Origin of the sequence: Phocaeicola sp. RTP21198st1_B8_RTP21198_201120, assembly GCF_040929485.1 — a bacterium.
Classification (GTDB): Bacteria; Bacteroidota; Bacteroidia; order Bacteroidales; family Bacteroidaceae; genus Phocaeicola; species Phocaeicola dorei.
Genome location: NZ_JBCOCI010000038.1, coordinates 1 through 44748 on the forward strand (window position 1 = coordinate 1; position 44748 = coordinate 44748).

A 44748-nucleotide genomic window follows, 5' to 3' on the forward strand; every position below is an offset into this window, starting at 1 on the left:
ATTATCTGCAAATTCAGTAATGAGAGGACGTGTAAACGCAATAAGGACGTTCAAGGGCTTAGTTGCGGATTTGAGGCAAAGAACTTATAAAATGATCACGATAGCTACTTAAGTTAATTATGGCAAACTGGAATTTAGCAGAAAAACAGATATATAAATTATTAAAACATCCTTTCCAAAAGGAAAAATCTGATATAGAATCTATTACTGCTGCATATCTTGAATTTGTAGAAGAATTGTTCGATTACCTTAATAAAGAAAATGATAACAAAACACGTATTAGGCAATTAAATATGAGTTATATAGATTTTGGTACAATTAAGGCTTTAGAAGAAACTTCACCTACGGAAAATAGCAAGTTGAAAATTATATGTCTTGACAAACTGTTATCTTTAATAAATATGGAGCAAGAACTAATCTATCGGCAAATGGAATACCCCAAATTTTTCATTAATATTGAATCAGATTGGAAATCTCCCTTTTATTTAAATAGCGAGGTCATTAAAATTATAGATATAATGGAATTAGTTTGTGGTATTTTTTATATCAAAGATGGTATTATTCGCATTGATAACAAGGATATTTTTCTAAGTGATATATCACGTATTTTTGAGAAAATGTTTAATATCAGTTTTGGTGATATATACAAAAAAGAAATAGCAGTTATTAAACGAAAACCTACAAAAATCACAGATTTTTTAGATAGGTTGAAATTAGCTATTATTAAAAAGAGTAAAGACAATGGCTACGATTATTTTTAAATATTTTTATTTGATAATCAATGAGATATAAATAATTTATAGGGGAGTGGATGTACCATTCCCTTATTTTCTTTGCTCTCGTTTTCTGAACTTTGCTTCATCAATCGATTGACAAACAATAATGTATAATCAGAAAAATGAAGCAATCATGTATATAGACAATGACGATTTCAGCGTATGGATGCAGAAGCTGTACGCCAAACTGGAAGAACTCTGCAAAGATGTACGGGTACTGCGCAATGCCGACAGGGTGCTACCCGAAGATGACAACCTGTTGGATAATCAGGACTTGTGCCTGTTGTTCAAAGTGAGTATCAAGACCCTGCAACGTTACCGGGCTATCGGTGCGCTGCCATACTTCACAATCAGCGGAAAAGTGTACTACAAGGCTTCCGATGTCCGGGAGTTCATCAAGGAGCGGTTCAGTGCCACCACGCTGCGCCAGTTCGAGAAAGAACACAGCACGAAGAAAAAGAAGTGAATTTGAAAGCCGGGGCGGTTCTGCTCCGGCTTTGCTTTGGTTTATGGCTTGCCCAACTTGTCGGCTTCCTCCTTTAGCCGCTCTGCTTGTTTGTTTAACAGCCTTGCCCGTTCCAACGCTTCCGCCTGCTTCCTGATGCGGTATTCAAAGCCTTTCACCGAATCGGTCAGGCTTCGGACAAAAGCGTTATCCCGTTCCCGGCTGAACTTTGTTTCCAGCAAATCAAGGCTGCTGCCGTCTGCTTTTCCTTTCATCAGGATATAGCGGTATTTTATATCGTTGTCCTGTAACCGCTGCATTTTTTGTACAAAACGTACATTCAACACAAGCGACACAAGACAAATGATTATCCCTGCTGAAAAAAGAAAGAACTTAGTTTTCAGGTACGGAGTTACCCGGTATATCAGTTTGTCGTACCATGAAACGGGCGTTACTTCTCCGGTCAGTGCTGTATCATCAACCGGGAATAACACTTTTAACCGCTCCTTGAAATATCGGTGCGAGGTCACGATAAGCCCCTTTATATCTTCAAGGTCTTGTTTTGGGTTCTCGGACTGCCCTTTTCCGATACTGCCGATTTGGTTTAGAATCTCCTGCACCATGTTTTCAGTAATGCCGGATTTACCTTGCATTTCCGAAATGCGCTGTTCGATAACGTCCAGTCGGTTAATCGTTTCCTCCCGGCTGGCTGGCGTTACCTGCTTCTCCTGCCGTTCTTTCAGTTCCGTAACCATGGAGAGAAGCCCCTCCAAAATTAAGTTATTTTCCATGTCCCTATAATTTTAAGTGTCGTTTCTTTTTCTTCTTTTTTCTTTCACCGGGATTGTCGGGCGTTTCATCAGCCGGAGAGGACGAGGCGGAGAACAGACCGCCCAAGCCTGCCAGTAACGGACTGTCGGCTTTGCCCGGTGTCTGCGATAGCTCCTGAACAGGTGCGAAAACCGTCTGTCGGTTGCTTCCGACAGTGTTCAGCCCCGTATCCCCGAAGCATTTATCCAGCTTGGAGAAACTGAAACTGCGGTCTATCTCCGAACCCTTGAACGTGTATTCGCCTTTGGAAAAGGATATGCCCTGTACTTCGCCAGTCTGTCCCCTGTACTTGAAATGAATCCCGATACCCTTTTCTGCCAGCCGGGTTTGTAACTGCCGCCAGTTCCTTGATTTCCCGATTTCATCCTTTACGGCATTGTAAATCTCGTATTTGGATTTGTCCGGCTCTTTCAAACGGTACTGCTTTACATGCTCCTTGCCTTTAGCGAAATAAAGCCCGTGTTTGGCTTTCAGCTTCTTGCATACCTGCTCGTTGCGGTACATGTCGTTTCTGTCCGAAATGGTCTTGCCGTTGTTGTCTATGCGGTTGAACACGATATGCACGTGTGGATGTTCCCGGTCTTGGTGGCGCACGATGATGTACTGCGTATCGGTGATTTTCATTTCACGCATGTACTCCTGCGCAAGCTGTATCATTTTCCCGTCTGTCAGCTTGGGTGCGTCCACCGGGGAATAGCTTAGCGCAATATGTCCGACAGGCTTTTTCAGGTCGGGGTTCATCCCGGCTTGCAGTATGAAACTGCGTATGATGTCCCGGTTGCTTTCTGTCAACACTCCCTCCGCATGGAGCAAAGCAGCCTGTTCCTTGCTGAGTACATAGTTCACGCAGCCTTTAAATCCGCTTCCCTTTTTTATTTTTCCAATCATCCGACAACTGGTTAATGATTTCGACAATCCTGTTTTTGAGTTTCACCAGTTCCACCGCCACCAGTGCGAACCCTCCGGCATTCGCCCGGTGCGCTAACTGGTTGATGTTGTTGGCTTCGCCCGCCAGCTTGCGGATAGTGTCCGCATCCTGCCTGTTCAGCCGGGGCGTTACCTCTGCCGAAACGACAGCCTGCCGGACGTACTCGCTGACACGCAGCCCGGCTTCGGTGGCTCGCTTCCTGATAGCGTAGAACTGTAACTCGGTCAGCTTCGTACTGACTACCCGGTTCTGCTTGTCTATCCGGCTTTTTGCCGGGCGACCTCCCGGTTTGTTCCTTATCTCTGTCATAGGCTTTTGCTTTTAGGTGGTATCTTAAAAATTGCGACCAACAGGAGAAATTTTCTTTGCTGTCAGGCAAAGCAAGGTGTTTCGGTAAACCGAAACATAACCTTGCTCTCCCTAATCACACAGCCTGCCGTCTGTTCATGCTGCCAGTCTTGCAGGTCACATCCTTAGCCCTCTCTTTCTTTTTTCACCCGGATTTTGTCTGTTATCCTGCTCCGGCTGGGGCTTGTCGGTAACTGTCAAGTCTTGGGATTGTTTCACTTTAAGGCTACGCAAATAGTCGTTCAGGTCATTGTGACCGCTGTACAGGTGTGATGCGTCACGTACACGCCATTTGTATTCCTGCCTTATGGCTTCAACCGCTTTCCTCCCGGCTTCGTCATTGTCAAGCATACAATGTATATGCCCGTAATCAGCCAACGGATATAAGGCTTTATCCGTGTTGGCGGTGGAGTTCAGAATAACGTAGTCCTGCCAGTCGGTGCAGGGCATATCCGGGCTTTTCTGTTGCCGGATAGTGAGGAACGAGAGGAAATCCAAAAATCCCTCGAACACGAAACAGGTATCTCTCGGCTCTCCCTGCTGCCGTATATGGGTGATGTCTTTCGATGTGCTGCCCTTGAAACGGGGATTGCGGAGTTCATAACCTCCTGAATCATTCCTGAATGCCAGCGCAAAATAAGGCTTTCCACCGACGCGGTAATACATTTCCTGCACGTATGGGGATGCCGTTCCGGGAGAAATCCCCCTTTCCTGCAAATAGCGTATGAGTGCCGGATTCTGTAACGGCTGTATTCTGCGTATATCTATCGGGCTGGCTGCTTGCCTTTTCGTGTCCCTTTCGGGCAGGTCTTTCCCGTGAAAGGAAAAAGAGGCGGTATCACCCTGTTCCAGTCGGCAGATAGCACCGTAGGCGTTGCACTCGTGCTGCTTCATCACAAGGTCGATGAGCGTCCCGCCCTCACCAGTTCCGTAGTCACACCATAGATTGGCGTTATAATCCACCTTGAAACTTGGCGTGTTGTCCTCCCGTAAGGGGCTGCGATACATGCCGTAGCTTCCTTTTTCCGTGACGGGTTGGATTCCCAAAGAGTTCAGGTAATCTTTGATACTGATATTGTTGGCTTCCTTGTAGGTCATGATTTTTATTTTTAAATTTAACGATAGTAATAATGAAGCAAGAAGCGAGTAAGAAGAAGCACAGGACATTACTACATCTATCTGTTTCTTTTTCAACGGATTGTAGTACATGTAGTAACATAGTAATTATTTATCCTTTAAAAAAGGAATAAATATATCCTATATATTATATTGCCGTTTTTTCTTTTTTCCGGATTTCCCGAAAGTTTGGGATTCTATCTTACTTCATACTACACAATTAATAAATCATTGTTTATTAGATAGTTATTTATATAATAAAGAAAATGTAGAAGCTACTACATTCCGGTTCTACCCGTAATCATCTCCTGTACGGGAAGCCGAAACAGGCTTTATCCTGTACCCATATACGGGATAATAGTTGTTGTTTATGCGCTTTTGCACCCGTTTGAAACCGATTTTCCGCAATGATTCCCCCAATCTTTTTTCGGATAACTGAACAGGGGATATATTGCGTAGGTGTGCGAGTATCTGTGCGGTAGTCATGAAACAGTTCCTTTCCTCCTCTGCTGTCGGTTGTTCAAAATATTGCATCAGCATTTCAAACTCGATTGTCTGCACCTCAAATTCCGCATTTGTCAGGTGCAGTTCTTCAATCTCCGCATCATTGAACCAGTAGCGTACACCCTGACGGTACAGGTACATGATTTCGGAATAGACGTTATCCATGTGAATACTTTCTGCCGTGGGCTTGTCTATGTGCAGGACTTCAAACGGCAGAAAACGCCTGCTGCCTGTCGGGTCGGTCAGGAACTCGTTGCCGTTCACCGAAGCCATGAAGCTGGCAAGGTGGGGGTATTCCTCTATGTAAACATCATACGGTCTGCGGTATTTCACCGCCGGGGTGGTGATAAGGTTCTTCAAGGCGTTCTCGTTCTGCTTGTTGAGTTCCTTTAGCTGGTCGTCAATGTTGATGAACAGGTATTCGGCTATCAGTGTCAGGATGTCTTTGCCCTGCGGGTCTATCTTCCCGGTAAACAGGTAGTTCTTAAGCGGTGTCGGGCAAAGGTTGTCCAGCCACCACGATTTGAACTGTCCCTGCTTGTCCCCGGTCAATACCAGACAGGTATGGTTCTGACATCCCGTGTCGTTCATGGCGTTGGCTACCACACCGATAAGCCATTTCGTGAAATATTCCTCCCATTTGCCGGGATTGGCTACCTGTACCGTGTTCAGAAGCCTGCCGATATGCCCGTGTTCGGCAGGATTCAGTAAGGGCAGGGCGTTGAAATACTCCTGTATGGGGTGAGCCTTTCTTGCGAAATCGCTTTCCAGTATCATGCGGATGTTGTCGGTAGAGGTGGAAATGTCAGCCGTTGCGTCCAGTCTGCGCCTGAAAGTGTTCAGGGCAAATTTTGTAACGGGCTGGTACAAGTCCGCAGAACTTGCAGCCCGGTATTCCGTCCGGCTCTTTACGGTGTTGAACCGGAAATCGTACAGGACGTTCAACAGGCTTTCGATGCGCTCGTTCTTGGACTGCCAGCCCTCGATATGCCTTGTATCATCACTTTTTTTCTTTTTCATCGGGAAGTCTGTTAGAAGCCGGGACATACTGCTGCTGCATCCACTTTTTTAGTCCCTCCATGTCGAAACGTAGGGTGCGCCCACGCTTGACACACGGTATCAGTCCCTTGCTGGCTAAGTGGTACAGGTAATTGACCGAATACCCGGTTATGCCGCTGGCAACGGATATTTTGACTAACACAGGCTCTTTTCCGTCCTGCCGTTCTTCGGGCTGTGAGCCCATGACCGGGGCAATCATCTTTTCTATGTTCTCCAGCCGTTTGAAAATTTCTTCGAAAGGATTATTCATAGGTGCTTGTTTTTTGAATTAGCACCACAAATAAAATAAGAAAAATCGGTAAAAAACAAAGCGTCAGCCGTTTGGAATCGCTTTGCTGCGCTCTGCACCAAATTAATGTCGGCAAATAGAAAACGGCTTTGTGTTTATTACCTTACTTATTTAGAAAGTGGGGGAAAACAGGTTTTTTGTTATCGGTTCGTTTCTTTCGTGTTGTTGTTGGGGTGGTGGTGGACATTTTCGGACACGCAAGGTCATTTGCGGACAGAAAGAAACAACCTGTCATTCAGTCTTATATATTTGCACCAGTGAAGAAAAACGGAGTATTGACAAAAATAAATATATCGGTTATGGAAATAGTGACGATTGAAAAGAGAACCTTTGAACTTTGGAAACAGAGGTTTGAAAATTTTGTGGGGCGTGTGGATGCGCTCTGTGTGCCTTTACGCAGGAAGCGTGACAAGTGGTTGGATAACTGCGAGACCTGCCGTTTGCTGAATGTTTCAGCCCGGACAATGCAGACCTACCGTGATACGGGGAAACTGCCTTATTCGCAGATTAACAATAAGATTTACTACAAGGCTTCGGACGTGGAAACATTTCTGCTCGACCAAGTAAGGGACAATTCTAAAAAGTAGGCGTATGGATTTGATAACGAAAGATTCCGAAACTACGTTGGTGCTGTTTTCTTCCCTTGACAGGGTACTGGAAAACGTGGAGTACGTGGTAATGAACTATCGCCCGGTATTGAACGGTGAACACTACCTGACGGGTGAGGAAGTATGCGAGCGACTTTGCATCAGCAAACGGACTTTGCAGGATTACAGGGACACGGGACTGCTGGGGTACGTGCAGCTTCCGGGAAAAATCATCTACCGGGAAAGCGACATCATGGATTTGTTGGAAAGGTTCTATCAGAAATGAAATCTTGAAAACATGGAATCTTGTTTTCTTGCTGTCTTGCTTTCTTGAAATATTGAAGTATTGAAATATAGCTGTCTTGTTTTCTATATTGTTTGGTTGAAAGCCAGCAATCACGGTTTCTTGAAAACTGTGTTGCTGGCTTTTTAATTATTCAAAAACTATTCAGTAACAAAATGCTTTGTAGAACAATATGCCTTAACTCCCATTTTGGATGTAGTGTGTAATATTAGGATAATGGCAGGAACTAAAATGGCAGGTGTCATTCCTATAATTGGTGATAACCAATTTGATAGAGCAGTAACACTTCCTAAACCGATGGATTTTCCTGCCGCTAAAAATTTCTTTTGTTCTTTTTCATAATCAGGATGTCCACAAATGAGTTTGTCAAATTCATCTTTTAGTCTGCTCCAATAGTTTTGGGCTTCTGCCGTATTGGTTTGACTACCTCCGAATGTCGCTGTTTGAATGGGACCTCTCGCTGTTAACCATTCCTCGGCTGCTTTTTCTTCTCCATATTTAGATACTAATTGTTCAATAACAACTTTTTGATATGGTTTAAGGCAAGCATACCACTCGTTAAGAGATAAATCATCTATTTCTATCATAACATTTCTTTTATGTGATTTGCAGAAATACAATAAGAAGTTTGGTTTAACTCATGAGGGTTTATTCCGGCTATAATAACTCCTGACGCAGGCGCATAAGTACCTATTAATAAGCCAATAATTGCCCCTGTCCTAATATTAAATATTAAAGAACCTGATTGTCCAGGTCTTGTTTGTATATTAATCGTTGCATATTTTGATTTGATTCCGGATGTTTCTAATAACATTTTAGCTCCAATTTCTGTTTCTTGATATGTTAACACTCTTCTGCCCATAACACAATGTGGAAATCCAAACATACCAATTTTCTCTCCCACAGGAATGTTATCTAATGATTCCAATGGAGGTAAATTGCCATTAAATCCTAAATCCGTTTTTAATATGCATAAATCAGTAATTGGATTTATATCTTCAATAATAGCAGTGGCAGGACGACATGATAAGTCTGTTACGTCTTGATAAACATTTATATTCGGAATATGAGGTAACAAAACGCATAAATCATTTGTTTCATTTCCTACAACATGTCGTGCTGTAACTACTTTACCCTCATTAGAAATAAGGAATCCTGTTCCTAACATGTCAATTGCATGAGTATTTTTATTGCATTTCCCTATTACAAGTGTTATTTGTGTAAAATCAAACATGGCTTTTATATTTATAATGTTTCTATTGTCAAATTTAGCAGAAAAAACTCATATATGCAAATTATTAATTTGTTTTTCAACTTCTTGCATATCCCTTAGTATCGTTTGGTCTAATACCTTTGCGTAGTGCTGTGTCATTCGGGTGGATGAATGCCCCAGCATTTTAGCCACATTCGGCAGTGACACGTTGTTAGCCAGTGCGATAACCGATGCGAAACTATGGCGGCTCATGTAAGTAATATTTAGAAATGCAATAAAAAACAGAATGACGAGAATTAAACGTAAATCGTTTATAATTAAGCATTTTGCGAGAATTGCAGAACAGACAGACCTGCAAAAGAAAACAAAATATTGCAACGTTTCAGTTACCAGACTGTTAGCCGCCTGTTTCGGAAACAACGGCAGGTAACCGAATTTTTACCGATAGGAACAAAGCGGATTTGTATTCACTGTTTATCAATGTTTTGCATGCCAAAGGACGCTTTTCAAAGGAGTATTTTTACAACCTAAAAAAGAGCGTTATGAAAGTGGAAAAATTCAAGGTGCTGCTCTACCTGAAAAAGAGCGAGCCGGACAAGACCGGCAAGACCCCGATCATGGGACGGATCACCCTCAACCGCACGATGGCGCAGTTCAGCTGCAAGCTCTCCTGTACCCCCGGGCTATGGAACGCACGTGAGAGCCGGCTGAACGGCAAGAGCCGTGAAGCGGTGGAGACCAATGAAAAGATAGAGAGGCTGCTGCTTGCCGTACACTCGGCCTTCAATTCCCTCATGGAAAGGAAAAAGGATTTCGATGCCGCCGCGGTCAGGGACATGTTCCAGGGTAACGCGGGCATGCAGATGACCCTGCTCAAACTTCTCGACCGGCACAACGAGGAGATGAAGGCCCGTGTGGGCGTGGACCGTGCGCCGACGACAATGTCGACCTACGTGTACACCCGGCGCACCCTTGCCGAATTCATCAAAACGGAATTCAAGGTCTCGGACCTCGCCTTCGGACAGCTCAACGAGCAGTTCATCCGTGACTATCAGGATTTCTGCCTGGAAAAGAAGAAACTGGCGATGGAGACGGTGCGCCATTACCTGTCCATCCTGAAAAAGATCTGCCGCATCGCCTACAAGGAAGGGCACTCGGAGAAATATCATTTCTGCCACTTCAAGCTGCCCAAGCAGAAGGAGACAACACCGAAAGCACTCAGCCGTGAGAATTTCGAGAAGCTGCGTGATCTGGAGATACCAGAAAAACGCAGGTCACATGTCATCACCCGGGATCTCTTCCTCTTCGCCTGTTACACCGGTACCGCCTATGCCGATGTGGTAAGCATCACCCGGGAGAACCTCTTTTGGGATGACGAGGACAGCCTCTGGCTGAAATACCGGCGGAAGAAGACCGACTACCTCGGACGCGTCAAGCTGCTGCCGGAGGCCCTCGCACTGATCGAAAAGTACCGTGACGATACCCGCGCCACCCTCTTCCCGCCGCAGGACTACCACACGCTCAGGGCCAACATGAAATCCCTGCGCCTGATGGCGGGGCTCAGCCAGGACCTCGTCTACCACATGGGAAGACATTCTTTCGCCTCCCTGGTCACGCTCGAGGAGGGGGTTCCGATCGAGACCATCAGCAAAATGCTGGGACACTCCAACATAAAGACCACCCAAGTCTACGCGCGCGTGACCCCTAAGAAACTGTTCGAGGACATGGACAGGTTCATCGAGGCGACCCGTGATTTGAAACTCATTCTTTAATCCTAAAAAATATCATTATCATGCGTAGTACATTCAAACTCTTATTCTACATCAACCGTAACAAGGTGAAATCGGACAGTACGACCGCCGTCCTCTGCCGGATCAGCATTGACGGCAAGAAGTCAGCCGTTACCACCGGCATCTATTGCAGGCCCGGTGACTGGGACAGCAAGAAGTGTGAAATCAAAACAGTCAGGGAGAACAACCGCCTTGCCGCCTTCCGCAGCCGGCTGGAGGAGGCATACGCCAACCTGCTGAGGAACCAGGGGGTGGTCACGGCCGAGCTGCTCAAGACCACCGTGTCAGGTGCCAATTCCGTGCCGGAATATCTCCTGCAGGCCGGAGAGGTGGAACGCGAACGTCTCAGGATCCGCTCCAAGGAGATCAACTCCACCTCGACCTACCGCCAGTCGAAGACCACGCAGCTTAACCTGAGACAGTTCGTCGAATCCCGCGGGATGAGGGACATCGCCTTTTCGGACATCACCGGGGAGTTCGCCGAATCGTTCAAGGTCTTTCTCAAGAAGGAGCTGGGACACAGGAACGGGCATGTGAACCACTGCCTGTGCTGGCTCAACCGGCTCATCTACATCGCCGTGGACCGGGAAGTATTGCGGGCCAACCCGATAGAAGATGTGGCATACGAGAAGAAAGATGCACCTAAACTAAGGCATATCAGCCGCAATGAACTGAAGCGGATGATGGAGACCCCGATGCCCGACCCGATGATGGAGCTGGCGCGCAGGACATTCATCTTCTCCTGTATGACCGGTCTTGCCTACGCGGACACGAGGGCTCTCCATCCCCGTCATATCGGAAGGACCTCGGAAGGGAGAAGGTATATCCGCATCCGCCGGGCCAAGACGGACGTGGAGGCGTTCATCCCGCTGCACCCCGTGGCCGAACAGATACTGGAGCTTTACAACACCACGGATGAGGGCAAGCCGGTATTCCCGCTGCCTGTCCGCGACGTCCTCTGGTACGAGGTGCACGGGATGGGCGTGGCACTGGGGATGAGGGAGAACCTGTCCTACCATATGGCCCGGCATTCGTTCGGGACCCTGACGTTGACCGCGGGTATTCCGATAGAGAGCATCGCCAGGATGATGGGCCATACAAACATCGACAGCACGCAGGTCTACGCCCAGGTCACCGACCGGAAGATATCCTCGGACATGGACCGGCTGATGGAAAGAAGAAAGTCCGCGGATGCGGCCGGCAAGGAAACCGCCGACTAAATAAGGATTGCCGCCGGAATCGTAAATGCAATTCCGGCGGCAATCCTTAAACTTGAATACGATATTATACCAATGCAGGGTGATAATTCTCCTCCAGCAGCTTCTCGATGTCCGACTGCCTGTACAGGATCTTCCCACCGAGCTGGATATAGGGAATCCGTCCTTGGTCCCTGTAATCCTGCAGGCACCTGCGGCTGATCTTCAATGTCTCGGAAAGCTCCCTGTCGGTCAGGAACCGTTCCCCGTTGAAGGGAGGACGGTTGTCACAGGCAAGACGTTCCACTTTTTTCTCTATATTGTCCAGCAGGGCGAAGAACCTGCGGATGCGCCCGTCTTCCTTATCGATAATTCCTTCCATTTCTTCCGTTCTTTAAAGGTTTCCGTTCTTTCTTCTTTCCCTCACCGCCTTCTCCTTGCGTCTGATGCCGACGTAGGTCATCAGCCTCTCCACGTCCTCCGGTTTGTAATAGAACTTCCGCTGGAGGCGGGTGAACGCCAGCCGTCCGGTATCGCGGAGGGTCTGTAGGGTACGCGGCGAGATGTCAAGGCGCAGGCAGACATCCTGGCCGTCCAGTCACTCGCCGGGTTCCTTACAGCGGTTCCTCTCATACTGCCTGTCCACATCTCCGGACAGTTTCTCGACGCATGCCAGCATCCTCTCAAGGACACCGGCCTCGATGTAGCATATTTCCATATTTTCAACTCGTTTAAATGTCGGTGCGAATATAAGGGAAGAAAACATGCGGGACAAGCACATTCGTCCGACTGGCAGGAATAGTCATGAATAGTCGTTTTTTGTCATATGGCGCGGAAAAAGACTCCGTAGCCAGTCGGCTTTCACGCCCCCCCTTTGGAAACCCGCAGGACGGGTGCGTCACGGCGATGAAAAAGAAAAAATCCCCACCGGAAATGAAGTGGAGTGACCTCAAACCGGCAGGGAGTGTAATAATAAAGGAGCGGGCCGCTCAGCCCTTGATGTAGCCGTACTTTTTCAGGTCGTCCATGAAATTCCCGGGCGTGTCGGTCCTCACCCTCACCCCGTGCAGTTCATGGTACCGGCCCGAGAAGTTCACCATGTACTCCTCATCGGTGCATTCGCTGTCAAACCAGCTACCCTCACGCAGGAGGCGTACAAACTCAGAAGGGTCGGAGGCGGCAATCCTGCCGCTATCTGCCAAAATATACATATGCCTGTTCATGCCGATAGTTTTTTGGTTCTCAGTTTATAATAGAGTTTCTGTTCACCGTCAAGGAAGGGGATGTCCCGGAGCGCGGTGGCCACAGGCACTTGCCCTTGTGTGGCAAAGGTAACCAATTTGTGGAGAAACAGCACCCAGTTGCGCATTTTTGTGAAGTTGGTCGTTCCAGAATGCTGGCGGAACTCGACCGTCTTGTGCCGTGAGTAGGCCTCGAGGTTCACCTTGTGGTAACGGTCGCCGATCCTTCCTTTCAGCTCATCCACCGTCCGGGCCGAACGTATCATCTCGTCAGAGACATGACCCAGTCCCCGGCAATAGCGGTTGTCCCTGCGGGATGCCGGCATGAACCTGTCGATGATCGGTTCCAGATGTTTGTAACTCAGGGCCAGGTTACGCCAGGTTGCCATGCTGAAACCGGCGGCATCGATATGCACGTGAAGCCCGCAGCTCTCGTTCACTTTCACGTCACACAGGTCAAGCACCCAGCAGACCTTCTCCAGTTCCCGCAGGCCGGTTTCACCGACCAGGATCGGACTGACCAGCTCGAATGTGTCGTTACCGTTCAGGCTGCTGTCCGTCACGAGCTTCCAATGCGGACGGGTGGTATGGTTATAACCTTCCACCACAACCTCTATCCCGGCCTCCCTGAGCTCACGTGCGAGCCGTTCACGGGAGCAGTTATAAGCCTCGATCTCGATACCGAACTTGCGGTTGAAAGTGTAATCCAACGCTGTTGTCGCCGGATGGATGTTCAAACCGCCCTCGCGTTCCCTCATCCGGCGCAGGGCGTTCACCACGAAACCGTAATTGCCGTTGGTCACCATCCTTGCGATTTCCGCGCGGGGAACCCCTAAAAGGTACAGCTGACGGATCTTGCTTGTCTTCGTTGTCTCTTGTGCTAAAACACGCCTAATTTGCTCGCTCATAACTTGTTACCTCCTTTATTATATACTACTAAGGTAATGCATTCATAGGGGAAGTCGTAATTATAAGGAGCCTATTACCGTGCCGTTTAGCTTAGTTTACCTTAGGCTAAAAATCCTTATTTAAGGTGTCTGTATCTTATCATCCGCCCGGCCGGCAGCAGGTTCCTCCAGACCGATGGCGCGGCATATCTCCTCCACCAGTTCCGGAAGGCCGGAATCCTTCTCCTGACGGGAATCGGGCGGGAACAGCGTGGAACGGAAGACACCCTTGCGGACAGGGTCAGCCTCCCGGGTGTAGCGGAGGGTGTTCGGAACGCGCGAGGACAGCAGCCGCAGCCCCATCCTGTGGATGACCCGGTTCCAGGCTTCGTACAAGTCCTTCCGTCCCCTCCTGTCCACCATGTTCCAGAACAACCGGATCCCTTTCAGATTGCAGTTCCCCTTGGCGATCAGCTCCTCTTCCAGCGCCTTGGCAAACTGCAGGGAGCTCTGCATGACGATGTTGTCCGCCTTGAGCGGGACAAAGATGTAGTCCATCGCGGCGACGGTATAGACCACACCCTCGCTGCGGAGCGTTCCGGGGAGGTCGAAAAGCACGACATCGAAAGCCTCGCCTTTCTCCACGGTATAACGCCGCAGGTCCTCCACGGCTTTTTCCGGATCGCTCTTGATGACTGGGTAGGCAGGCTTTTGGATTCTCTCGTGCTGCCGGTAAAGGCCCACCTTCAGGTCATCGTTTTTCATGACGTTCTCTATGTCCCTCTCACGCATCAGCGCGATACTGTGCTGCGGGGAGTCACAGTCCACGACAGCCACACGCAGCCCTTTGTGGTAATGCAGCACACTGGCCAGCAGTACCGTAAAGACCGATTTGCCCACGCCGCCCTTCTGGCTGGCGACGGCAACCAACAACTCTTTTTCTTTTTTCATACTCATACCTTTAAAATGTTAAACACTATTGTTCCTGAGACAAAAAACAATGCCCCGATCGGATGAGATGCCCTGTCATGGGAGACGGCCCCTTATGTCCGGCCGGGCAGGGACTCCTCCAGAATCATCTCCGCCGTTTCCCTGTATTCTTCCAGATGCCGCGAGACAAGGTGGTTGATGAACCCCTCCAGCGTGACCTTCCCGTTTGAGGCTCCCGCCAGGATGGAGAGTTTCCGGTGCAGGGTGGCGGGAATGTGCAGTGACCGGCGCTGCACGCTCGCAATTCCATTTAGGTATTCATCGCCGTAGAGGGACGGCTGTACGGCCCCGTTCCACCGAGGCTGGGTAGGGGCTTCCCCCATTATCCCGCAGATGTGCTCCGCGTCCATTCCGCCGGGACCCGTCCGGCCTTTCACGTTCTTTCCTTTCATTGACATATCTTTTTGAACATTTACAGATGTTTACCGGCGGGCCATCCCATTCTCGTCATCCCAGGGCCGGTAGACCTCACCGAGCAGCCCGGCGATATCCTCCCTGTGCTCCTCCATATGAAGCTCCAGCAGCCGGATGATGAAACCTGAGATGCTGCCGCAACCGGAGGCCCTGACCAGCATGGCGATACGGCGGTGCAGCCTCCCGTCAATGTACACGGTCTTCCACTCCGCGGACTTGGGGGCGGGAACCAGAAACTTCCTTTTGTATTCTTCCGGGGATGTCACTTCTGCCGCCCGGGACCGACTTTCACGGCCCAGCGTATCCACTGGAGGTTCCGGGGATGTGGAGACAGGATCTGACAGGAAGTTCCCCATAAGCCCGACCCTCCCGAGAATTATATCGGAAAGCCGGTCCTTTTCCTTTTCTGAATCCATTTTCTTAAAATCTTAAATTATTAAATTACACAACCGGTATTGTTTCGGAATACAAAATAAAGGAAGAAGAGGACAGGACGGAACCGCCTGTCACTTATAGTCATGGAAAGTCAGTTTTTGTCATGGGATGTGTAAAATGGGAAGGTGGGGAGACTCTCCGTTTGCAGAAGTGTAGAAGTCACAATCCATCAATGGAGACAATGAGGGAAGAACACGAGGCATGTACGGCTCACCGCCCGTTCTCCATTTGCAGAAGTGTAAAAGTAACAATCTGTCAATGGAGACAATGAGGGAAGAACACGAGGTCTATACGGCTCACCGCCCGTTCTTCATTTGCAGAAGTGTAAAAGTAACAATCCGTCAATGGAGACAACGAAAGAAGAACACAAGGCATATACGGCTCACCGCCTGTTCTCCATTTGCAGAAGTGTAGAAGTAACAATCCGTCAATGGAGACAACGAAGGAAGGACACGAGGCATGTACGGCTACTGCCTGTTCTCCATTTGCATAAGTGTAAAATGACAATCCATTAATGGAGAATAGGGTATGGAAAGGGCTGATTTCCCGTATATGTGCCTTCTTATTCCCGAATTATGGGCGTAAGTCGCATGATTCGGGAGAGATATCCACCTTTTTATGGGGAGAGAAGTCGGCAAATCCCCGATGGAAATGCCCCGCAAATCACAAGAGAACAGCCACATAATGGGCTGATACACAATAATTATTGGATAAACGTGGTCCGTCCCTGCGGACAGCAAGTTGTGTTTTCGTTAAACGAAAACCGTACGGTTTAACGGCAACCTGCCGCCAAACCGTCCCTGCCCCCTGATGCTCCGGAGTCGTGGGGGATAAGCTACCGGCATGTTCCATGTCCCTTTGGCATGGGATCCTGCGGATGAATCCGGGCACAGAAAGGCGATTTTCGCATAATTTCTCACAAGGTAGTTCCGGAAAAAACTGGCAGCAAGACTTTGCTGGAAGGACTAAACAAGAAGGTGAAAGGAGTGATGTACACCCGCAATGCCCTTGTCCTTTTTCGACTGGGATGCATAAAGGAAGCGAAATATTTTATAAGTGGTTTCTTTCCACCAACCCTTCTGGTTGGTGGAAGCAGATTACCATTCAGTAGATACCAGTTCTGAAAGATGTAAACAACTTGTTTCTTAGATAGCCTTATAAATATGCTACTACTTATTACAGTTCATTTGGAAATGTTATTCTCACTTTTATTCCTCCGCTTTTTCACTTGCTCCACTGCTTCAGATATGATTCCCTTGTTTTCAAAACGCTGCGTGTAATTGGTATAATCCGGGTGAATACGTTCGTAAGTTGGGTCAGTGAATAAGGGACTCGTAATAATGTGGTCCGCAGTCGAACGGTTACAGCAGAAAACAATATTTTCAACTCCAGCCAGTCTGGTCAATGCTTTCACATCCGTATCGTGCGGCTGTAGTGTCATCGGATCTGTAAAAAAGAACAGATAGTCTATTTCTCCTTCTACGATCCGCGAACCAATTTGCTGGTCACCTCCTAAAGGACCAGATTTCAGGATTGTGATATCCCATTTGATTTCAGGATGTTTTTCTTCAAGGGCTTTTTTAATTAGTGTACCGGTTGTACCCGTACAATAGAATTTATGTCCTATCAGACGTTCCGAGTTCCAGAGAACCCACTCTATCATGTCTTTTTTCATTGCATCGTGTGCAACAAGCCCAATTCTTCGAACAATTGTTTTCATAAAGCTAAATTATTTTTATATGATAAATTATAATAACAAGAAAAAACTAATTCTATTGAAGGCCGGAGGATGACCGGATAAGTCTGAGCAATTCTTTGTTTGCCCGGCTATCCATGATGGTTTCCCGTTTTTCTTCAAAAAGATTGAGTGTTGTGGAGCATTCCCCACAGATGTCAATGCCCACTACCTGTTCTTTCTGAAGAATAACAGCCAGCAGTTTCTCCAATTCCCATAAGCTGAGAGAACCTTGATCCCAGTTTGTTGCTGCCGAAGCCGGATTCAAGACATCCTTGTCTATGGAAATGTAAACCGGCCCGTTGATATGTCCGGAAGAAAAGTCCTGCCAACCCTCTTCGTGCATGAGCGTAGTTTCACTGTAAAACCGGACTTGTCTTTCATATCCTTTCGGCACAGCCTGTATCAGTTTGTCTGAAGCACCTACGATAATTACTTTCTTGCAGTTGTTGTTATGGTCCAATATATCCTTTACCCAACTTCCGCAAGAAAGTATGTTGTCAAACAACGGTGGCTGCATATCGGGATGGTGGTCGAACACAATCAGCGAAAACGGAGTTTCGAGTTTGTCTGTCCAGAATTTAGTCAAATAATGATAATTGCCTGAATCGATGAAATGGACTCCCTCCGCCGGATAATCAGCAATCATCCGCTTCAAAGCCAAAGTACCATCCCTGTCACAGTAGCCCTCTGTACCATAAAGATGACGACAGTCCAGCCATATAAACTTATTGTTCCGGGCAAACGCCTCGTAGTCATACACTCCCGTGAAGTTCATGATGATGATCGGCCATGCTATCCGTTTATCTGTTTTTTGATTTTGCCCGCTCATACGTTGTTTTTGCATATCCTTTTACTGTTCATTAAAACCATCGTACATAACAGAAATCTTGCCGGTGAGGTAACAAAGCATTCTTGGGATACATACGGAAGGCCTGCTTGAAGCTTCCGGCGTTGAAAATGCCGGATGTCGCCTTAAAGGTATATAAATTCCCATTCTTGGAAACCGGCGAAAGGGGAATTACCTCATATATGTGATCCTGACCGCCTTCATGCCTGATAATGACCGATTCTATTCCGATTGCGTCATCCAGGCCTTTCTCATCAACGACAACCGTCACCTCATATTCCTTTCCGGCTTCAATCGTGGCATTCAGCCCGTTCCCAGCCTCTATGGATTTGATTTCTATGGCATCCCATCTGCTCCGGACGTTTGCTTTCCAGTCAGCCATCATTTTCGCCTTCGCAAAGTTGTCGGCTGCCAGAATATGGAAATGCTCTGACAGCTTGTTATAGAACCTGTCATAGTAGTCATCCAACTGTCTTTTCATGGTAAAATGGGGAGCGATTTGTGCGATTGAGTTCTTGATATACTTGACCCAGTTTCCCGAATAGTTCTTCCCCCCATGCTCGTAATATAGTGGCAGGATGTCATGCTCCAACAAATAATAGATGGTTTCGGCATCCAGCTGGTTTTGGTACTGTTCATTCTGATAAGTACTTTTATCGGTCAGTGCCCATCCGGCATCCTTACGGTATCCTTCATACCACCAACCGTCCAGCACGGAGAAATTAAGCACACCGTTCATCAATGCCTTCTCGCCCGACGTACCCGAAGCTTCTGCCAACCGCATAGGGGTATTCATCCAGATATCCACACCCGAGATAAGATGGCGCGCCAGGTCCATGTCGTAATTCTCCAAGAATATGATTTTACCTAAAAATTCCGGGCGCCGGGATATTTCCACGATTTGCTTGATCAGTCCCTGCCCGGCACCGTCATTGGGATGGGCTTTGCCTGCAAAGATGAACTGTACCGGATATTTCGGATTATTCACGATTCTAGCAAGTCGGTCTATATCCGTGAACAGAAGATGAGCCCTCTTATATGTAGCAAAACGGCGTCCGAAACCTATTAGAAGGGCATCGGGATTGAATCTCTCAAAAATGGAAACGCTCAATGCCGGATCAACCTGACTCCTAAGCCAGTCCTTGCTGCATTTGCTTTTGATATAGTCCAGCAATTTTGCTTTCTGTTTTAACCGGGTATTCCATATCTCTTCATCTGGGATGCCATAGACAGCCTCCCAGATTTTCTGATTGGACTGGTCGCAGAAAAAGTTCTCATCAAAATTGTCCTTGAAAAGCTTTTTCCATTCTGCCGCACACCAGGTAGGCAGATGTACCCCGTTGGTTACATAACCCACATGGTTCTCTTCCGGGAAGTATCCCTTCCAGATCGGCGCAAACATTTGCTGGGATACCGATTTATGCAACTTGCTGACGCCGTTTACCTCCTGGCAGGTCTTGCAGGCGAAGACAGACATGCAGAAACGTTCCTCCTTGTCTCCCGGATTGTGACGCCCGAGATCCATCAGGTTATCCCAGGTTATACCCAACTTGCCAGGATATCCCTTCATATATTTATTGAAAAGCCCTTCGTCAAAATAATCATGACCAGCGGGTACGGGAGTATGTACGGTATAAAGTGAGGAAGCACGTACCAGCTCCATGGCCTGCCCGAAATTCAAACCGCCATTTATGTAATCACAAAGCCGCTGGATATTGATCAATGCGGCATGCCCCTCATTACAGTGATATACATCCTTCGTTATACCCAAAGCTTTCAGCGTCATCATCCCGCCTATGCCAAGCAGAATTTCCTGTTTTAGCCGATTCTCCCAGTCACCTCCATACAGATGGTGAGTGATAGGGCGGTCAAACTCGCTGTTGAGTTCATTGTCCGTATCCAGCAGATAAAGGGGGATACGCCCCACACTGGCTTTCCAGACATTGGCATGTACCACAAAACTGTCGGCATAGGGGACGTGGATTACCAGTTGTTTCCCATCCGGTTGCATTACCTTTTCAATCGGGAGCTGCCCGAAATTCTGCGCTTTATAATTGACTGTCTGCTGGCCGTCCATGGAAAGCGACTGGTCAAAATAACCGTAACGGTACAAAAGTCCTATGGCACAAAGGTCCACATTGCTGTCCGACGCCTCTTTCAGGTAATCCCCCGCCAACATTCCCAAACCGCCGGAATATATCTTAAGAACTTCATCCAAGCCGTATTCCATGCTGAAATAAGCTATTGACGGGCGCTGGTGGTCCGGTTCCACATCGACGTATTTTTTGAAGGCGGAATAGACGGCATCCATTTTATAGACAAAGTTCTCATCATGTGCCAGCGCTACCAGCTTCTCATAATTCATCTGCTCCAGAAGCAATACCGGATTCTGTTCCACCTCTTTCCAAAGTTCCGGGTCCAAATCACAATACAGTTTCTTTGCGTCATCATTCCATGTCCACCAGAGATTATGTGCGATTTCTGCAAGTTTCCGCAGTTCTGCAGGAAGATGTGAACCTACTGTAATCTCCCTCCATTGAGGGGTATTTACATTATAACTTGAATATTCCATGACATTTTATATTAAATAAGTCCTAATCTTTATTCAGTCCTTTTATTATTTTTCGTTTACCGACAATCCATACCGTATCATTCTCCTTGAAAATTGTATCAGGGTCTGGATTCATAATGCTCGCGGTACTCCTCTCTATTCCGATAATGACGCTATCCGATATGTCCGCCTCCCGGATCGTCTTTCCGATCAATGGTGAACCTCCTTCGACAGGAAATTGCCCTATTTCCATCTCATCCTGCGAGGATGTTCCGTTCCCGTCCCTTTCTACCTCCTTTTGTTCCATGGATGTTCGGAAGCTTTCCAACTGCCGGTCCGTACCTACGACCGTAACCTTGTCATATGGATAGAGATGTTCTTTCCCTTGTGGTATATCCAGGCGTTTTTCTCCACGGGTGATTGAAATCACATTTATCTGAAACAAGGTGCGTAGGCTGCTTTCTTTTAATGTTCTGCCCACATATATGGAATCAGGGGATACTGTGAAATCCGCCAAATGTAATTCCTTGAACGGGATATTGCCGCCAAGGGTGGAGCCTGTATCACTTTCTGTAGAAAGTCCATTCCCATCCGTCCCTTGAAAGTTTGCCATAAATTGTCTCTCTATAGTCAGCGACCGTTTCTTGATCCGCTTGGAAAAATAAATGACGGCAATGATAATGGAAGAGACTACCAGCCCGGCTCCCAAGGCAACATTGAAAAGATGGGTAATGATACTCATCATGATAATCGTGCAAATCAGTATTTTGACAAGTACTATTGATACCAAAGGCCCTCTGTTGAACTTGTTGTCCGTCCAGAGTTTACGGAACTCGGTTGAATTGTTCTTTTTCATGATGATGGCCCACAGAAACGGGGATATGACAAGAAAGATGATGACGAAGCCCAACAAGTTCCCTTCCATTCCCGGCAGACTTTTCCTAATCAAAGGATGTACATAGGAAAAATATAAAGTGATGAAAAAAACGCATACGACCAGATAGAGTGTGACAGACACCAGCATAGACCGGATCAGTTTATGCCAAGTACCCTGGTGTTTTACAGTCATTGCCCCGGACGTATAGTGTACGAGATAATCTTTCAGGGATTCAGGCAGATGGCTGTCTATAAACCGGTATGCAGGTTCCGAAAGCCGTATCATATAGGGGGTAAGAAAAGTCGTTATGACAGATACGGCCACTATCACCGGATAGAGATACTTGTCCGTGACATTCAGACTGACGCCTAAAGATGCGATGATGAATGCGAACTCACCGACCTGTGTCAGTGAAAAGCCGGACTGTATGGCTATTTTCAACGGTTGGCCGGAAAGCAGGATACCAAAGCTCCCGAATAGTACCTGGCCGGACAGTACCAGCAATGTCAGGGTGAGAATAGGGACAGCATATTCCCACATCATGGCAGGATCGATCATCATTCCCACCGACACGAAAAATATGGAAGCGAACAGGTCTTTTACCGGCTGTACGATATGTGCGATTTTTCCCGCTTCAACGGTCTCTGCCAGCAGGGACCCCATGACAAAGGCTCCCAATGCGGCAGAAAATCCCGCTTTTGTCGCAATCATCACCATTCCCAGGCAAAGTCCCAGAGAGGTTATCAATAAAATCTCGTTGCTGGTGAAACGGCGTATCTTCTTCAGCAGGGTAGGTATCAGATAGATGCCCAATGCCGACCAGAAAATCAGGAAAGCGGCCAGTTTCAATATACTTTCCAGCATCTCCTTCCCTTCAAAATGTTTGCCTACCGCCAACGTGGAAAGAACAACCATCATCACTACCGCCACCAGATCTTCGATAACAAGAATCCCCAAGACAATGCCAGTGAATTTCTGTTGGAGAAGTCCCATGTCATTGAAGGCCTTGAATACGATGGCCGTGGACGACATGGACAGCATTCCACCCAGAAAAATACTGCTCATGTGGGAGAACCCCATTGCATTCCCCGCCATATAGCCTATGAACATCATGCCACATACAATAGTGACAGTGGCAACGATAGCCGTAATGCCCACATTTATCAATTTCTTGAACGAAAAGTCCAGTCCCATCGCGAACAGCAGAAAAATGACACCGATGTCCGCCCATATTTTGATATTGGCAGGATCGGAAACAGTCGGGACCAGGGAAACGGAAGGGCCAGCCATAATACCGGCTACAATGTAACCCAATATGACCGGTTGCTTCAGCCACTTAAAAATGACGGTTACAATACCGGCAATAATCAGAATTATGGCAAGATCCGATATTAAGGGAGCAACTTCTGACATGTTGACGGTTATTTTATATCGATAATTCGTTAAGGACCCGGATCAGGCTTTTGTCAATAGTCTTGTCCTTTTTGATTGCCTGAACAAAAGGAACATAAACAATCTCGTTGTTCCGTATGCCTATCATAACATTCCGCTGGCCTTCCATTAAAGCCTGAATTGCGGCTTCACCCAGCCGGCTTGCCAGTATGCGGTCATTGGCACTCGGAGCACCACCCCGTTGCAGATGGCCCAGGATAGAAACCCTGACATCATACCCGGGATATTCCTTCTTTACCCGGTCGGCGTAATACATGGCACCTCCATTCTTGTTTTCAGGACTTTCGGTCACAATTACGATGCTGCTGTTTTTCGTCTTTCTGAATCCACGTCCGATGAATGTTTCCAACTGGTCCACGTCCGTCCTGTCCTCCGGGATGATGGCCGCTTCAGCACCGGAAGCTATTGCGCTGTTTTGTGCCAGAAAGCCCGCATCACGCCCCATCACTTCGACAAAGAAAATACGGTCATGGGAGGTTGCCGTGTCCCTGATTTTATCCACGCATTCCACAATGGTATTCAATGCCGTATCATATCCTATGGTAAAATCGGTGCCATATAGGTCATTGTCAATGGTGCCAGGCAATCCTATGCACGTCACATCATACTCCTCCGCAAAGATCCGGGCTCCCGTCAGGGAACCGTCTCCACCGATAATTATCAATGCATTGATGTTCTCTTTCCGTATGACCTCATAAGCTTTCTTGCGTCCTTCTGGAGTGGTGAAAGTTTCGGAGCGGGCTGTTTTCAGTATGGTACCTCCCCTCTGGATAATGCTGCTTACGTCTTCCGTAGTGAGTTCTTTCACTTCACCGGCAATCAGCCCCTCGTAACCTCTATAAATTCCTTTCACTTTAAATCCGTTAAAAATAGCGGTGCGGGTCACGGCACGGATAGCCGCGTTCATTCCTGAAGCATCCCCTCCGGAAGTCAGAATTCCAATATACTTGTTATCCATAATTTGTTTTTTATATTTAATTAATCAGGCAAAATCAGAAAGCAACTGTTTTAGCCTTTTTCTGCTATAAAAGATACGGCTTTTTATCGTACCCAGTGGCACTCCTATCTTTGCGGCTATTTCCCGATATTTGACCCCGGAGACATACAACATAAAAACAACATAATATGCTTTAGGCAATGTTTTAAGGGCTTCCCTTATCTCTTTTGCATCATGCCCGTTATCCACGAAAATGAAAGAGCCGTCCCTTAACAGAAAATGAGATTCAGGTTCGGATAATACATATAAATTCCCTCGTATTTTCTTTGCCCGGCAATTATTGATAAAGGCATTGCGCATGATGGTATACATCCAGCTTTTAAAATTCGTGCCGGGATTAAACTTATCCTTATTATCCAACGCCTTCAACATTGTTTCCTGCAACAAGTCTTCTGCTTCATCCTTGTCAGCAGTCAGTTTATATGCAAAACAATGCAGTTCATTCTGAAGGGCTACCAGCGCTTCATCAAAATCAAATCCTCTCATTATATTTATTTTGGAATTCAAATATCCGGATGAAGGCATTCCCTGATAATAAGAAATGCCTTCTGTAGGGTCTCGCCAAGATATCTTATTTGACATCAATAGTTTTGGTGGTTTCCTGAACCTTCTTATCTACAACTTTGGGAATATCGATAAACAGGACCCCATGTTCCACCTTGGCCGAGATTTTATCTTTTTCCACATTATCCGGCAGCAGGATACTCTGCTGGAATCTGGAATAGGAGAATTCACGGCGCAGGTATTTTCCGTCTTTCTTCTCCTCCTTTTTCTCGTCCTTTTTTTCCATGCAGATTACCAGATTGTTACTTTCATCCACACTTACCTTAAAATCGTTCTTGGTCATTCCCGGAGCTGCCAGTTCTACTTTGTAGTCCTTTTCATTCTCAATCACATTGATGGCTGGAGCGGTAGCGTTTGCTCTTGACATCCATTCATTGTCAAAGAAATCGTTAAAAATACTCGGTAACCAATTCTGATTTGTTTTTACAGGTACCATTTTTACCTCCTCTTTAAAAGTTAATAATTAAAACTTAAAAAACACATCTGCCTGATAGACAGATTTTTATTTTTCAGCCATCCCTTGTTTGGCCACTGCTTCTGCCCGTTTCCGTATCTCTTCCGGGTTTCCAAGGTAGTAGTCCTTGACAAGAACCAGCCTGTCGTCAAATTCAAAGACATAGGGAACCGCCGTAGGCAGGTTCAGGTTGGAAATATCCGTATCGGAAATCCCTTTGAGATGCTTGATGATTCCGCGCAGGCTGTTGCCATGGGCGACTACCAGCAGGCTGTCCTTATACATCAATGCGGGAAAGATGATGCATTCCCAGTAAGGCATGACACGCCCAATAGCATCTTTCAGGGATTCCGTACGGGGAAGTTCCCTATCTGGCACACCGGCATAGCGGATATCCATGCCCGGATTACGGGGATCATCTTTGCCTACCGGAGCGGGAGCCACGTCATAGCTTCTTCGCCAGATGTGTACTTGTTCTTCACCATATTGGACCGCCGTCTCACTCTTATTCAGTCCCTGAAGCATACCGTAATGCTTCTCGTTCAGCCGCCAGGTCTTTTCAACCGGAATCCAGTCTTCATCCAGCCGGTCCAGGACACAGTTCAACGTTTTTACGGCACGTTTCAAGTAAGAAGTGTAAGCTGCCTCAAAAGAAAATCCGGCCTCCCGTAATGCATCGCCTGCCTTGCAGGCTTCTTCGACTCCTTTCTCGCTTAAATCCACGTCCATCCATCCGGTAAAACGGTTTTCTTTGTTCCATAGGCTTTCGCCATGACGTAATAACACTATTCTTTTCATGAATACTTCTCCTTTATGCAATGGTTATTGAAGAATCCAGATATACGTCCTGAATGGTGTTCAGAAGTTGAACTCCGTCTTTCATCGGTTTCTGGAAAGCCTTACGACCGCTGATCAGCCCCATACCACCTGCACGCTTGTTTACTACTGCTGTTACGACGGCATCATGCAGGTCGGATTCCCCATGGGATTCCCCGCCCGAGTTGATCAATCCAACACGTCCCATATAGCCATTCGCCACCTGATAACGGCAAAGGTCTATCGGATGGTCAGTGGTCAGTTCCGAATACATACGCTCGTTTGTCTTTCCGAACCCGATAGCCTTGAAGCCGCCGTTATTGGAGGGGAGCTTCTGCTTCACGATATCGGCTTTGATGGTAACCCCGATATGGTTGGCTTGTCCTGTTAAATCGGCAGCGGCATGATAGTCGGTCCCATCCTTTTTGAAGCTGCTGTTTCTCAAATAGCACCACAGAATAGTAGCCATTCCCAATTCGTGGGCATATTCAAAAGCCTGTGACACTTCCACTATCTGGCGGCGGCTTTGTTCCGAACCGAAATAAATGGTAGCGCCGACAGCTACGGCACCCATGTTCCATGCCTCTTTTACCGTACCGAACATTACCTGGTCGTAGCTGTTCGGATAAGTCAGCAACTCATTATGGTTCAGTTTGACGATAAAGGGTATTTTGTGTGCATATTTGCGTGCCATGGCACCCAACACACCGAATGTGGATGCCACGGCATTACACCCTCCTTCAATGGCCAGCTTTATGATGTTTTCGGGATCGAAATAAAGCGGATTGGGGGCAAAAGACGCTCCTGCAGAATGTTCTATGCCCTGGTCTACAGGCAGAATGGATACATAGCCCGTATTGGCCAGACGTCCATGTCCGTATAAAGCCTGCAAACTTTCCAATGTACGGATATTCCTGTCGGAATTCATCCATACCTTATCTATCATATCCGGTCCCGGAATATGGATAAGTTGTTTGTCTATCGTCTTACATGTATGGTTCAGGTAGTACTCAGCCTGTCCTCCCAATAAATCTACTATTTTCATCTTTATTGATTATTCTGGTTTATGACTCCCGTTCACCCAGTTTTGCATCCATAAAAAGGATAGCACTGTCTCCGGCTTTCCTCAGCCGACTAACAATATTGAGTACATTCGCTTCTTCTTCTACCTGCTCACGAACAAATTGCCACAAGAAGTCCTGAGTGGCATTGTCTTTCTCTTCGGATGCTACCTGTACCAATTCATCAATCAGTTTGGAAACATGTTTTTCATGCTCCAAAGCATGTTCGAATACTTCAACAGGGTTACCCCAACCTTGTGGAACCACATCGACCTTGTCCACTTTCGGGGTTGCCTCACGCTTAATCATGTACTCAGCAATGGCATATGCATGCCCGGTCTCTTCTGCAGATTGTTTCTGCATCCAGCGAGCCATTCCGGAAAAGCCCTCTCTTTCCAGATAAAAAGACATCGATAAATACAGGTTGGCAGACCATAATTCTGCTGTGATTTGCTCATTCAGGGCATTTTGCAATTTTTCAGTCATGATGAATCAAACTTTTAATGTTAATAATAAATCCAAATTATCTCTCTTCTTTAAGAACAAGCATGGGCTTGTTTCAAAATTTCAATTAATACCGGACGTATCCCGCTGATAAAACATTCCACGGCGATCACCATCAGAATAAGTCCCATCAGTCTCATCATTACATTGTTTCCCGTCTCTCCCAAGATTTTTAAAAGCTGGGTGGACGCGCACAGAATAAAGAAGGAAAGAATGCAGACCAAAGCGATTACGCCAAGCAATACTATTTTGAAAGTATATTCCGAAGCATCTTCCATCAATGTTATTCCACTGGAAATCGCTCCCGGACCGCATAACATCGGAATGGCAAGAGGTGTGATGGTTATATCTTTGGAATATTCTTTTCGTTCAGTTTCATTCAGTTTCACATGGGTGAAATGTGCCTGCAACATATCATATCCGATTTTAAAGATGATGATACCTCCCACAATCCGGAATCCGTCTGTTGAGATACCGAAAAAATGAAACAGGATCCTGCCCGACAATGTAAAAAGGACTAATATGATAAATGCAATGGTACATGCTTTCAAGGCGATACATCTGCGTTCTTTCGTATTCATTCCATCAGTCATTTGCAGGAATACCGGCATCACTCCAAGCGGGTCCATCAAGGTGAATAGCGAAGTGAAACACAATGTTATATATACAAATATATCCATGATGACATATATTTTATTGTCGATTATTATATCGCAAAAAACATACCAGATAGCATTCTGCAATATTAAATTTTGCAGAATATCAATCTTAAATCCATACCGTCAAAAATAAGGTAGTCTCCGTTCGTTTTCCTTGGCGAGGATACGTAATAATTCCATAAATACCGTACTTACATATATACGGTCTGCATACAGCCCGCTGATGAAAGAATGGAAGGACATATTCACATTCCGGCATAATATGAGAAATGTGTTTACCTGACATGATATGTACTGCTCGTGTTCAAGCAATTCATTCAAGGCATTCAATGGCGTTATCCATTCATGTGTATCCCGTTTCATTTCATTGATTGCAACACATCCTCCATCATGGCATATCCGATTCATCATCTGATAAACCTTGTTCATATTGTCCTGTGCTTGGGAGTTTAGCCAAGAGCTAAGTATTGGAAGCCGTTCATCTTCAAAATAAACCTGCAATGACAGGTATAAACCGGTTGACCATATTTCTGTATTGATCAACTCATTCATGGCGTTTTCTATTCGTTTATCCATTATCACTCTGAATATTGAAAATCCATTACTAATATTATGTGTTATTCCCAGTATATAAAAATTCCATTCGATTGTGGGTAACCCATAAAACGAAATTCTTAAACGAGGCTTAAATAATAGGATGCTTATCCGCACAGACAAATTGTCACAAAAAATAGCACTATGGTGTCTTTTTGTCTTGTCCTCCTTGCAGAATATCCAATAATACATCCAGTTCTCTTTCTATTCCTTCAATCTTATCGGAAATACAGTCCAAAGTATTATGGTGCAGACTAGCTTTACAGTCCTGTAACTCTCTTGACAGAGAAAGTACTTGCAACCAAAGTTCTTCCTCTGTGTGACAGGGGGAGTTACTATTATCTAGTACCATAGAAGGAGAAGGCAGAAAAGTGCCTTGGCATGTAATTTGTATGATAATGAACGGTATGTCCCGAAAGAGACAGGATGGAAATAAAAGGATAGAATATTCCACAAAAGACAGTAACAAACGAAAAGGGGAAGTCGTTGGAGACAGTTGTCTCGCTTTTAAAACAAGTTGCTTTCATAATGTTTATAATAAGCCAACCCTGTTCCCTGGAGTTGTGTTTATATAAAGTTAAGCGTGGGAACTTTGGTATTACCGTTCAGAAGTATCCCCATACTCAACAACATATAATACACAAAGCCCCACGCCTATATATAACAAAAATCTATATAAATAGTACGTGGAGCGTCCAATGTATTATCCAATTGTTGTTTCGAAATTGGGGATTTCCTGAACTTGGATAATGCCTTAACGCTTTACTATAAATCTTCTATTTTCAAAAGACTAATACAAATGTAATAAAAGAAATGAATTCTTTCAAAGGAAATGTCTCCTTTTTTAAGGGGTGGCTTAATTTTTCTTCATTAAAAGTCTTAGAATTACTGCCCGCCAAAGCCCGTCGCGAATGTTTTGAAATCCTCTAGCTGTACATTAAGCTCTATATAGTACATCAGAATAGCAGAAAAACAGACCATGATACCGCAGGCAGTATAGGCCATAACCCACTCTTCCGTGAGTATCATATCTATTTGACAATAATAAAAATGTAAAGGAGGATAATGGCATGAACAATATTCGTATCCCAATACATATAGGTTAACATATAAGGGAGAATGGTCACGGAGTCCACAAACCGTAGAATGAAAGAATATATTTCCATCGTGCACGGTTTATGCCTCTATCCGGATATTTGGCCGACGCCGCAAAATGCGCAATGCATACTCCACAAAAAACACCAGGGAGGAAAAATAAGTCATACTGAACAACGCCTGTCTGTAATGGGCCATGGATACAAATGGACTACAGATAATGGCTGCAATGGATATAACGATACAATCAAGCACAAAATAATGTACGAACGTGCCCATCAGTTGCATTTGGATGAAGCAGTACCACTTCATGCGATGTTTGGTTAGATTGAGTATGAACATAGGGGCTTAAAAATTAGACAGATACAAATTTACTAAAAAAGGAGAGGCTGTCTCAAAAGAGGTGTTTACAAACTTACTTTTGAAGATTTCATCCTTTCAAACTGCTTTTTCGTTGCCATAAACCTCCTAAGAGGCTACTTTTGCAAGATTATATGCTATGGCTAGCAGGGCGAACTCAATTTCAACCTTCTTAAATCCACGAAGATGGAACCTCTTGAAGTGCCTTGTTGTTCTTGAGGTTTCCAAATACGGCTTCCACATCCTGTGGTCGCTGACTGCGATATTTCAGGCCTTCATCAGAGAGTAGCTTTTCACGTTCTCTTTCCTTGATTTTCCTCAGACGGTGATTTACCTGTACAATCCTTTCCGAGCGGTTTCTGTAGCACCGGCATCTTAACGGGCAGCCCTTATAGTTACGTGCCTTGTATCTTGATATGGTCTGCACAAAACCGTTGTTTGTTATCCGCCTTGCATCGGAGAGTCTTTCCATTCTCTGTCCCATAGGACAATACATGCCGTCGGTTTCTTCGTTATGAAAAAATTGTACTTTATAAAGGTTTCAATGCCATGTCTGAAAGCATACAGATAGTTCTCTTCACTTCCGTATCCGACATCACAGACAGACACGTCAGGGTATCTGCCGTAGAGGGAATGGAAATCATCCATATGCAGAGGATAGGTGGAGGTATCGCCCAACACTGATGGATGGTATAGTTCAGAATGAACTGTTTATTGGTACTGAACTGGGGATTGTATCCGGGTTTGAGTTGTCTGTTCTTCATATGGTCATCTTTCATGCGCATGAAAGTAGCATCATTGTCTGTCTTTGAGTAGCTGTTACGTCCGTCAAGTATCTTTCCCTGCGATTCATATTTCTTGAGCTGTTCAGGCCATGACTTCCTTACACGTCTTATCTTCGCTTTCATCTTCTTGTCAGCATCCACTCCATTCAGGGCATCATCTATCTGCCCGAGTGCCTTTTCCACTTTCTCCGGGGTGATATCCTGATAGGCAACCGGAGCGGAATCACGCAGTTCCTGCTTGGTGAGGGACTCGGCGTATTGCCATATCTCCTCAAGCTGTTCCGCGATTCTGGATATGCGGGTATGTATAGATTTGCCCCCCAGACGAACGTATAACGGTTGGTGTTCACCTCCATCTTCGTCCCGTCGGTACAGGCCACATCCAGACTTACAAAACCTTCCGCCACGAGAAACTTTACAATGGTTGCAAATATCGTCTTCAGCACATCCTTTAGCCGGCTGCTGCGGAAACGGTTGATGGTATTATGGTCAGGAGTTACATTGCCGGTAAGCCACATGAAGCGTATGTCATTACGACAGAACTCTTCTATGCGACGGCTGGAATAGATATTACGCAAATGCATAGACAAGAATCTGAAGCATCATGCGTGGGTGGTACGCAGAACAGCCTTTAGGGGAATACTTACGGTAAAGTGCTTCAAGGTTTATCTGTTCAATGATGCGGTGAACAACCCGGACCGGATCGTTCCGGGGAATAAAATCGCCTAAACATGGAGGTAAAAGCAGATTATCGTTGGATGTGTAACTTTTAAACATTATCTTTGGGATATCTTACTTGATGCCCTAAGATACAAAAAATTAGGGAGATGGGCAAGTTCTGGCTGAGCGAAGTTAGGGCTTACCCGATTTTTTGCAGACACAAAAAAGGCCATCCCAAAGTTTATTTGAGACAGCCTTGTTTATTTTATGTGCAAATGTAACTGTTATCCTAAATAACCATTCAGAATTATTTCAGCATTTCACCTTTTTCGTTGAAAAACACAACGCTTTCGGTTCCGACGGCATCAACCAAAGTTACTTTATAAGTCTTTACGCCATCTTCTGCCACTTCTACGGCTGCTTCCTTAATGGTGGATTCAGCATAGTCTTTCTTGATGGCGTCCTGAACTGCCTGCGGGAGTTCCTTTATATCAATCGGTTTAAACTCGTTCACCATTGCAACGATTTCAACATCTGATGCCATGTTGTTAGCGAATGCTACTGAACTACCGAATCCCATTACCAGTGCTACTGCAAACAATACCTTTTTCATAATGCTAATTATTAAATTGTTAAACATCTTATCGTCTTACGCTAAAGAATAGACAATCACCGTGCCAAATAAATGGATATTTATCATATTGCTGTAAAACAGACTCTTATGAATTATTCATATTGCATAATGCAAATGTCTGATGGGCATTTTTTCTACAATGATGTGGAATGCGATACACATGGCCACACATGGTCTAACGACTGTGAATAAGAGAGTTGAGACGTTAAAATCATGCAGACGGCATGCGAAAGGAGTCGTAACGAAAGTAATCTCTCCATTACGGCTCCTGGTTATTATCCTTCTACTGTTAAAAGGTAATATCCAATTTCACCATGAATGTTATCGAACGATAGCCGCACTCCTTGCTCAACAGGTTGTTCACCATAAACTGGAAAGCGACTCCCTTTGTCACTTTCACGCCGAAGTAATTGCGTATATGTTCGTAAAGGAGATGGCCAATTCGCTGGGATTTGAAAATACGGCGTTCTTCACCCAATTCTTTAAACGGTTCACCGGCTCTACTCCGCAGGAATATAGAAAACATTAATCTGCCAGATACCTTTTCATTCGCGGCGAGTACTCTGTCCGGTAGTTTCCGCAACTGTCCGTATAGATAATGAAATTGTCAATTTCCGGATGCTCTTTCTACAACTGACGGGCTTTGCGGCTCCCCAACGTCATAAAGGCCGTTGCATAGGCATCAGCAAGCATACACTGATGGGCAATAATTGTAGCACTCAATATATCCTTTTGAACCGGATATCCTGTTATCGGATTGATGGCATGAGCGTATTTCCTTCCATCTTTCAGATAGAAATTACGGTAGTTGCCGGAAGTTGCGAGTCCCAGCCGTTCCGGCAGTTGCACAATTTGTTCAAGCTCGGAGTTTGTTCCGGTACTGTCATCCTTCGGTCTGACAATGCCAATGCACCAATTCCACCCTTGCGGGTTCTTTCCTTTCGCTATCATTTCGCCGCCGATGTCTATCATATAGTTCGATATGCCTTTGCGGTCGAACAAACACGCGATTATGTTACAGATAGTACCGCCGCCGAGCGCCGAGAAATTGAGCAGGATGCGGGGATCGTCTTTCATCACACGGTTGCCCTGTAAACGCACTTTCCGGAAGCCTACAAAGTGGCGGATACTGTCTACGAGTTGCGGAGTGATGCTGTCAAACTTTGTAAAGCCAAATCCCCACAAGTTGATAAGCGGTGCACAAGTTACGTCAAATATCCCGCCTGTTTGTTCCGACGCTTGCATGGCTGTGCGGAAAGGATTGCATCAAGTTATATATCTTACGATGTTTTTTGTGCCAAGTGTATCTCTATGTAGAATACATTTCTAATTAGCTAAGCGATATATGAAACTAATCTTATCGAAAATTTTGTCCGTATCTTCTCCGACCTTTGGGTTAATCAGTTCAGCATATATCTGCATAGAAAAGATTGATTTTGTGTCCTAATACTTTTGTAAAGTTTCTTATGGCACGCCTTTTAATATACCCGAAACAACAAAGGTATAATGTCCGATATGAAAAAAACTGGATTTTTATTGAAGCGAATCAATTCTTTTATTATTTTTACCTTTCCTTCCATAACCAACGTGGTGCGCCGCTGCGCCCTGCAGCTGCTCATGTCGAAACAGAAAACACTGGACAAGCAGACGCTGAAGGAAGCCTTACAGAAAGAAACACAGAAAATGTGAAATTATTACGTGGACTCCGACGGACCGCCCTGCTTGTGTTACCGGCTGCCTTGCCCGGGATGAACCTTTGAGATGCAACCGCCAGACAAAGGGGAAGAGGAACACTTCCATACCCGTAACCCGGCAGGACAGTCTTATGCCAGGGACACAACTATAGAAAAAAGGACAGACCTGATAGTAAGATGCGTTTGGCAAAAAAGGAAATGATGAATATTAATAATAGAAAAAGACATTGGTTCCGCAAAGCATACGCGGATATGTACATAAAAGAAAAGAAATATCTTCAAAAGGAGGATTGTTTTCCAGCCCCCCATTACTGGTAGTTTTTAGGAGATAAAGCCTAAGGATATTTTGTTTTTCTCACTTGAAAACCTTATTTTTGCATAACAAAAACGTCCTTTGAATGTATGCAAGATGAAACAAGCCGCTGAATTTCGCTCGTTTCTAAATAGTTACCTATTAAATAAAAATAACAAGAGAACTATTTAATTTTCAGTTAGATAGCAAAAGCATTGCGTTTCGCTGTGTGCGTGGTCAGGTTCTTTTTGATACCGCACAGGTCGGCAATCTCTTTCAGGTAGCTGTTCATCTTCTGATTGCAGGGAACGGGCAATAAAGTTCCTTTATCCATGCAGTAGGGGTTATCCTTATACTTTTCAAGTATCTGTTTGGGAATGCTTAAAAGCGGGATGTTACAGAGGTTGTTTGTCTTTTCACGGGGTTTCACTATCCACAGGTTGCCGTTGCTGTCCTCTGAAATATGTTCGGGGCGCAGGTTATACACGTCTATGAATGCCAGTCCGGTATATACGCAAAAGATAAAAACATCCCGTACCAGTTCCAGCCGTTCAATCCTGAACTCTTTTTGCCATATCCGGTTTATCTCGGCTTGGCTTAGGAACTGTTTGTTGACCTCTACCTCGTGAAACTTGATTCCGGCAAACGGGTTCTTTGTCAGCCACTCGTTGGAAATGGCAAGGTTTATCACTTTCTTGAAGCATTTCATGTACCGGATAACGGTGTTCTGTGCGCAATGTTTCTCCGTCTTTAGGTATAAATCGAATTTACGCACCAGTTCCCCGTTTACCTCACGCAGTAGCATATCATCTACCTTGTAGTCACGTCTAACCAGTTCCATGAGATATTTAAGGCAGTTATCGTAACGTCTTACGGTAATATCGGCGTAGTCCGTCCCGATTAGCTTCCGGCAGTTGTCGTTATGCTCCTTGAACACATTGTATAATGTCTTGAAAGTCTCGTCCTTTCCCTGATAGCGGTTCACTATGGCACGTGCGGAGATAATCTTTCCCTCCAGTTCCAAGTCTTGGTAAATCTGATAGAATTTCACACGCAAGGCGTCAATGTAATGGTTAAGTTCTACGGAATTTCGGTCTTTGCCTGTCGACTTCTCTTTTTCCTGCGACCAAAGTGGGACTTTTACACTCCGCTTTAGTTGAAGTTCCACATATAGGCGGTCATAAGTGACACGCACACGCACGGGTGCTTCCCCGTTTTTTAACAGTTTGCTACGCTTGATGAAGAACAACACGCTGAATCTTTTTCTTTCCATACGGCTCAATTTTTAATGATACAAAGTTAGGAAATCGAACCGAGAACCCTGTTGTGTAAAATAGCGCAACAAGCTGTAAAAGAATGAAGTAAATACCTCGTAGTGGAACATTTTGGGCTTTTAAAAACAGTCCCTTGAATAAGGACATATAGTTTGCTCCAGTCCCACTAATTTTGCCTATTCTTGGAAATGAAAAATCCCCGAACTTCTTTGAAATTCAGGGATTTACATCGTTTTTCTTTCTTAAAAAGTGGTGCCACCAGGAATCGAACCGGGGACACAAGGATTTTCAGTCCTTTGCTCTACCAACTGAGCTATGGCACCATTATTTCTTGTTTGCGGTTGCAAAGGTAGTGAAACTTTTTTAAACTGCAAACTATTTCTAAGAAAAAACACTGATAAAAACATAAAATGCTTATTATCAGTGTTGTTTAATTAAAATTATTTTTCTTTTAGTGGATTCCAACCTTGCGCTTTCAGCTCAAACTCTTGTCCGTCACGGGTAATCAGGGCACATCCCAGCTCCGGTTTGGTGATGTGACCAATCACTTTTATATTCTCTATAGCCGAAATTCGTTCATGGTCTGTTAAAGGTACAGTAAATAACAGCTCATAGTCCTCACCACCATTTAAAGCACATGTTGTCACATTCATATTCAGTTCTTCCGCCATTACAGCCGTTTGGTAATCAATGGGAATTCTTTCCTCGTAAACGCGACAGCCGGTATCGCTTTGTGAGCATATATGCAGCAGTTCCGAAGAAAGGCCGTCGGAAATATCCATCATAGCGGTGGGCTTGATTCCCGCTTTTGCCAGTTTCTCAATGATATCCTTACGTGCTTCAGGCTTTAACTGACGTTCCAAAATATATTCTTTTCCGGAAAAATCCGGATTTGCTTCTTTTTCTCCTTGGAAAACAGCCTTTTCACGCTCTAGAAGTTGAAGTCCCATATAAGCTCCTCCCAAGTCACCGCTGACACAAATCAAGTCTGTATCTTGTGCGCCGTTGCGATAAACCACTTTGTCCTTGTCCGCTTCACCTATGCAAGTAATACTGATGGCGAGCCCGGTTACGGATGAAGTTGTATCTCCACCCACAATATCTACATGGTGTAGTTCACAAGCCAGTTTTAGCCCATCATAGAGTTGTTCTAAATCTTCAATACAAAAGCGTTTGGACAGTGCGATAGAAACTGTGATTTGTTTTGGAGCACCATTCATAGCATAAATGTCCGAGAAGTTTACGATGGCCGATTTATATCCCAAATGTTTCAATGGGGTATAAACCAAATCAAAATGTACCCCTTCCATCAGTAAGTCTGTGGTCACCAATACCTCTTTATCTTTAAACTCCAATACGGCTGCATCGTCTCCCACACCATATTGGGTTTCCGGATTTTTTAACTCAATATCCTTCGTCAGATGTTTAATGAGGCCGAACTCACCTAAGGTCGCTATTTCTGTTCTGTTTATTTCCTGCATATCCTTAAATTCGATTAATCATTTCACGCATAATGGTAGTCATGCGCGGTTGCGCTTCATCTGCCGCTTTCTGAACCTCTTCGTGTGAAACTTCCACAATTTTTCCCTCCACGCCTAGGTCGGTGATAACCGATACTCCAAACACTTTGATGCCACAATGGTTTGCTACAATAACTTCAGGAACGGTAGACATACCTACGGCGTCAGCTCCAAGAATGTGGAACATCTTGTATTCTGCCGGAGTTTCGAAGGTAGGTCCCTGTGTACCGATATATACTCCTTGTTGTACTTTGATGCCTTTTTCTTTAGCGATCTCCAGTGCTTTGTCAATCAGTTCTCTGGAGTAGGCTTCACTCATATCCGGAAAACGGGGACCGTATTCAATGTTCTTGCCGTGTAACGGATGTTCGGGAAAAAAGTTGATATGATCTCTGATAATCATCAGGTCACCAATTTCAAAGTCTGCATTCGTACCTCCAGCTGCATTGGATACGAACAATGTTTTGATACCTAATTCACGCATCACCCGTACAGGGAAGGTTACTTCTTTCATGGAGTATCCTTCATAGAAGTGGAAACGTCCTTGCATGGCCATGATGTCTTTATTACCCAATTTGCCGAAAATCAATTTACCGCTATGTCCCTCTACGGTTGAAACAGGGAAATTAGGGATATCTTTGTAATTGATCTCGTATTTATCGGTAATTTCGTGTACTAGGCTTCCTAAGCCGGTACCTAATATGATAGCAGTTTCGGGACTGGTATGCATCTTTTCTCTAAGAAAATCTGCTGTTTCTTGAATTTTTTCTAACATAGTTGGTTATATTTGAATTAAACAGTTCTTGTTGGTCTTGTAAGAAGATTACCTCAATGGGCAGCATATATATATAAGGTTTTAGTGTCTTGTCCATCAGTGGATGGGCTGCTAATCGTACTGAGTCTTTTTCAGTGGTGATAATCATGCGTTTACCTTCCGGAAGTTTCATGAAACGTTTCTTTATCAGTTCCATATCTCTTGCTGTAAAGTTATGGTGGTCACTGAAAGCCAGTGACTCAATGTGCTCATTGTATGGTGATAAATCTTGAATGAGTTTTGCTGGTGAGGCTATGCCTGTCACCAATAGGATATGCTTATCTTTTTCTATCTCTTTTAATGGAACTGCATTCCCTACTGTAAACAACGGATGCAGCTTGCCGTATGCTAATGTCGTGAAGTAGAGCTGCTGATAGGGGTAAAGTTCCATTTGCTTGCTCAAGACTCTCAAATCCATCGGGGTGATGTCCTTAGGGCATTTAGTGACAATGACAATATGTGCCCGGCTTTTTCCATTTTCAGGTTCGCGCATTCGTCCGGCAGGCAGCAAGGCGTCTTCGCAAATCAGTCGATGGTAATCTACTAATAAGATGTTCATTCCGGGTTTTACATATCGGTGCTGGAAAGCATCATCCAAAATAATCACTTCTGTTCCGGGGGCAATGTGACTATTGCATAACTGCTCTATGCCATGACAACGGTTTCGGTCTACTGCCATATAGATGTCCGGAAACTTCTGTTTCATTTGGAAAGGTTCGTCACCTATCATCTGTACGGACGTATCCGGCCCAGCAAGTACAAAACCTTTGGATTTGCGTTTGTAGCCGCGGCTCAGTACGGCCACTTTGTAATCTTTCTGCAATAATCTTATCAAGTATTCTGTATGGGGGGTCTTTCCGGTTCCGCCCACGGTGATGTTGCCTACCGAGATGATTGGGACATCAAACTTACGTTCTTTGTATATTCCCCAGTCAAACAATTTATTACGCAGCCATACGCCGGTCCCATAAAGCCATGAAACCGGATATAGCCACTTGTTTATCTTGATAAGATTACCTTCCATGCGCAAATTATTGGATATTAGGGTCAAACGGCATACGTGCCTGTATGCAGTTGGCGTTTTTTATGTTCTCCAGCGCCTTGAAGCTGTTATAATAGCTTCCCAAATATTCTTTGATTTCGCTGTTTACATAATGTTTTTTCTGATTGCCCAGCAAACTTGCGAAAATATTTTCTTTTTCGGGATAGCCGATAATACTGTAATTTTCTATGCCGGCTTGGGTGGCGGCGGCATTTAATGCCTTGTCTATACCTCCCAGTTCATCTACCAAACCGAGATCTTTGGCCATAGCACCGGTCCATACACGGCCTTCAGCTACTTTTTCAATAGCCTCTGTAGACATTTTTCTACCTTCGGCGCAACGGCTTACGAATAGCTTGTATCCTCGGTTGACATAATTCTGCATCAATTCTTGTTCTGATGCGTTTAATGGACGGGTAAGAATAGGACCTAGGCTGGCACCCAGATCTGCCATTTTATTAGTTTTCACTACATCAAAATTCAATCCTAAAGTTTCAGTAAACAGTTTCTCACCTGAATACATCATGCCGAATATGCCGATAGAACCAGTCAGCGTAGTCGGGTCAGCGAAAATGCGGTCTGCAGCGCAGGAAATGTAATAGCCTCCTGATGCAGCATAATCTCCCATAGAAACGATTACCGGTTTTTTCTCTTTCAGCCTTACTACTTCACGCCATATTTGATCTGAACCGTATGCGCTGCCACCCGGTGAGTTGACGCGTAATACAACAGCTTTTACATCATCGTTATCACGTAATTTGCGCAGGCCTTTACACATCTTTTGTACATCAATACAATCTTCTGTGGAACTGCCGGGAGCATCCAGAATCTCACCGTATGCATAATATACGGCTATTACATTTCCACTTTTGTCTTTGGGCACATTTTTCTTGACGTTTATCATATCTTCTATGAAAAGACTGTTCAGCTTGTCGTCTTCGTCACGACCGCTTAATTGTTTCAGATAGGAAATAACTTCATCTTTATACATCAAGGTGTCTGCTAGTCCGCATTGAACATATTCTTCTGCCTGACAAAAATCCATATATCGGTCTGCATAAGCATTCAGAGTATCTGTCGGGATGTGTCGTGAATCGGATACATCTGCCTGAATACGATTCCAGACAGATTCCAGACATTCGGTCATCTGTTCGCGGTTGGCCGGACTCATTTCTGTAGCGATAAACGGTTCCACGGCTGATTTGTAAGTACCCACTCTGAATACTTGTATTTCCAGTCCTAGTTTGGAAACCAGATTTTTGAAGAAAACAGGTTGCATGCCTGCTCCGTGCCATCCGATACTTCCTTGCGGATTGATAATTATTTTATCGGCCACGCTGGAAAGATAATACATCTTCTGTGCATATTGGTCTGCATAAGCAATGATGAATTTACCGCTTTCTTTGAAATCCAGTAATGCATTGCGTATTTCCTCTAAGGAAGCGTATGATGCTTCCAGATAAGAAGGTTGGATATAAATACCCTTGATTTTGTCATTGTCTTTTGCTTTCTTGATAGAAGCTAGAATGTCATCCAAACCGTATGCCTCAAATTCTTCCCCCAAAAGTTGTTGGAGTGGGTTTTCCTGTACGCGTTCGGATAGACTGCCTTTAAAGTCGAGTACGAAGATAGAGTTGTCTTTCACCACCGTTTCAGTATCCGATGATGCGACTATGCCAACCAGAGTGATAATCCCTAGTATAGTGAACACTACGCCTGCCAGAATGACGCCGATAACGCTGGCAAACGTAAATTTTAGAAAATCTTTCATTGAATGTGTTGTTTTTAATGTTAATAATTAGCTAACAAAAATAGGTTATTGCATTGAAAAAAGCAAAAAAAGTGAACATCTTTTGCTGCCTGTTTGTTCTTCATTTATAATAACCTATAAATACGTTGTATTATATGACAAAAAGTTTTAAAGAGGCTCTGAAAGCCCGTCGTACATTTTATCAGATCGAAAACAAATCGACATTGTCTGATAAAGAAATAAGAGATTTAATTCGTTTTGCTGTAGAATTTGTCCCCTCAGCTTTCAATTCTCAAACCACCCGTGTTGCGTTATTAACAGGTAAGGCGCATGAAAAGTTGTGGAACATTGTAAAAAATGTCTTGCGTGAGCGGGTTCCGGCTGAGGTATTTGGCAAGACCGAAGAAAAGATTGATGGCTGTTTTGCTTGTGGATATGGTACTATTCTATATTTTGAAGATATGGCTATCGTTCGCTCTTTGCAGGAAAGTTTCCCCACTTATAAAGATAATTTCCCTATCTGGGCAGAGCAGACCGATGCTATGCATCAGTTGGCAGTCTGGACCATGCTGGAAGATGCAGGAATGGGGGCGTCTTTGCAACATTATAATCCGCTGATTGATGATGAAGTACGTAAAGCTTGGAATTTGCCTGGTGATTGGAAATTGGTAGCGCAGATGCCATTCGGTGTGCCTGTTGCACAACCGGGCTCTAAGGAAGTGATGTCATTGGATGAGCGTGTTTTTGAATTTACTGATTAAAATTCATGTCTCATCTTTTGGCTTATTAGGGGAAAATAAGCATCTTTGTGTGCAATAAAATAAAGATGTGCTATGAAAAAATTATTATCCCTTCCCCCTAATCTGGTGGAATGTTTTCATGAAATAGAGAAAGCAGACCGGACAGAGTGGTTTTGTACTTCCGATCCTATAGGCAGTAAGCTGGGATCAGGTGGGGGGACCGCATGGCTGTTGGAGGCTTGTCATCAGAAAGTGACTCCTGACAGCGATTTTCTTACTTGGTTGGGAAAAGAAAAACGTATTTTACTTCATGCAGGCGGGCAGAGTCGTCGTTTGCCCGGATATGCGCCATCCGGCAAAATTCTTACCCCCATTCCTGTATTCCGGTGGGCCAGAGGACAACGGCTGTCACAAAATCTGCTTTCCCTCCAGCTCCCTTTATATGAACAAATCATGGAGAAAGCTCCGTCTTCTCTTCATACATTGATTGCAAGTGGGGATGTTTATATCCGTGCGGGCCAACCGCTTCAGACTATTCCTGATGCGGATGTGGTGTGTTACGGTTTATGGGTAGATCCTAATCTGGCAAAGAACCATGGTGTTTTTGTTTCTTCACGAGTCACTCCTGATAAGCTTGATTTCATGCTTCAAAAACCTTCGGTGGAGGAATTGGGGAAATTAATGCAAACCCATCTTTTTCTGATGGATATCGGAATTTGGCTGTTAAGTGACCGTGCGGTTAGTCTGTTGGTAAAACGATCTTATAAGGAAGGAAAACTCTCTTATTATGACATGTATTCTGATTTCGGACTTACATTGGGAGAGCATCCGCGTATGATGGACGATGAGCTTAACAAGCTGAGTGTGGCTATTCTGCCGTTGCCTGGAGGGGAGTTTTATCATTACGGAACCAGTCGTGAACTTATTTCTTCTACATTGGCTGTACAAAATCTGGTAAACGACCAGCGGGAGATTATGCACAAGAAGGTAAAACCGCATCCGGCCATGTTTGTTCAGAATGCTGAGGTAGGTTATCAACTTACCTCACAAAATTCGGAAATATGGATAGAGAACAGTTGTGTAGGAGCAGGATGGAATATCCATCACCAGACTATCATAACAGGTGTTCCCGTTAATAATTGGAACTTGGAGGTTCCGTCTGGTGTGTGTATTGATGTGGTTCCTTTTGGAGAATCGGGCTATGTAGCGCGTCCATACGGCTTCAATGATACTTTCAAGGGATCTTTGGCCAAGGAAGAAACATATTATCAAGGAATGTCTGTAGGTGAGTGGTGTGCTGTGCGCGGCATTTCGGTGGAAGAAATAGAAAACGGTCACGACTTGCAGGCCGCGCGTTTGTTTCCGGTTTGCTCATCTGTAGAGGAATTGGGAGCAGTTATGCGCTGGATGGTTTCTGAACCGGTATTACAGCAAGGAAAAGAAATATGGCAACGCTGTCGTAAATTGTCTGCTGATGATATATCCGCTTATTCTAATCTTTACCGTCTGGCAGAACAGCGTGAAGCTTTCCGGATAAAGAATTGGCCGGCATTGGCGCACAATTATGAACGAAGTGTCTTTTATCAGCTCAATTTGGAGAATGCTGCCGGAGAATTTGCCCGGTATGACCTGTCGTTGCCTGAGCCTTTATCAGAATCGGCTCCGTTGATGACACGTATCAGTGACAATATGTTCCGTGCCCGGGTGCAGCAGCTTAAGGGGCTGGCTTATCGGGAATATGAAAATGAGGCTTTTCGTTTGATGCGCGACGGACTTACTGCTTCGGCTTTAGCCAAGAGGCAGCAACCGCATTTGTCAGTGTACTCTGATCAGATTGTCTGGGGGCGCAGTCCGGTCCGTATTGATCTGGCCGGCGGGTGGACGGATACTCCACCTTATTGCTTGAATGAAGGGGGGAATGTGGTGAATATTGCTATTGAGTTGAACGGGCAGCCTCCTTTACAAGTTTACGTGAAACCTTGTCGGGAATATAAAATAATCCTTCGTTCTATAGACTTAGGCGCTATGGAAGTGGTTACAACTTATGGGGAGGTAAGAGGTTTCATGCAAGTGGGCTCCCCATTCTCTATACCTAAAGCGGCATTGGTGCTGGCAGGTTTCCAGCCGGGCTTTTCCACCGAATCGTATGTTTCACTGGAAGAGCAGTTGAAGGCGTTTGGTTCCGGAATGGAAATTACTCTGCTTTCTGCGATTCCTGCGGGCTCCGGTCTGGGTACAAGTTCTATTCTGGCATCGACTGTGCTGGGGGCAATCTCTGATTTTTGCGGGCTGAACTGGGATAAGAACGAGATATGTAACCGTACGCTTATTCTGGAACAGTTGCTGACTACCGGCGGGGGGTGGCAAGATCAATACGGAGGTGTGCTTCGTGGTGTGAAATTATTGCAGACCCATGCAGGTATGGATCAGAGTCCATTAGTGCGCTGGTTGCCCGATTATTTGTTTACAGGTGGCGAATATCAGAAGTGCCATTTGCTTTATTACACGGGAATTACCCGTACAGCCAAAGGAATTTTAGCTGAAATCGTGCGTAGCATGTTCCTCAACTCCACAGAGCATTTGTCTATACTTGGCGGTATGAAGGGGCATGCTCTTGACTTGTACGAAGCCATTCAGCGTGGGAATTTCGATGAAATGGGGCGTTTGGTTGGTAAAAGCTGGAAGCTGAACCAAGCGTTGGATCCCGGCACTAATCCCGAAGCAGTTGAGGCTATCATTCGCCGGATTGATGATTATTGCCTGGGATATAAATTGCCAGGTGCGGGGGGAGGAGGCTATCTTTATATGGTGGCTAAAGATCCTGAGGCTGCTATACGTATTCGAAGTATTCTTGCTCAGAACCCACCCAACAGTTGTGCCCGTTTCGTTGATATGGCTTTGTCCGACAAAGGCTTGCAAATTAGCCGAAGCTAGTTATAACTGAATAGAGTTGGGAAACCAGCCGGGTGATATTTTCTTTAGCAAACTCCGGTTCCATTGCCTTCTCCAGGGTGATGGGGCCGGGGGCTATAGAGAATATACCTTTGAATCCCGCTTTGTTTAATTCCGGCAGGTTTTCTATACTGCCTGCCAGTACAATAACGGGGATATGTTCTTTTTGTGCTTCCTTTAGTATCCTGTATGGAACTTTTCCCATAGCTGTCTGCCGGTCTGCTTTTCCCTCGCCCGTAATAATGAGGTCTGCTCCTTTTATTTTCTCGGAGAAGTCGATGGCTTTCAATAATAATTCTGTTCCCGGTTTTAGCTCTGCGTTAAAAAAAGCCAGCAGTCCGCCACCCATGCCTCTGGCTGCACCTGCACCGGGGTAGTTCGTGATATCTTTTCCTGTCGTTTTCTTTATAACTTCGGCTAATGATTGCATGCCTTCATCCAGCCTTTGCACCATTTTAGGATCGGTTCCTTTTTGTTGTGCAAAGATATATGCCGCTCCGTCAGGACCGTAGAAAGGGTTGGTTACATCACATGCTACCACGAAGTGTGTTTCTTTTAGTGCGGGGTGAATACCGGATGTGTCTATGCTGCTTTTTCCTTCCTAAAGTTTTTCAAGAGTGGTAGCATTGGCATCTGTTTTTGCTAACTCAGTTGTGTGTGCTGCGTACC

The 44748-nt window shown here is 45.2% G+C and carries 49 protein-coding genes, 1 tRNA gene and 3 pseudogenes; 11 read left to right on the top strand and 42 right to left on the bottom strand.

Annotation, left to right across the window (positions count from 1 at the left end):
• Window positions 1–119: 119 nt before the first annotated feature.
• Window positions 120–761, top strand: coding sequence for an RteC domain-containing protein (locus AB5935_RS14095; RefSeq protein ID WP_038608641.1), 642 nt, complete (start codon window positions 120–122; stop codon window positions 759–761).
• Window positions 762–909: 148 nt separating this feature from the next.
• Window positions 910–1242, top strand: a complete 333-nt coding sequence (locus AB5935_RS14100; protein ID WP_038608644.1) for a helix-turn-helix domain-containing protein — start codon at window positions 910–912, stop codon at window positions 1240–1242.
• Between the two features lie 41 nt (window positions 1243–1283).
• Here AB5935_RS14100 and AB5935_RS14105 read toward each other — a convergent pair whose 3' ends face one another.
• The 6 genes from AB5935_RS14105 to AB5935_RS14130 form a co-directional block, all read right to left on the bottom strand.
• Complete coding sequence (locus AB5935_RS14105; RefSeq protein WP_038608647.1) at window positions 1284–2012, bottom strand: hypothetical protein; 729 nt, start codon at window positions 2010–2012, stop codon at window positions 1284–1286.
• Between the two features lie 4 nt (window positions 2013–2016).
• A complete protein-coding gene (locus AB5935_RS14110; protein ID WP_038608650.1) occupies window positions 2017–2940 on the bottom strand; it encodes a relaxase/mobilization nuclease domain-containing protein in 924 nt (307 codons plus the stop codon).
• Window positions 2906–3289 carry a MobC family plasmid mobilization relaxosome protein gene (locus AB5935_RS14115; protein ID WP_038608653.1) on the bottom strand — a complete coding sequence of 128 codons (384 nt, stop codon included), beginning with the start codon at window positions 3287–3289 and terminating at the stop codon, window positions 2906–2908. The genes AB5935_RS14110 and AB5935_RS14115 overlap by 35 nt, the downstream gene beginning before the upstream one ends.
• A gap of 156 nt (window positions 3290–3445) precedes the next feature.
• Window positions 3446–4426, bottom strand: coding sequence for a toprim domain-containing protein (locus tag AB5935_RS14120; RefSeq protein WP_149998319.1), 981 nt, complete (start codon window positions 4424–4426; stop codon window positions 3446–3448).
• A gap of 309 nt (window positions 4427–4735) precedes the next feature.
• The gene (locus AB5935_RS14125; RefSeq protein WP_120053600.1) at window positions 4736–5968 is read right to left on the bottom strand and encodes a VapE domain-containing protein; all 1233 of its coding nucleotides are present in this window, start codon (window positions 5966–5968) and stop codon (window positions 4736–4738) included.
• Window positions 5949–6257, bottom strand: coding sequence for a helix-turn-helix domain-containing protein (locus AB5935_RS14130; RefSeq protein ID WP_134771213.1), 309 nt, complete (start codon window positions 6255–6257; stop codon window positions 5949–5951). Before AB5935_RS14130 ends, AB5935_RS14125 begins: the two co-directional genes overlap by 20 nt.
• Window positions 6258–6595: 338 nt before the next feature.
• Between AB5935_RS14130 and AB5935_RS14135 the strand changes: the two genes are divergently transcribed.
• Window positions 6596–6883: a helix-turn-helix domain-containing protein gene (locus AB5935_RS14135; protein WP_054349921.1), complete on the top strand. Its 288-nt coding sequence runs from the start codon at window positions 6596–6598 to the stop codon at window positions 6881–6883.
• A gap of 4 nt (window positions 6884–6887) precedes the next feature.
• Window positions 6888–7169 (top strand): helix-turn-helix domain-containing protein, encoded by a 282-nt coding sequence (locus AB5935_RS14140; protein ID WP_054349894.1) that lies wholly within the window; start codon window positions 6888–6890, stop codon window positions 7167–7169.
• 158 nt (window positions 7170–7327) lie between these two features.
• Here AB5935_RS14140 and AB5935_RS14145 read toward each other — a convergent pair whose 3' ends face one another.
• Genes AB5935_RS14145 through AB5935_RS14155 form a run of 3 tightly spaced genes read right to left on the bottom strand, consistent with a single transcriptional unit; the run spans window position 7328 to window position 8736 of the window.
• Complete coding sequence (locus AB5935_RS14145) at window positions 7328–7774, bottom strand: hypothetical protein (RefSeq protein ID WP_054349893.1); 447 nt, start codon at window positions 7772–7774, stop codon at window positions 7328–7330.
• Window positions 7771–8421 (bottom strand): serine protease, encoded by a 651-nt coding sequence (locus tag AB5935_RS14150; protein WP_229108819.1) that lies wholly within the window; start codon window positions 8419–8421, stop codon window positions 7771–7773. Before AB5935_RS14150 ends, AB5935_RS14145 begins: the two co-directional genes overlap by 4 nt.
• 48 nt (window positions 8422–8469) lie before the next feature.
• Window positions 8470–8736: a tyrosine-type recombinase/integrase gene (locus AB5935_RS14155; protein WP_308159304.1), complete on the bottom strand. Its 267-nt coding sequence runs from the start codon at window positions 8734–8736 to the stop codon at window positions 8470–8472.
• A gap of 206 nt (window positions 8737–8942) precedes the next feature.
• Between AB5935_RS14155 and AB5935_RS14160 the strand changes: the two genes are divergently transcribed.
• A complete protein-coding gene (locus AB5935_RS14160) occupies window positions 8943–10172 on the top strand; it encodes a site-specific integrase (protein WP_120053604.1) in 1230 nt (409 codons plus the stop codon).
• 20 nt (window positions 10173–10192) lie between these two features.
• Window positions 10193–11410, top strand: a complete 1218-nt coding sequence (locus AB5935_RS14165; RefSeq protein ID WP_054349890.1) for a site-specific integrase — start codon at window positions 10193–10195, stop codon at window positions 11408–11410.
• 64 nt (window positions 11411–11474) lie between these two features.
• Here AB5935_RS14165 and AB5935_RS14170 read toward each other — a convergent pair whose 3' ends face one another.
• The 7 genes from AB5935_RS14170 to AB5935_RS14200 form a co-directional block, all read right to left on the bottom strand.
• Window positions 11475–11768, bottom strand: a complete 294-nt coding sequence (locus tag AB5935_RS14170; RefSeq protein ID WP_008665353.1) for a helix-turn-helix domain-containing protein — start codon at window positions 11766–11768, stop codon at window positions 11475–11477.
• A gap of 12 nt (window positions 11769–11780) precedes the next feature.
• Window positions 11781–11984, bottom strand: a complete 204-nt coding sequence (locus AB5935_RS14175) for a helix-turn-helix domain-containing protein (RefSeq protein WP_087425953.1) — start codon at window positions 11982–11984, stop codon at window positions 11781–11783.
• A gap of 391 nt (window positions 11985–12375) precedes the next feature.
• Window positions 12376–12609, bottom strand: coding sequence for a hypothetical protein (locus tag AB5935_RS14180; protein WP_054349888.1), 234 nt, complete (start codon window positions 12607–12609; stop codon window positions 12376–12378).
• Window positions 12606–13535, bottom strand: a complete 930-nt coding sequence (locus tag AB5935_RS14185) for an amidoligase family protein (protein ID WP_054349887.1) — start codon at window positions 13533–13535, stop codon at window positions 12606–12608. The genes AB5935_RS14180 and AB5935_RS14185 overlap by 4 nt, the downstream gene beginning before the upstream one ends.
• A 120-nt stretch (window positions 13536–13655) precedes the next feature.
• Entirely contained in the window at window positions 13656–14465 is an 810-nt protein-coding gene (locus AB5935_RS14190) for a ParA family protein (protein WP_087425995.1), read from the bottom strand.
• A gap of 92 nt (window positions 14466–14557) precedes the next feature.
• Complete coding sequence (locus tag AB5935_RS14195; RefSeq protein ID WP_038608681.1) at window positions 14558–14896, bottom strand: DUF3408 domain-containing protein; 339 nt, start codon at window positions 14894–14896, stop codon at window positions 14558–14560.
• Window positions 14897–14926: 30 nt separating this feature from the next.
• The gene (locus AB5935_RS14200) at window positions 14927–15334 is read right to left on the bottom strand and encodes a DUF3408 domain-containing protein (RefSeq protein ID WP_038608684.1); all 408 of its coding nucleotides are present in this window, start codon (window positions 15332–15334) and stop codon (window positions 14927–14929) included.
• A gap of 277 nt (window positions 15335–15611) precedes the next feature.
• Here AB5935_RS14200 and AB5935_RS14205 point away from each other — a divergent pair, with 277 nt between their 5' ends.
• The gene (locus AB5935_RS14205; protein ID WP_153880875.1) at window positions 15612–15767 is read left to right on the top strand and encodes a hypothetical protein; all 156 of its coding nucleotides are present in this window, start codon (window positions 15612–15614) and stop codon (window positions 15765–15767) included.
• A 769-nt stretch (window positions 15768–16536) separates the two neighbouring features.
• Here AB5935_RS14205 and AB5935_RS14210 read toward each other — a convergent pair.
• The 14 genes from AB5935_RS14210 to AB5935_RS14275 form a co-directional block, all read right to left on the bottom strand.
• Window positions 16537–17073 (bottom strand): methylglyoxal synthase, encoded by a 537-nt coding sequence (locus AB5935_RS14210; protein WP_005654459.1) that lies wholly within the window; start codon window positions 17071–17073, stop codon window positions 16537–16539.
• A gap of 52 nt (window positions 17074–17125) precedes the next feature.
• Window positions 17126–17935, bottom strand: coding sequence for an arginase family protein (locus AB5935_RS14215; protein WP_005825802.1), 810 nt, complete (start codon window positions 17933–17935; stop codon window positions 17126–17128).
• 16 nt (window positions 17936–17951) lie between these two features.
• Entirely contained in the window at window positions 17952–20510 is a 2559-nt protein-coding gene (gene glgP / locus AB5935_RS14220) for an alpha-glucan family phosphorylase (protein ID WP_038608691.1), read from the bottom strand.
• A 22-nt stretch (window positions 20511–20532) separates the two neighbouring features.
• Window positions 20533–22779, bottom strand: coding sequence for a cation:proton antiporter (locus AB5935_RS14225; RefSeq protein ID WP_038608694.1), 2247 nt, complete (start codon window positions 22777–22779; stop codon window positions 20533–20535).
• Between the two features lie 13 nt (window positions 22780–22792).
• A complete protein-coding gene (gene pfkA / locus AB5935_RS14230) occupies window positions 22793–23776 on the bottom strand; it encodes a 6-phosphofructokinase (protein WP_038608697.1) in 984 nt (327 codons plus the stop codon).
• A gap of 24 nt (window positions 23777–23800) precedes the next feature.
• On the bottom strand, window positions 23801–24301 hold the full coding sequence (locus AB5935_RS14235; protein WP_207842540.1) for an RNA polymerase sigma factor: 501 nt from the start codon (window positions 24299–24301) through the stop codon (window positions 23801–23803).
• Window positions 24302–24386: 85 nt separating this feature from the next.
• Window positions 24387–24815 carry an Hsp20/alpha crystallin family protein gene (locus tag AB5935_RS14240; protein ID WP_038608700.1) on the bottom strand — a complete coding sequence of 143 codons (429 nt, stop codon included), beginning with the start codon at window positions 24813–24815 and terminating at the stop codon, window positions 24387–24389.
• A 66-nt stretch (window positions 24816–24881) separates the two neighbouring features.
• Window positions 24882–25631, bottom strand: a complete 750-nt coding sequence (gpmA, locus tag AB5935_RS14245) for a 2,3-diphosphoglycerate-dependent phosphoglycerate mutase (RefSeq protein ID WP_038612179.1) — start codon at window positions 25629–25631, stop codon at window positions 24882–24884.
• Window positions 25632–25644: 13 nt separating this feature from the next.
• On the bottom strand, window positions 25645–26694 hold the full coding sequence (locus AB5935_RS14250) for a class I fructose-bisphosphate aldolase (protein ID WP_038608703.1): 1050 nt from the start codon (window positions 26692–26694) through the stop codon (window positions 25645–25647).
• A 19-nt stretch (window positions 26695–26713) separates the two neighbouring features.
• The gene (locus tag AB5935_RS14255) at window positions 26714–27196 is read right to left on the bottom strand and encodes a ferritin (RefSeq protein WP_038608706.1); all 483 of its coding nucleotides are present in this window, start codon (window positions 27194–27196) and stop codon (window positions 26714–26716) included.
• 50 nt (window positions 27197–27246) lie between these two features.
• On the bottom strand, window positions 27247–27894 hold the full coding sequence (locus AB5935_RS14260; RefSeq protein WP_038612182.1) for a MarC family protein: 648 nt from the start codon (window positions 27892–27894) through the stop codon (window positions 27247–27249).
• A gap of 102 nt (window positions 27895–27996) precedes the next feature.
• Entirely contained in the window at window positions 27997–28449 is a 453-nt protein-coding gene (locus tag AB5935_RS14265; RefSeq protein WP_038608709.1) for a ferritin-like domain-containing protein, read from the bottom strand.
• A 160-nt stretch (window positions 28450–28609) separates the two neighbouring features.
• Complete coding sequence (locus tag AB5935_RS14270) at window positions 28610–28819, bottom strand: hypothetical protein (RefSeq protein ID WP_038608712.1); 210 nt, start codon at window positions 28817–28819, stop codon at window positions 28610–28612.
• A 533-nt stretch (window positions 28820–29352) separates the two neighbouring features.
• Complete coding sequence (locus AB5935_RS14275) at window positions 29353–29496, bottom strand: hypothetical protein (protein ID WP_195302262.1); 144 nt, start codon at window positions 29494–29496, stop codon at window positions 29353–29355.
• Between the two features lie 117 nt (window positions 29497–29613).
• Between AB5935_RS14275 and AB5935_RS14280 the strand changes: the two genes are divergently transcribed.
• The gene (locus AB5935_RS14280) at window positions 29614–29889 is read left to right on the top strand and encodes a hypothetical protein (protein ID WP_227235738.1); all 276 of its coding nucleotides are present in this window, start codon (window positions 29614–29616) and stop codon (window positions 29887–29889) included.
• Window positions 29890–30030: 141 nt separating this feature from the next.
• Here AB5935_RS14280 and AB5935_RS14285 read toward each other — a convergent pair.
• The 5 genes and pseudogenes from AB5935_RS14285 to AB5935_RS14305 form a co-directional block, all read right to left on the bottom strand.
• A pseudogene (locus AB5935_RS14285) lies at window positions 30031–31484 on the bottom strand (IS1182 family transposase).
• A 190-nt stretch (window positions 31485–31674) separates the two neighbouring features.
• The gene (locus AB5935_RS14290; protein ID WP_038608720.1) at window positions 31675–31980 is read right to left on the bottom strand and encodes a hypothetical protein; all 306 of its coding nucleotides are present in this window, start codon (window positions 31978–31980) and stop codon (window positions 31675–31677) included.
• A 310-nt stretch (window positions 31981–32290) separates the two neighbouring features.
• Window positions 32291–32527, bottom strand: a complete 237-nt coding sequence (locus AB5935_RS28440) for a hypothetical protein (RefSeq protein WP_038608723.1) — start codon at window positions 32525–32527, stop codon at window positions 32291–32293.
• Between the two features lie 101 nt (window positions 32528–32628).
• A complete protein-coding gene (locus tag AB5935_RS14300) occupies window positions 32629–33246 on the bottom strand; it encodes an FAD:protein FMN transferase (protein WP_051926246.1) in 618 nt (205 codons plus the stop codon).
• A gap of 81 nt (window positions 33247–33327) precedes the next feature.
• Window positions 33328–33519 (bottom strand): annotated as a pseudogene (locus AB5935_RS14305) (site-specific integrase); the annotation flags it as partial.
• On the opposite strand from AB5935_RS14305, the gene AB5935_RS14310 reads away from it, so the two are divergent.
• Window positions 33517–33690, top strand: coding sequence for a hypothetical protein (locus AB5935_RS14310; RefSeq protein ID WP_005859435.1), 174 nt, complete (start codon window positions 33517–33519; stop codon window positions 33688–33690). The pseudogene AB5935_RS14305 and the gene AB5935_RS14310 overlap by 3 nt on opposite strands.
• A 496-nt stretch (window positions 33691–34186) precedes the next feature.
• On the opposite strand, the gene AB5935_RS14315 is transcribed toward AB5935_RS14310, so the two are convergent.
• From AB5935_RS14315 to sppA, 6 genes are all read right to left on the bottom strand, one after another.
• The gene (locus AB5935_RS14315) at window positions 34187–35260 is read right to left on the bottom strand and encodes a site-specific integrase (protein WP_227235737.1); all 1074 of its coding nucleotides are present in this window, start codon (window positions 35258–35260) and stop codon (window positions 34187–34189) included.
• A gap of 251 nt (window positions 35261–35511) precedes the next feature.
• Window positions 35512–35584 (bottom strand) — tRNA-Phe (locus AB5935_RS14320).
• A 117-nt stretch (window positions 35585–35701) separates the two neighbouring features.
• The gene (gene thiL / locus AB5935_RS14325) at window positions 35702–36742 is read right to left on the bottom strand and encodes a thiamine-phosphate kinase (RefSeq protein WP_038608728.1); all 1041 of its coding nucleotides are present in this window, start codon (window positions 36740–36742) and stop codon (window positions 35702–35704) included.
• A 4-nt stretch (window positions 36743–36746) separates the two neighbouring features.
• The gene (locus tag AB5935_RS14330) at window positions 36747–37556 is read right to left on the bottom strand and encodes a purine-nucleoside phosphorylase (RefSeq protein ID WP_007851190.1); all 810 of its coding nucleotides are present in this window, start codon (window positions 37554–37556) and stop codon (window positions 36747–36749) included.
• Window positions 37519–38619, bottom strand: a complete 1101-nt coding sequence (gene lpxK / locus AB5935_RS14335) for a tetraacyldisaccharide 4'-kinase (RefSeq protein ID WP_007851185.1) — start codon at window positions 38617–38619, stop codon at window positions 37519–37521. Before lpxK ends, AB5935_RS14330 begins: the two co-directional genes overlap by 38 nt.
• 7 nt (window positions 38620–38626) lie before the next feature.
• Window positions 38627–40408: a signal peptide peptidase SppA gene (gene sppA / locus AB5935_RS14340; protein ID WP_007851182.1), complete on the bottom strand. Its 1782-nt coding sequence runs from the start codon at window positions 40406–40408 to the stop codon at window positions 38627–38629.
• 134 nt (window positions 40409–40542) lie between these two features.
• On the opposite strand from sppA, the gene AB5935_RS14345 reads away from it, so the two are divergent.
• Complete coding sequence (locus AB5935_RS14345) at window positions 40543–41148, top strand: nitroreductase family protein (protein ID WP_007834972.1); 606 nt, start codon at window positions 40543–40545, stop codon at window positions 41146–41148.
• A gap of 72 nt (window positions 41149–41220) precedes the next feature.
• Entirely contained in the window at window positions 41221–44061 is a 2841-nt protein-coding gene (locus tag AB5935_RS14350) for a bifunctional fucokinase/fucose-1-phosphate guanylyltransferase (protein WP_368327458.1), read from the top strand.
• On the opposite strand, the pseudogene AB5935_RS14355 reads toward AB5935_RS14350, so the two are convergent.
• A pseudogene (locus tag AB5935_RS14355) lies at window positions 44048–44680 on the bottom strand (glycerate kinase); the annotation flags it as partial. The gene AB5935_RS14350 and the pseudogene AB5935_RS14355 sit on opposite strands and share 14 nt — an antisense overlap.
• Window positions 44681–44748: the final 68 nt, after the last annotated feature.

Coding starts and splice junctions, on each gene's coding strand:
- AB5935_RS14200 (WP_038608684.1), bottom strand. CDS start 15,334: ATGGATTCAGAAAAGGAAAAGGACCGGCTTTCCGATATAATTCTCGGG.
- AB5935_RS14350 (WP_368327458.1), top strand. CDS start 41,221: ATGAAAAAATTATTATCCCTTCCCCCTAATCTGGTGGAATGTTTTCAT.
- AB5935_RS14345 (WP_007834972.1), top strand. CDS start 40,543: ATGACAAAAAGTTTTAAAGAGGCTCTGAAAGCCCGTCGTACATTTTAT.
- glgP (WP_038608691.1), bottom strand. CDS start 20,510: ATGGAATATTCAAGTTATAATGTAAATACCCCTCAATGGAGGGAGATT.
- AB5935_RS14265 (WP_038608709.1), bottom strand. CDS start 28,449: ATGGATAAACGAATAGAAAACGCCATGAATGAGTTGATCAATACAGAA.
- AB5935_RS14140 (WP_054349894.1), top strand. CDS start 6,888: ATGGATTTGATAACGAAAGATTCCGAAACTACGTTGGTGCTGTTTTCT.
- AB5935_RS14290 (WP_038608720.1), bottom strand. CDS start 31,980: ATGAAAAAGGTATTGTTTGCAGTAGCACTGGTAATGGGATTCGGTAGT.
- AB5935_RS14255 (WP_038608706.1), bottom strand. CDS start 27,196: ATGACTGAAAAATTGCAAAATGCCCTGAATGAGCAAATCACAGCAGAA.
- AB5935_RS14260 (WP_038612182.1), bottom strand. CDS start 27,894: ATGGATATATTTGTATATATAACATTGTGTTTCACTTCGCTATTCACC.
- AB5935_RS14240 (WP_038608700.1), bottom strand. CDS start 24,815: ATGGTACCTGTAAAAACAAATCAGAATTGGTTACCGAGTATTTTTAAC.
- pfkA (WP_038608697.1), bottom strand. CDS start 23,776: ATGGATAACAAGTATATTGGAATTCTGACTTCCGGAGGGGATGCTTCA.
- AB5935_RS14095 (WP_038608641.1), top strand. CDS start 120: ATGGCAAACTGGAATTTAGCAGAAAAACAGATATATAAATTATTAAAA.
- gpmA (WP_038612179.1), bottom strand. CDS start 25,631: ATGAAAAGAATAGTGTTATTACGTCATGGCGAAAGCCTATGGAACAAA.
- AB5935_RS14275 (WP_195302262.1), bottom strand. CDS start 29,496: ATGATACTCACGGAAGAGTGGGTTATGGCCTATACTGCCTGCGGTATC.
- AB5935_RS14170 (WP_008665353.1), bottom strand. CDS start 11,768: ATGGAAGGAATTATCGATAAGGAAGACGGGCGCATCCGCAGGTTCTTC.
- AB5935_RS14110 (WP_038608650.1), bottom strand. CDS start 2,940: ATGATTGGAAAAATAAAAAAGGGAAGCGGATTTAAAGGCTGCGTGAAC.
- sppA (WP_007851182.1), bottom strand. CDS start 40,408: ATGAAAGATTTTCTAAAATTTACGTTTGCCAGCGTTATCGGCGTCATT.
- AB5935_RS14135 (WP_054349921.1), top strand. CDS start 6,596: ATGGAAATAGTGACGATTGAAAAGAGAACCTTTGAACTTTGGAAACAG.
- AB5935_RS14205 (WP_153880875.1), top strand. CDS start 15,612: ATGGAGACAATGAGGGAAGAACACGAGGTCTATACGGCTCACCGCCCG.
- AB5935_RS14270 (WP_038608712.1), bottom strand. CDS start 28,819: ATGGTACTAGATAATAGTAACTCCCCCTGTCACACAGAGGAAGAACTT.
- AB5935_RS14235 (WP_207842540.1), bottom strand. CDS start 24,301: ATGAGAGGATTTGATTTTGATGAAGCGCTGGTAGCCCTTCAGAATGAA.
- AB5935_RS14120 (WP_149998319.1), bottom strand. CDS start 4,426: ATGACCTACAAGGAAGCCAACAATATCAGTATCAAAGATTACCTGAAC.
- AB5935_RS14125 (WP_120053600.1), bottom strand. CDS start 5,968: ATGAAAAAGAAAAAAAGTGATGATACAAGGCATATCGAGGGCTGGCAG.
- AB5935_RS14145 (WP_054349893.1), bottom strand. CDS start 7,774: ATGATAGAAATAGATGATTTATCTCTTAACGAGTGGTATGCTTGCCTT.
- AB5935_RS14105 (WP_038608647.1), bottom strand. CDS start 2,012: ATGGAAAATAACTTAATTTTGGAGGGGCTTCTCTCCATGGTTACGGAA.
- AB5935_RS14160 (WP_120053604.1), top strand. CDS start 8,943: ATGAAAGTGGAAAAATTCAAGGTGCTGCTCTACCTGAAAAAGAGCGAG.
- AB5935_RS14195 (WP_038608681.1), bottom strand. CDS start 14,896: ATGAAAGGAAAGAACGTGAAAGGCCGGACGGGTCCCGGCGGAATGGAC.
- AB5935_RS14250 (WP_038608703.1), bottom strand. CDS start 26,694: ATGAAAATAGTAGATTTATTGGGAGGACAGGCTGAGTACTACCTGAAC.
- AB5935_RS14300 (WP_051926246.1), bottom strand. CDS start 33,246: ATGCAAGCGTCGGAACAAACAGGCGGGATATTTGACGTAACTTGTGCA.
- AB5935_RS14315 (WP_227235737.1), bottom strand. CDS start 35,260: ATGGAAAGAAAAAGATTCAGCGTGTTGTTCTTCATCAAGCGTAGCAAA.
- AB5935_RS14180 (WP_054349888.1), bottom strand. CDS start 12,609: ATGAACAGGCATATGTATATTTTGGCAGATAGCGGCAGGATTGCCGCC.
- AB5935_RS28440 (WP_038608723.1), bottom strand. CDS start 32,527: ATGTTTTCTATATTCCTGCGGAGTAGAGCCGGTGAACCGTTTAAAGAA.
- AB5935_RS14150 (WP_229108819.1), bottom strand. CDS start 8,421: ATGTTTGATTTTACACAAATAACACTTGTAATAGGGAAATGCAATAAA.
- AB5935_RS14165 (WP_054349890.1), top strand. CDS start 10,193: ATGCGTAGTACATTCAAACTCTTATTCTACATCAACCGTAACAAGGTG.
- AB5935_RS14330 (WP_007851190.1), bottom strand. CDS start 37,556: ATGTTAGAAAAAATTCAAGAAACAGCAGATTTTCTTAGAGAAAAGATG.
- lpxK (WP_007851185.1), bottom strand. CDS start 38,619: ATGGAAGGTAATCTTATCAAGATAAACAAGTGGCTATATCCGGTTTCA.
- AB5935_RS14225 (WP_038608694.1), bottom strand. CDS start 22,779: ATGTCAGAAGTTGCTCCCTTAATATCGGATCTTGCCATAATTCTGATT.
- AB5935_RS14115 (WP_038608653.1), bottom strand. CDS start 3,289: ATGACAGAGATAAGGAACAAACCGGGAGGTCGCCCGGCAAAAAGCCGG.
- AB5935_RS14210 (WP_005654459.1), bottom strand. CDS start 17,073: ATGAAAACAATTGTTCGAAGAATTGGGCTTGTTGCACACGATGCAATG.
- AB5935_RS14190 (WP_087425995.1), bottom strand. CDS start 14,465: ATGAAAAAAGAAAAAGAGTTGTTGGTTGCCGTCGCCAGCCAGAAGGGC.
- AB5935_RS14100 (WP_038608644.1), top strand. CDS start 910: ATGTATATAGACAATGACGATTTCAGCGTATGGATGCAGAAGCTGTAC.
- AB5935_RS14310 (WP_005859435.1), top strand. CDS start 33,517: ATGAAAAAAACTGGATTTTTATTGAAGCGAATCAATTCTTTTATTATT.
- AB5935_RS14280 (WP_227235738.1), top strand. CDS start 29,614: ATGAAAGAATATATTTCCATCGTGCACGGTTTATGCCTCTATCCGGAT.
- AB5935_RS14215 (WP_005825802.1), bottom strand. CDS start 17,935: ATGCAAAAACAACGTATGAGCGGGCAAAATCAAAAAACAGATAAACGG.
- AB5935_RS14130 (WP_134771213.1), bottom strand. CDS start 6,257: ATGAATAATCCTTTCGAAGAAATTTTCAAACGGCTGGAGAACATAGAA.
- AB5935_RS14185 (WP_054349887.1), bottom strand. CDS start 13,535: ATGAGCGAGCAAATTAGGCGTGTTTTAGCACAAGAGACAACGAAGACA.
- thiL (WP_038608728.1), bottom strand. CDS start 36,742: ATGCAGGAAATAAACAGAACAGAAATAGCGACCTTAGGTGAGTTCGGC.